At 47.4% G+C, this 48,781-nt stretch carries 41 protein-coding genes, 1 other RNA gene and 1 pseudogene; 18 read left to right on the plus strand and 25 right to left on the minus strand.

Features of this window, described 5'->3' with window-relative positions; translation table 11 throughout:
- Nucleotides 1-61: 61 nt before the first annotated feature.
- Complete coding sequence (locus tag BMY75_RS15605) at nt 62-1,693, plus strand: recombinase family protein (protein ID WP_074835689.1); 1,632 nt, start codon at nt 62-64, stop codon at nt 1,691-1,693.
- Nucleotides 1,694-2,463: 770 nt separating this feature from the next.
- Here BMY75_RS15605 and BMY75_RS15610 read toward each other — a convergent pair.
- Complete coding sequence (locus tag BMY75_RS15610) at nt 2,464-2,865, minus strand: Hpt domain-containing protein (RefSeq protein ID WP_074835692.1); 402 nt, start codon at nt 2,863-2,865, stop codon at nt 2,464-2,466.
- Nucleotides 2,866-3,344: 479 nt separating this feature from the next.
- Between BMY75_RS15610 and BMY75_RS15615 the strand changes: the two genes are divergently transcribed.
- The 5 genes from BMY75_RS15615 to BMY75_RS15635 all read left to right on the plus strand — a co-directional run bounded on the left by BMY75_RS15615 (nt 3,345) and on the right by BMY75_RS15635 (nt 8,354).
- Complete coding sequence (locus tag BMY75_RS15615) at nt 3,345-4,094, plus strand: hypothetical protein (protein WP_074835695.1); 750 nt, start codon at nt 3,345-3,347, stop codon at nt 4,092-4,094.
- Between the two features lie 28 nt (nt 4,095-4,122).
- A complete protein-coding gene (locus tag BMY75_RS15620; protein ID WP_074835698.1) occupies nt 4,123-4,956 on the plus strand; it encodes a hypothetical protein in 834 nt (277 codons plus the stop codon).
- A 53-nt stretch (nt 4,957-5,009) separates the two neighbouring features.
- A complete protein-coding gene (locus BMY75_RS15625) occupies nt 5,010-5,822 on the plus strand; it encodes a hypothetical protein (RefSeq protein WP_074835701.1) in 813 nt (270 codons plus the stop codon).
- A gap of 165 nt (nt 5,823-5,987) precedes the next feature.
- The gene (locus tag BMY75_RS15630) at nt 5,988-6,533 is read left to right on the plus strand and encodes a helix-turn-helix domain-containing protein (protein ID WP_074835704.1); all 546 of its coding nucleotides are present in this window, start codon (nt 5,988-5,990) and stop codon (nt 6,531-6,533) included.
- Nucleotides 6,534-6,965: 432 nt separating this feature from the next.
- Nucleotides 6,966-8,354 carry a WG repeat-containing protein gene (locus tag BMY75_RS15635; RefSeq protein WP_074835707.1) on the plus strand — a complete coding sequence of 463 codons (1,389 nt, stop codon included), beginning with the start codon at nt 6,966-6,968 and terminating at the stop codon, nt 8,352-8,354.
- A 174-nt stretch (nt 8,355-8,528) separates the two neighbouring features.
- On the opposite strand, the gene BMY75_RS15640 is transcribed toward BMY75_RS15635, so the two are convergent.
- Nucleotides 8,529-8,999: a divergent PAP2 family protein gene (locus tag BMY75_RS15640; RefSeq protein WP_242940264.1), complete on the minus strand. Its 471-nt coding sequence runs from the start codon at nt 8,997-8,999 to the stop codon at nt 8,529-8,531.
- 183 nt (nt 9,000-9,182) lie between these two features.
- Here BMY75_RS15640 and BMY75_RS15645 point away from each other — a divergent pair, with 183 nt between their 5' ends.
- From BMY75_RS15645 to BMY75_RS15665, 4 genes are all read left to right on the plus strand, one after another.
- The gene (locus tag BMY75_RS15645) at nt 9,183-9,917 is read left to right on the plus strand and encodes an N-acetylmuramoyl-L-alanine amidase (RefSeq protein ID WP_074835712.1); all 735 of its coding nucleotides are present in this window, start codon (nt 9,183-9,185) and stop codon (nt 9,915-9,917) included.
- Between the two features lie 281 nt (nt 9,918-10,198).
- Nucleotides 10,199-11,335 carry a serine hydrolase gene (locus BMY75_RS15650; protein WP_074835715.1) on the plus strand — a complete coding sequence of 379 codons (1,137 nt, stop codon included), beginning with the start codon at nt 10,199-10,201 and terminating at the stop codon, nt 11,333-11,335.
- 57 nt (nt 11,336-11,392) lie between these two features.
- Nucleotides 11,393-12,835: a hypothetical protein gene (locus BMY75_RS15655; RefSeq protein ID WP_074835718.1), complete on the plus strand. Its 1,443-nt coding sequence runs from the start codon at nt 11,393-11,395 to the stop codon at nt 12,833-12,835.
- A gap of 544 nt (nt 12,836-13,379) precedes the next feature.
- Nucleotides 13,380-14,231, plus strand: coding sequence for a leucine-rich repeat domain-containing protein (locus BMY75_RS15665; RefSeq protein WP_074835724.1), 852 nt, complete (start codon nt 13,380-13,382; stop codon nt 14,229-14,231).
- A gap of 89 nt (nt 14,232-14,320) precedes the next feature.
- On the opposite strand, the gene BMY75_RS15670 is transcribed toward BMY75_RS15665, so the two are convergent.
- The 9 genes from BMY75_RS15670 to BMY75_RS15710 all read right to left on the minus strand — a co-directional run bounded on the left by BMY75_RS15670 (nt 14,321) and on the right by BMY75_RS15710 (nt 24,209).
- The gene (locus BMY75_RS15670; RefSeq protein ID WP_074835727.1) at nt 14,321-15,256 is read right to left on the minus strand and encodes a hypothetical protein; all 936 of its coding nucleotides are present in this window, start codon (nt 15,254-15,256) and stop codon (nt 14,321-14,323) included.
- Entirely contained in the window at nt 15,229-15,975 is a 747-nt protein-coding gene (locus tag BMY75_RS15675; protein ID WP_074835730.1) for a class D sortase, read from the minus strand. Before BMY75_RS15675 ends, BMY75_RS15670 begins: the two co-directional genes overlap by 28 nt.
- Nucleotides 15,976-16,003: 28 nt before the next feature.
- Complete coding sequence (locus BMY75_RS15680) at nt 16,004-16,657, minus strand: hypothetical protein (RefSeq protein WP_074835733.1); 654 nt, start codon at nt 16,655-16,657, stop codon at nt 16,004-16,006.
- Between the two features lie 225 nt (nt 16,658-16,882).
- Entirely contained in the window at nt 16,883-18,385 is a 1,503-nt protein-coding gene (locus tag BMY75_RS15685; RefSeq protein WP_074835736.1) for a sialate O-acetylesterase, read from the minus strand.
- Between the two features lie 32 nt (nt 18,386-18,417).
- Nucleotides 18,418-18,702: a hypothetical protein gene (locus BMY75_RS15690; protein WP_074835738.1), complete on the minus strand. Its 285-nt coding sequence runs from the start codon at nt 18,700-18,702 to the stop codon at nt 18,418-18,420.
- Between the two features lie 155 nt (nt 18,703-18,857).
- On the minus strand, nt 18,858-19,868 hold the full coding sequence (gene galE, locus BMY75_RS15695; protein WP_074835741.1) for a UDP-glucose 4-epimerase GalE: 1,011 nt from the start codon (nt 19,866-19,868) through the stop codon (nt 18,858-18,860).
- A 105-nt stretch (nt 19,869-19,973) separates the two neighbouring features.
- Nucleotides 19,974-20,489, minus strand: coding sequence for a DUF4358 domain-containing protein (locus tag BMY75_RS15700; RefSeq protein ID WP_074835744.1), 516 nt, complete (start codon nt 20,487-20,489; stop codon nt 19,974-19,976).
- On the minus strand, nt 20,470-23,100 hold the full coding sequence (locus BMY75_RS15705) for a glycosyltransferase family protein (protein WP_074835747.1): 2,631 nt from the start codon (nt 23,098-23,100) through the stop codon (nt 20,470-20,472). Before BMY75_RS15705 ends, BMY75_RS15700 begins: the two co-directional genes overlap by 20 nt.
- Nucleotides 23,097-24,209, minus strand: a complete 1,113-nt coding sequence (locus BMY75_RS15710) for a CDP-glycerol glycerophosphotransferase family protein (protein ID WP_074835749.1) — start codon at nt 24,207-24,209, stop codon at nt 23,097-23,099. Before BMY75_RS15710 ends, BMY75_RS15705 begins: the two co-directional genes overlap by 4 nt.
- Nucleotides 24,210-24,688: 479 nt before the next feature.
- On the opposite strand from BMY75_RS15710, the gene BMY75_RS15715 reads away from it, so the two are divergent.
- Complete coding sequence (locus BMY75_RS15715) at nt 24,689-25,309, plus strand: DUF4867 family protein (protein WP_074835752.1); 621 nt, start codon at nt 24,689-24,691, stop codon at nt 25,307-25,309.
- Nucleotides 25,310-25,422: 113 nt separating this feature from the next.
- On the opposite strand, the gene BMY75_RS15720 is transcribed toward BMY75_RS15715, so the two are convergent.
- Nucleotides 25,423-29,349: a S8 family serine peptidase gene (locus BMY75_RS15720; RefSeq protein WP_074835755.1), complete on the minus strand. Its 3,927-nt coding sequence runs from the start codon at nt 29,347-29,349 to the stop codon at nt 25,423-25,425.
- A 234-nt stretch (nt 29,350-29,583) separates the two neighbouring features.
- Between BMY75_RS15720 and whiA the strand changes: the two genes are divergently transcribed.
- From whiA to BMY75_RS15735, 3 genes are all read left to right on the plus strand, one after another.
- Nucleotides 29,584-30,513: a DNA-binding protein WhiA gene (whiA, locus tag BMY75_RS15725; protein ID WP_242940265.1), complete on the plus strand. Its 930-nt coding sequence runs from the start codon at nt 29,584-29,586 to the stop codon at nt 30,511-30,513.
- 20 nt (nt 30,514-30,533) lie between these two features.
- Nucleotides 30,534-31,103 (plus strand): VanZ family protein, encoded by a 570-nt coding sequence (locus BMY75_RS15730; protein ID WP_074835760.1) that lies wholly within the window; start codon nt 30,534-30,536, stop codon nt 31,101-31,103.
- A gap of 175 nt (nt 31,104-31,278) precedes the next feature.
- Nucleotides 31,279-31,929: a redox-sensing transcriptional repressor Rex gene (locus tag BMY75_RS15735; RefSeq protein ID WP_074835763.1), complete on the plus strand. Its 651-nt coding sequence runs from the start codon at nt 31,279-31,281 to the stop codon at nt 31,927-31,929.
- Between the two features lie 115 nt (nt 31,930-32,044).
- Here the strand turns inward: BMY75_RS15735 and BMY75_RS15740 are convergent, their stop codons facing one another.
- Together BMY75_RS15740 and spoIID are read right to left on the minus strand one after the other, a co-directional pair.
- Nucleotides 32,045-33,496, minus strand: coding sequence for a C40 family peptidase (locus tag BMY75_RS15740; protein ID WP_074835766.1), 1,452 nt, complete (start codon nt 33,494-33,496; stop codon nt 32,045-32,047).
- A 204-nt stretch (nt 33,497-33,700) separates the two neighbouring features.
- Nucleotides 33,701-34,639 (minus strand): stage II sporulation protein D, encoded by a 939-nt coding sequence (gene spoIID / locus BMY75_RS15745; protein WP_074835769.1) that lies wholly within the window; start codon nt 34,637-34,639, stop codon nt 33,701-33,703.
- 179 nt (nt 34,640-34,818) lie between these two features.
- Here spoIID and BMY75_RS15750 point away from each other — a divergent pair, with 179 nt between their 5' ends.
- From BMY75_RS15750 to BMY75_RS18285, 4 genes are all read left to right on the plus strand, one after another.
- A complete protein-coding gene (locus tag BMY75_RS15750) occupies nt 34,819-35,982 on the plus strand; it encodes a CPBP family intramembrane glutamic endopeptidase (RefSeq protein WP_074835772.1) in 1,164 nt (387 codons plus the stop codon).
- Nucleotides 35,979-36,455, plus strand: coding sequence for a tRNA adenosine(34) deaminase TadA (tadA, locus tag BMY75_RS15755; protein ID WP_081350590.1), 477 nt, complete (start codon nt 35,979-35,981; stop codon nt 36,453-36,455). Before BMY75_RS15750 ends, tadA begins: the two co-directional genes overlap by 4 nt.
- Nucleotides 36,445-36,729: a DUF1294 domain-containing protein gene (locus BMY75_RS15760; RefSeq protein ID WP_074835775.1), complete on the plus strand. Its 285-nt coding sequence runs from the start codon at nt 36,445-36,447 to the stop codon at nt 36,727-36,729. Before tadA ends, BMY75_RS15760 begins: the two co-directional genes overlap by 11 nt.
- Nucleotides 36,730-37,071: 342 nt before the next feature.
- On the plus strand, nt 37,072-37,341 hold the full coding sequence (locus BMY75_RS18285; protein WP_139199858.1) for a hypothetical protein: 270 nt from the start codon (nt 37,072-37,074) through the stop codon (nt 37,339-37,341).
- A gap of 72 nt (nt 37,342-37,413) precedes the next feature.
- Here the strand turns inward: BMY75_RS18285 and recR are convergent, their stop codons facing one another.
- The 11 genes and pseudogenes from recR to BMY75_RS15820 form a co-directional block, all read right to left on the minus strand.
- Nucleotides 37,414-38,016, minus strand: a complete 603-nt coding sequence (recR, locus tag BMY75_RS15770) for a recombination mediator RecR (RefSeq protein WP_074835780.1) — start codon at nt 38,014-38,016, stop codon at nt 37,414-37,416.
- A gap of 3 nt (nt 38,017-38,019) precedes the next feature.
- Entirely contained in the window at nt 38,020-38,370 is a 351-nt protein-coding gene (locus BMY75_RS15775) for a YbaB/EbfC family nucleoid-associated protein (RefSeq protein WP_024855969.1), read from the minus strand.
- Nucleotides 38,371-38,383: 13 nt separating this feature from the next.
- Complete coding sequence (gene dnaX / locus BMY75_RS15780; RefSeq protein WP_074835783.1) at nt 38,384-39,982, minus strand: DNA polymerase III subunit gamma/tau; 1,599 nt, start codon at nt 39,980-39,982, stop codon at nt 38,384-38,386.
- A 37-nt stretch (nt 39,983-40,019) separates the two neighbouring features.
- An RNA gene (gene ffs, locus BMY75_RS15785) (signal recognition particle sRNA small type) lies at nt 40,020-40,119 on the minus strand.
- Between the two features lie 387 nt (nt 40,120-40,506).
- Nucleotides 40,507-41,955 carry a S1C family serine protease gene (locus BMY75_RS15790; RefSeq protein ID WP_074835786.1) on the minus strand — a complete coding sequence of 483 codons (1,449 nt, stop codon included), beginning with the start codon at nt 41,953-41,955 and terminating at the stop codon, nt 40,507-40,509.
- Between the two features lie 623 nt (nt 41,956-42,578).
- Nucleotides 42,579-43,703 (minus strand): Ger(x)C family spore germination protein, encoded by a 1,125-nt coding sequence (locus tag BMY75_RS15795; RefSeq protein WP_074835789.1) that lies wholly within the window; start codon nt 43,701-43,703, stop codon nt 42,579-42,581.
- Nucleotide 43,704: 1 nt separating this feature from the next.
- Nucleotides 43,705-44,772 carry a hypothetical protein gene (locus tag BMY75_RS15800; protein ID WP_074835792.1) on the minus strand — a complete coding sequence of 356 codons (1,068 nt, stop codon included), beginning with the start codon at nt 44,770-44,772 and terminating at the stop codon, nt 43,705-43,707.
- Between the two features lie 49 nt (nt 44,773-44,821).
- Complete coding sequence (locus BMY75_RS15805) at nt 44,822-46,303, minus strand: spore germination protein (RefSeq protein WP_074835795.1); 1,482 nt, start codon at nt 46,301-46,303, stop codon at nt 44,822-44,824.
- A gap of 109 nt (nt 46,304-46,412) precedes the next feature.
- Nucleotides 46,413-47,846 carry an NAD(P)(+) transhydrogenase (Re/Si-specific) subunit beta gene (locus tag BMY75_RS15810; RefSeq protein WP_081350552.1) on the minus strand — a complete coding sequence of 478 codons (1,434 nt, stop codon included), beginning with the start codon at nt 47,844-47,846 and terminating at the stop codon, nt 46,413-46,415.
- A complete protein-coding gene (locus tag BMY75_RS15815) occupies nt 47,843-48,151 on the minus strand; it encodes an NAD(P) transhydrogenase subunit alpha part 2 (RefSeq protein WP_024855976.1) in 309 nt (102 codons plus the stop codon). The genes BMY75_RS15810 and BMY75_RS15815 overlap by 4 nt, the downstream gene beginning before the upstream one ends.
- Nucleotides 48,152-48,207: 56 nt before the next feature.
- Nucleotides 48,208-48,781 (minus strand): annotated as a pseudogene (locus tag BMY75_RS15820) (NAD(P)(+) transhydrogenase (Re/Si-specific) subunit alpha); the annotation flags it as partial.

Genomic DNA, 48,781 nt, shown 5'->3' on the forward strand with positions numbered 1-48,781 from the left:
CCACGAACATTTGTGCTATAATATACATGATCCGCTGTGATCGTCGGAAAGAGAGGAATGAATGAAAGACAAGATCACAGCATTGTACTGCAGATTGAGTAATGACGATGATCTGCAAGGCGAAAGCAACAGTATAACAAATCAGAAAGCCATGCTTCTGGATTTTGCCAGGAGGAACGGTTTTCATAACACCGAGTTCTATGTCGATGACGGCTGGTCGGGAACGAATTTTGATCGTCCTAATTTTCAGCGCATGGTCAGAGATATGGAGAACGGAAAAATAGGCACGGTAATCACTAAGGATTTGAGCCGTTTGGGTCGAGATTACCTAATCACAGGTCAATATATTGAAATGATATTCCCGGACCATGACGTGCGCTACATAGCCATCAATGATAACGTGGATACTCAAAAATCCGAAAATGATATGATGGTATTCCGTAACGTGTTCAACGACTTTTATGCCCGCGACACAAGCAAGAAAATCAAGGCGGTGTTCAAGGCGAAAGGAATGTCGGGTAAACCGCTTTCTCCGATCGCACCTTACGGTTACAAAAAGTCCGAACAGGACAAAGATCAATGGGTTATAGACGAGGAGACTGCACCTGTTGTCAGGAAGATTTTCAGACTTTGCATTGAGGGCTATGGTCCGATGAAGATCGCAAATATCCTGACAGATGAGAAGATACTCAGACCTACTGCTTATAACGAGTTTAAAGCAACTGGTCAGATTACCTACGAAAAGCCTTACCGCTGGAATTGCAAGTCGGTGGTAGGAATACTTGAAAGGCAGGAATATCTGGGTAAGATCGTGAATTTCAAAACGCGTCAGAAGTCCTATAAATGCCATAAGACACTGACAAATCCAATTGAAGACAGAGTTGTTTTTGAAAACACTCATGAGCCGATAATCAGCCAACAGGATTTTGATGTGGTTCAGGAGATACGCAAAAACAGAAGGCGCAAGCAGAAGACTAATCAAATAAACCCGTTTTCGGGGATAGTTTATTGTGCCGACTGTGGCAAGCTGATGTACATCTGCAGACACTCGAAAGAGGGCAAGAGCACCGAGCATTTCAAATGCGGGAGTTATTCGTATGACAGCAAGGTGTGCTCAGCGCACTACATAAGGACGGTGGTGCTTGAACAGGTAGTCCTTGCGGAAATGAACAGCATTCTCGATACGGTCACCAAGAACGAAGAAGAATTCGTGAAAACGACTATTGACAGCAGAAACTCCGAATATATGAGCGAAGTCAAGAACGCGAAAAAACTTCTTACTAAGTCCGAAAAGCGCATAACTGAACTTGACAGGCTTTTTACAAGGCTTTACGAGGACAATGTTTCGGGCAAAATTAGCGATGCACGATTTGAAGTGATGTCGAAGAACTATGAGAATGAGCAGGAACAGCTTAAAGTGAAAGTCGCAGAGCTTACCAAATTCATCGAGGATAAGGAGCAGAAATGCTCGGATATACATGATTTCATCGAGCTAGTCAAGAAGATAAAGCACATCGACGAGCTGACTCCGAAGAACCTGCGCGAAATGATCGAAAGGATAATAGTCCATGAACCCGATAAATCCAGCGGTCACAGGACACAGGAAATCGAGATCATTTTCAGGTTTAATGTCGTAAAGTCGAGGATTGTCCTTGACGGCAGAGATTTCGACAGGCGCAAAAAAGCCGCATAAGGCGGCATTCGTGCTTTATCGCTAGTGAACATTGGGTCAAGCCTTTCGCGAAAGGCTTGCGGATGAGCACACAGTCAGCAAAGCTGACTGTTAGAGGCAGAGCCTCTCGGTCAAGGTGCAAAGCCAAAATGCATTGCAAACTATAAGAGAACAGCGAACTACCGCCCAAATAGGCGCGGCAATAACAAAATCAAGAGCGTGGACTATTTGTATTGTCCACGCTCAAACTATGTCCGTAAATATATTGCCGCGCCCGAAATCAACGGCGATAGCTCGTTGATTTCTCGACCCGAGGAACGAGGGGCGAAAGCTTACAATCTATCGTACACAGCAAATGTCCGACTGCACAAACAAACTCCTGATTTTTGGACTGATAGCATTATCGGACTGATATCTATATCTGAATCCAACAGAGTGCAGTTCGCTTATCCTACGTACTGCGGTAGCCAAGGTCGCCCCTGACGGGTCGAGTCATCGGAGACGCTGTCGCTGTCCGATGACGGGCGCGGCAATATATTCACGCGTATAGAAAGAGCGTGGACGTTTGTATTGTCCACGCTCTGAAGTTTTTTATTGCCGCGCCTTTTTGACAGGGCGGGTAGATTGCTGTGCTCTTATTATTTGCTATGCATTTTGGCTTTGCACCTTGATGCGAGGGCTCTGCCCTCGCGCTCCCGCAAGCTTTTCGCGAAAAGCTTGACCAAAAGCTCAGTTCGCGGCATAGTTTGTTTGATGCGCTGGTTTGTTGCCGCGAAGTCCGCTTGTTTGCGTCAACTTACATCGTCCTGTATCCGCTCATACTCCAGTCCGCCGTCAACTATCACTCGCTTGATGCACTCCACTGTCCGCTTATAGACTTCATATGCCCTGCCAAAACTATCCAGCGCACTTTCCCTGTCGCCGCCGCGCAGAGCGTCAACTGTATCATAGCACAAGGTATACAACTCGTACATCGAAAGCGTTCCCGTCACCGATTTCATCGAATGCACTGCCCGCATAACGCCCTCATCGTCGCCGCTGTCCATGCACCGCTTAGCCTCGTCAAAGGTGTTCTCTGTCAGAAAATTCACCAGCAGACCGCAATACAGCAGTTCCTCATCCATGAATTTTTCCAGTCCGTCCGCATAGTCTATACCGCATTTTACAAGCTCCGCCCTGTCCTTTTCCGTCATAGATAACACCTCCTTCCGATGGTTCTTTAGTATATTATACACCATCAGTTCATATTTTTCAATAGTTTATTAATATTTCTGTAAAATGTACAATTGATACTCAATATTAATCTAACTTTATATACAATACCACCGCTTCGTAAAAATTATTACCGGAAATCATATCTATTTCGCTATATCAGCCATTTCCTATTCCAAAACTCGGTTATCATTTTATTAAACGGACTCACCCCGCGCCTTTAAATCAAAGCAACAAAAGTTAAACACCGCAATAACTGATAAACATATTAAACAATATAAAATAGCATCTTTGCCAGAAACTATGTAATACCATGATACTTGATATATATAATTGACTTTATCCAAAATTTGTGATATTATTCAAACTGATGTGTTACGCCTTTTGCCGACACAAATCACTATAAAAGGACTGATATTATAATGAAAAAAAGATAATCACAGCCGCAGTAATCGCTGCCATGCTGACCCTCACCGCCTGCGGTGAAACAAACAAAGCCGATACCACTTCCGAAAAGCCCGCAGAGACCACCACAACAACTGCCGCTTCCGAGGAAGTTACCACCGAAGCTGATGCGGAAGTTATTACTGAAGCCACCGAGGAAATAACCGACACCATCGAGGAAGTGACCACCGAACTCGCCCCCGCTGTTCCCACCGAACTCAGCGATAAGTACGCCGACCTTGACAACAGAAGTTTCAAGTATAACGGTAAACTCTTTACCGTAGGCGTATCCACCATGCAGGATCTTATCGATGCTGGTGCAACTATCGAAAAAGGGAGCTCTTCGGATGATTCCGAAATGAACTTTGATAAGGAGTACAAGCATAAGTTCAGAGGACAGTTCCCATATGGCTGCCTTGAATACAGATTAGATGGCTTTGGTTCCCATGTTGAACTGTACTTTATAAACCCCGATGAATCTCCCAGAAAAGTAAGAGACTGCGTTCTTGCAAAGATATCTGTCCGTTTAGACAATGTTCTGACGACAGGTTCACTCGACGGTTTTTCCGAAAAAATGGAGTTCGCTTTCGATACTTCCCTCACCTATGACGAACTTGTGGCAAACAGCGGCGAACCCACATACGAAGATCACGGATACCATTATGCAGTAGTATCCGAGAAGACACCAAACCACGACAGCGGATATGTATTCGGTTTCGACAGCAATAACGTATTCGATGGATTCGAGATCACATGGATACCATAACGCCCAGACCCGAAAGGAATGAACTTCAATGAAGATAAAAATACTCACAGCCGCAGTAATATCTGCCATGCTGACCTTCACCGCCTGCGGTGAAACCGATAAAGCCGATACCACTTCCGAAAAGCCCGCAGAGACCACCACAACAACTGCCGCTTCCGAGGAAGTTACCACCGAAGCTGTCACCGAAGAAGTGACCACCGAAACAACCCCTGCTGTTGAAACAACAGTTACCACCACTACCGAAGCAACTACAACCACCGAGGAGATACCCCCCGAGCACGAAAAAGAAGAGTTCAAGCTTGCAGAGGGTCTCAGCGAAAAGTATGTTGACTTCGATAACATGGCAATTGAATACAACGGACATATCTTCAGATTTGAGGAAGCCACAATTCAGGACTTTCTTGATGCAGGTGTCGAACTTGACACCGATGATGATCTGGAAGACGATTATGTTGCGGATCATGAAACTGTGGATGCTCGGGTCAATATCACTGGTTCGATCAGCGCAAGACTTATATTTAAACCACGGAATGGCCAAACTGCCAGAGAATGTGTTCTGAAATATTTTTCAGTCGTTCTTGTAAATTATCCCGGTGAGAGAATAACATACGGAACAAACTACGGAGAGGGTATGGTACATTCCAATATCCCGCTGCGTCTGAAGATGAGTGAACTTACCGAAAACAGCGGCGACCCTACAGAGCGCAGAACCGGATCTTTTAGTGGTTCTACGGTATATGAATACACAGCACCTTCTCTTTATCTCCCCGATCGTGATGATCGCTGTTCCGAATATAAATTTATTTTCTATAACGGTGATTTGGTCGAGTTTGATATATGTTCCGATGAAACTAAATACTGATAGATCAGAGATTAAGATACCATAACGCTCAGACCCGAAAGGAATGAACTTAAATGAAGATGAAAATACTCACAGCAGCAGTAATCGCTGCCATGCTGACCCTCACCGCCTGCGGTGAAGCCGATAAAGCCAGCACCACTTCCGAAAAGCCCGCAGAGACCACCACCGAGTCCGCCGAGTACGAGGAAGTGACCACCGAGACTTTCACCGACCCCGCTGTTGTCGAGGACGTTCCTGTTGAGACTATCCCCGAGACGAACGAGAGCGTGGTCGATCCCCCGCTCGCGGATTTCTCCACCCCCACCGAGCTGAGCACCACCTACGCCGACCTCGACAACAGAAGTTTCAAATACAACGGCAAACTCATGACCGTAGGCGTATCCACCTTGCAAGATTTCATCGATGCAGGGGCTGAATTTGAAGAAAATACAACTTGGTCACAATCGGGATTAGATTTTGATGTTCTGGTTGATAAAGAGTTCAAAGGGCAGTTCAACGATGATTGCGTTATTTATCATTTAGATCCTGCAAGCTGTGGTCATTATGTTGATGCGATATTCATAAATCCTGACAATTCTCCGAGAAAACTAAGAGACTGTGTACTTGCCGGTTTAACTGTTTTTATCTCTGAAAGCATAAAGCCCGAATCAGGCAATAATTTCACCGATAAGCTTGAATTCGCTTTTGACAGCACCCTGACCCATGACTCACTGGTAGCCAACAGCGGCGAACCAACCATTGACAAATATTCTGTTACCGATTACACAACCGAATCCAAGACAATACCCGACTGTGAAAGTGGTTATTCTTTTGGGTTCAGTGGTAATGGCAAACTTGTCTGTTTCGATATATACTGGATACCCTGATACCACCCCTGAAACCATAGCAGTATAGCCCCCCCGACTATACTGCTTTTTTTGATAAATGATTGGTTAATATTAGGCAATTATCTACTTGACTTTTTCGCAGGATATGTTATAATATAGTTGATAAGATTTTCTGAACACAAATATATAAGGGGGTATAGAAATATGAGTTCATTTGCTGAAAATCTCCGTGCCGCAATGGCAGAACGTTCCCTTACACAGGCAGAACTCAGCAAGCGTACAGGAATATCAAAATCATTTATAAGCCAGTATCTTTCGGGCAAATTCAAGCCCCGTGATGATAAGCTCTCAGTCCTGGCACAGGCGCTGGGCACTACCAAAGGCGCACTTCTGGGCTATGAAAGCTCTGGAAGTTCAAACGGCGATAATTCCGCCGACCTGCATAAGGTTCAGGTATTCAGCGCCGATGACCCCAAGAATCCCTGGGGCGAGGAGTATGCCAATACCGAACACGGCAGCTACCGTTTTTATATATGTCGCGATGATAAGAACCGTCCTTTTGTAATGTTCGGTGACTATCTCCTTGTCAGCATCGACGAGATAGGCGCAGCAGGACTTTACGCCGTGGTAAAGGAAGGTTCACCCGACCGCGTTTATTTCCGCGAATTCTCCGACCCGCGCAAGGAAGCCGCTGAGCTTGATCTGCGCATAATCGGCAGAGTATGCGAGATACGCAGAAAAATGACCTGATATACCCAATACATAGCTTTTTCGGGACGTTTCCGTATTCTGACGGGAGCGTCCTTTTTGCGGACACTTCTCGGTCATCTTCTCCCCGCCGCAGGCGCGGGAAAAGAGAACGTAAGCATAAAATATCCCAGTCGGCTGCTATCAGTGATGTGGTAAAGGGATATCCAAATTTCTTTTTGTGCAAAAAAACTTAAAAATGCTGCCTAATGTGATGAAAATTTCACCCTCCGCCACCCGCCCGCGATATTGACATGAGGGCTGTGATGGTATATAATTAAAGGTAGATGTTTTGTAATAGTAAATGACATATGAATTTTTCACTTACTATGATATCTGCATAAAAAAATACAGGTATTGACTATCACTATAAAGAAAGGCGGACGCGCGCACTATAAATAAGGCAGGTGCGCACAGATCGTTAGGAGGATTAAAATGAATAAAATATTTCGCAGCACCCTAGCTGCGGCAGTTTCTGCGGTACTATTTGCAGGCTGTGCCGTTCCGGGCGTCAACTCAAAAAACAACGAAGGCAACGAGATGACCGATTCATACAGCTACAGCCCGAACGAAACAGGCGATACCGAACAGCTGTACAGCTGGCTGATACAGCCCTCTATCCAGGCAGATAATATAATCTCATTCGATGCCAGCAGGATAGACCCCGACAATGCCGATAACAGGGACTATATCAACTACTCTGTCATAAGGCAGAACGGCAAGTACGGCCTTATCGACTACGCAGGCAACTATATAATCAAGCCCTCATATGATGACTACTATGTATGCAGCTGCGGCGAGATAGTCCTTGTCAATATCCTTGACGAACGCAATGAGGAATATGAGTACTGCACCATAGATAAGGACAAAAAGATATCTGCCACACCTCAGCATACCGAGGATACTTCTACCCGCTACTTCCTTGATATCAAATCCCAGAAGGTCTTCGAGGGCAAGAACGGCAGCAAAAATGTTACCGAGTATACAGGCAAAAAATCAGTCCCTGTCATCGAGGGAAATGTTGAGATGGACGACTACGGCAATCTCGTGGTATCCATTCCCGAAGGTGCGCTCTGCGGACTTGCTAAAAACGGCAAGCTCCTCACCGATATGGTATACACCGCATGCTACGCGCCCTCATATAAGGGCTTAGGCTCCACTCTGGTGGCTTTCAGGAACGAAGACGACAAATGGGGCTACCTTGATGCCGACGGCAATGTAGTCATCGACTTTATCTGCGACGGCGACCCCAATGCCTATAACGGCATGATGACCGATGACTCAAGCATAGTACACCCCTACCTCTTCTGCGATGACTATATCCCTGTTTATAAGGACGGCTATTACAGCTACTACGATTTCTCCGGCGAGCAGGTGATACGCGCAGGCGAATTTGCTCAGGCACGACCCATCAACAACGGCAGGGCATGGGTAAAGCAGAACGAATTCTGGGGCGTTATCCAGATGGGCGATATAATCGAGGAAGAAAGACCCAAGGATGATTCATCATCTATGGTCACCACCACATTGGGCTCGACCTATTGGACAACCACCACCGAAGCCACCGACAGTCAGCCTGAGTATACCGACTGGGGAAATGTAGTGACCGATGAGTACGGCAATGTAGTAACATCAGAACCTGCATGGACAGACCCTGTTGATCCGGGATACACCGATCCTGTTACACCTGATCCGGGATATACTGATCCTGTTACACCCGATCCGGGATATACCGATCCTGTCACCCCTGATCCTGGATATGTAGATCCGGGAACTCCTGACCCCGGCTATGTAGATCCGGGAGCGGGCGATCAGGCATATTAAAAAGCAGATCCGCTGGAACTGAAAAGGGAGAGAGCTTTTAGTCAAGGCACAAAAGCGGCGCGGCAATAAAAACAATATGAGCGTATGCAAAACTGATGCATACGCTCTGTATTTTTGTTGGCGGTGACTGCGTCGAACGCGTGACGCGCCTTTTTGGCAGTTTCAGCGGGTTTGTCAGCGCAGGAAGAGGTTATACACTATTATGGCATTTACTATTCCCATGATTATGCCTGCGGCTACCTGGGCGCGGGTATGGCCTACGAATTCTTTGAGTTTTACTTCGGGTAGTTCCTGCGAGGTGAGAAGTTTCAGGGTCTTCTGCATCTCATTGAGTATTGTGGACTGTTTGCCTGTTTCAAGGCGGACACCGCTGGCATCGTGGCATACCACCACTGCGACTATGCCTGCGATGGCGAATTCAACGGAATCAAGCCCTTTGACAAGACCTATGGTGGCGGCGAGGGAAGTCACGGTGGCGGAGTGTCCGCTGGGCATACCGCCGTCGCCGAAAAGTCGGGTGATATCGAATTTTTTATTGACTATGGCGTGTATTATGGTTTTCAGTACCTGTGCTTCAGCCCATGAAGCCAGAGCGGTCAGCACGAAGACGTTTGAAAACAGTTCGGAAATGTATTTCATGTTCATCAGTCCTTAGGTTAAAATCTTTATATAGTATAGCATATTTTACAGAAGAAGTAAAGTCAGATTAGTTTTAACTAAATGAAAAATCGGATAATTAATGGTGAATAATTAGGGCATGAGTTTTTGGTTAGTATATTTTGTACCTCTGTGCATATTATTCTATAAAGAATAACAGGAGGGACGGACATGGAACGGATGAAGATGAAAAAGATAGCTATTTGCTGCGGGGCTTTCGTGGTGCTTTGCGGGGCGATATGGGCAGGGGACGTTGTCAGCGGAAAAGCCATGGACAGGGTGACTAAGGTATCGGCGGCGGAGGGAATGGTACGGCCGCAGGTGGTGCTGGATGCGGGTCACGGGGGCGCGGACGGCGGCTGTGTATCGGTGAACGGTGTGGCTGAAAAGGGGCTGAATCTGGATATTGCCCTTACTGAGCGGGATATGCTGGAGGTACTGGGTTTTGATGTCACCATGACGAGAGAGGACGACCGCTCGGTATATGATGAGGGAGTCGAGGGGCTGGGAAAGCAGAAACGATCGGACATGAAAAACAGGCTGGCGGTGTTTGACAAGTGCGGCGGGGTGGCTGTTTCGATACATCAGAATCAGTTCACGGACAGCAGATACAGCGGTGCGCAGGTGTTTTATTCCCGGAGAAACAGCAGGGGAGAACGTCTGGCGGGGGCGGTGCAGAGGCAGTTCGTTTCGCTTTTACAGCCCGACAACGACAGAGAGACAAAGGCTGTGGACGATGAGCTTTTTCTGCTGGACAGGACGGATACACCTGCGGTGATGGTGGAGTGCGGATTTCTTTCAAATCCCGAGGAAGCGGCTAAGCTGGAAGATGCGGAGTATCGGCGGCAGGTGGCTTTTGCGATAATGTCGGGGATAATGAATTATCGCGGGGAAGTCGGCGGATAAGGTTTGTGGGTGAATTATTGGACTGATTATAGAATAGGATAAAGATCCGGTATCGTCTGCGGTGGGCTTTGGTTCGGGTGCGGGCGGTACTTTTTGTTCGTTTATTGGGGAAAATGTCGTTTTGTGTTGACTTTCGGCGGGGGATATGGTATAATATTTTTATATAAACGGCAGAGGATAACTCTGTGGGGACGAACGGCTCTGTGTCGGTTTTAGCGGTTCGTTTTTTTGTACTGAAATGCATACGAGCGCGGAACTGCGCTGTATAAGGTAGGGTTGATATGGAATTAAAAAGGAAGATCGGGGCGCTGTCTGCTTTGGTGTGCGCGGGGGCTATGCTGCTTTCGGGCTGCGGTGCGGACGTGAGCGCTTCGGATATGGATCTTAGTGAGGATAAAGAATTGTCCTCTGAGGAAACTGTTGAGAATATAACGACGGAGGACAAGCCTTCGGTGATGTCTCCTGCTGAGATCAGTGAAGTTGAGACGGATACGGACAGCAGTGCGGATGACAGCAGTGAAGTCAACGAATCGAAGACAGAAGAACCTCAGCCTCCGAGAGAAGCAGAGGAATGTACCGTGGGCGGCGGTTACTGGTTCACGGTGAGCGATTTCGACAAGGTATACTCAAACAAGGAGCTGGAAGAGTGTTTCGACAGGCTGCAGGAAATATGCAGCGAGGCGAATTTCCATATGGCGTTCTCTTTCAAGAATATGGATACTGGGGCGTATGTCGGGTACGGGCAGTATGATCAGTTTATGACCTGCAGCTGTGTAAAGGCGCCCTATGTTAAATCTCTGTTGGCGAAGGGCATAGATCTGAAAGAGAAGATACCGCTGACCGCAAAGTGGGAAGGCGATTACGAAGGCATAGTGAATGAGGAGTACGGCAAGGAATTCACGGCGAAGAAGCTTATCGAGTACACAATTTTGGACAGTGATAACACGGCTTATCAGCTTTTGTGCCTTAGATACGGCGCGGGAGATTTCAACAATCATCAGTACGAGATCGGATCGAACTACACCCTGGGCTACAATGCTGAGTGGATATTCACCTACTGCAGCAGCGACGATATGATGAAAGACTATGAGGACATCTACCGTTTTGCGAAGAAGAACAAGGACGGCAAATGGCTCATAAAACTGCTGAGCAAGGCACATCTGAACATACAGATAGGTGCGGCGCTGGGTGACAAGTACAAGGTTGCGCAGAAGTACGGTTCGGATTATGAGGAAATGGCTTTCAACGATTGTGCCATAGTCTATGCGGATTCTCCTTTTGTGCTATGCATAATGACGGAGCAGTATCCCGAGACGGAGGAGAGCTGCAAGGTATTCAAAGACCTTGCGCTGGTATTTGACGATATCAATTCGCTGATAGCGAAAGAGTCTGACAAGGGTGAAAAAGACAAAGAATAAAGCCTGAGGATATCGGGCGCGTGGGGAGTACACCGCAGGGTGAACGGAGGTATTTTTATGAGCGATTACAAGGTATATTCGGTACACATGGGCAAGGCTAAGTGCGCTGTTGATCTGGGTGACGGTTCGGAAAGAGGCGAGTATGTAGATCAGGATTATATACTCCACAAGCTGGGCAGACCCCACAGGAGCATAAGCCTGATGTACTGCTATTATCCGCTGGACAAGGAGTTCCCGGGCAGGATATCGGAAGTTATGAAAGATGCTGATGTGAAGTTCCAGTGGGACTATCCCTATGATGATTACTTCACCTACAAGGGCGGACTTGAGGGAAATCGGGATGACGAGCCTTTCACCTGCATGAGGGATATAAGACGGCACGGACAGGACGTTACACTGACACTTACCGCTGACCCTAATATATCCGACGAGCAGATACGTGCTATTGCGGAAGACCTGAGGACTTTCGGCAGAGTTTTCCTGAGAGTTAACCACGAGAACACTGGCAACTGGTTCAGCTTCAACAAGAGGGCGAGCTATCAGGAAGTTGCGGATTTTTACTGCAAGTTCGTGAAGATAGTTCACGAGACTGCGCCCAATGTTCAGATGATACTCTGCACAGGCGGTATCGAAGACCCGAAGTCTGAAAAGATAGTTATGGAAAAGGAGTTTGCCCAGTCCGTAAAAGATACGGATATATGGTCGGTGGACAAGTACATGGCACTGCACTGGGGCTGGCCTTTTGATGTTGCGCTGAGAGATCAGGAAAGAAAACAGTACAAGCGCGACAAGGTAGAGATGACCTACAATATGACAAAGAGAAGCTACGAGCGCTTCAAGGTGATAAACGGCGGTGTCAGCAAGCCCATGGTAATGAGCGAGTTCAACGCGGACGGCGATGTTACTGGCGCTTACGATCAGGCTGTGATGGTAAAGGACTTCTGCGATATGCTGAAAGAAGACCCCGAGCTGTGGTTCAGCGGATTTACTTTCTATCAGTTCCGCGACAGGGGCAGACTTGGTCTGGAGATAGAAGACCCCAACAATCAGAATGTGGGCATCGAACAGCCTGTTTTGAAGACTTACAGGGAGCTTATCCACGATGATTTCTTTATGCCAGAGATGAAGCGCGGCGGGGAAGTCAGCTTTCCTGCAAAGCTGAGATGGGGAAATTCCGAGGATGCTGAGGGTCTGGAGATACCGATACATTTTTATGGCGACCCACATTTCTGCGAGCTGACCTTTGAGGATGAGAGCAATCTGATGATCGAGATAAACGGCAAGTGGTTCTACAAGTCGCCGAAAGCAAAGGTCATCGATCTGATGAGTGCGTTCTACGAGAACAGACTTGAGGGTGATGCAGACCTGACACTGAGGATATTTGCACCTCCTGCAAGCGGCGAGAATGATCTGAGTGCTGAGGACGGAATGTTCAACAGCTATCAGACCATTGAGAAACTGCCTAAGATAAGGATAGAATATGAGCCTGTGGTTCTGTAATTCACAATTCATAATTCATAATTGTTGGCAGGGCAATCACGGAGTTGGGTAAGAATGCCAAGGAGAAGAGCTTTGGGTCAAGCCTTTCGCGAAAGGCTTGCGGAGAGCACGAGAGGCAGAGCCTCTCGGTCAAGGCACAAAAGCGACGTGAACACAATAAAAGCAATAGCAGACAATCTTCCGACCATAGTGCGCGGGCAATATCAAAAATTCCGAGCGTGGACAATCAAACGTCCACGCTCTTTCTATGTCTGTATAATATTGCCCGCGCCGTCATCGGACAGCGAAGCGAATCCGATGACTCGACCCGAACGGAGAGAGGGGCGACACCCCCGCAGTACGTCCCCAAAAACAGACGCACATTTTACCCCATTACCACACGATAAAAGGTTCGTAACAAGTAAATTTGTTAAGCAGAATCAGGTCATAAAATGAAAATTGATTTCCTTGAAAGCGAACGTGTATTGACAAGAAAAAAATATTTGTGATATAATATTTATGGGCAAATTTGAGGACAGGAAAGTCTTAAAAAAGGAGAACAACAATGAAAAAGAAGAAAGTTATAATTACCGTGTGCGTAATATGTTTGGTATTGGCGAGGATCTTTACACCTTATCTGGGGAGACCTTTTTTGATAAAATGTAATGTTAACGGAGACGGGGATAAGAAATTTTATCTATCCGGCGATGTGAATAAAATATATTTATTTTCTTCTCATGACCCATGTATAAAATTTATAAAATACTGTAATGATCTTGAAGAATTATCCGTTTTGGGTAATCCGGATACATTCAATATAGAGGATATTGCAAATCCCAATTTAATAAAATTGTCCCTTAGCGGAGATGGCATTAACTGGTCAAGTTTGAATAAATGTACCGAATTGAAAGAGTTGTTTATTTCTTGTTTTAGTAATTTTACAACTGTAGAAGATATATCGGGATTAACTAAACTTGAAAGATTGACTATCTATAATGATGAAGAATTATCTTTAAGCAAATTGAACGAACTGAAAAATTTGAAGGAACTAACGATCGTTTGTTTGAACGAAATTGATTGTGAAGATCTTTCACAGCTGGAGAAGCTGGAAAAACTGAATCTGAATACACATGGATCGATGAAGTTTAAACAAAAGACAGGACTGAAAAATACAGACCAACTGAACAAGTTGAAAAATTTAAAGGAACTGAATATCTGTTGTAATAATGATATCAACTGTGAAGATTTTGCGCAGCTGGAAAATCTGGAAGTACTGTCGCTGGAGAGCGATGGAAAAATAACGGGGCTTGATAGCGTTGGAATGGATAACCTTATACGTATCAATATCCCAATAACTAAGCTTACAAATGAGGCAAAGAAAAAGCTTAAAGAAAAGGGTGTTTATATAGAATACTAGAATACATAGAGTAAGCTGAGATATCATAAAAGAAATAACTCCCTCGCCTTGTAGCAGGTGGGGGAGTTTTTAACGTCAATTGACGAAAATCATGCGTGATGATGTTCGTGGGAATATAATTTTGCTTCGCGGACACGGAAAATGTGTATCACCTGTGCGAAGATGATCAGGACGATACCGAGACCGAGAAGTATGCCGTTTACGAGGATAAGTCTGTCGGTAACGCCGTAGATAGCGCCTGTGATGGCATAGTAAATGCTTTGATCTTCCATGAAAAGCCCGTCAAAATAGCCTGTGAATCGGCAGAAGATTGACGGTATCAGGAACAGAGCGCCGCAGGCGAAGAATATGGTGCCGAACCAGTAAGGCATATCAAAGGGGTGGTGGCGGTCGATGTAGAACATCAGACCCAGCAACACCGCGAGAACCACGACACATATGCCGATACCAAGGCTCAGTTCGGGAACTATCTTTCTGAAAACAGAAGATGAAGAACTGGTTGCCAGCTTTTTTGCCATAAAAACATCGAAGGTAGAAGTTATTTTCTTTTCTGCGATATCGAGGGTATAGTCGATATCGGAATAGAATTTTTTATCTTTCTCGATCTTATGTTCGTCGGCATCTTTTTCAAAATATTCGGTCACATCGTTCTCGAATTCTGTAAAATCGTAATCGACTTCGGGTTTAGCGAGAGATCTGCCAAACATATACTCAAGGGAATTTCTGGTGAGTTTTTTTGCGGTGGATGAAACTTTTTCTTCATTAAGGCTTTTGGTGTAGACCTCTTTCGGGACGCCCGTCGGACCGGAATACTGACCGAGATACGCGTCTATCTCATCATACAGGGCTTTATCGGAGCCGCTGTTGCTTATCGTCCACACATAATAATCGGTATTGAAGACCATCGTACTGCAGAATATCAGTGCCTCTGTAAGTACGGCAAACAGGCTTGCAAATATGGCTAAGGTCAGCATCGGGCGGTAGTGATATAGTCGTTTCATTCCTTTGTCTCGACCTCTTTCCATTCAATATCCTTCAGCTTGCATATGAAAGCAAGGCGGTACTGTGACATACCGAGTCTGCCTTCGTTCCAGCAGGTATACATAGTCAGTCTGTCATCATCGGTGGGGTAGACATAGGTATAATCAGATTCATGGAAAACGACTCTTTCATCGATGATATAGGTGCACTTGCAGTAACAGGTCTCGAGGGTAACAACGTCGCCTATTTCGCACTTAGGCAGATTATAGAAAAATGTGTGGTTATGGCCTGCTATAACCACGTTGCCGGGTCTGCCGATAAATACGGAACCGTTATACCAGCCTGCGCCCTTTTCAAGTACATAGTTATCCTGACCGCTGTAAACGGGGATATTTTTCATGCCTGCGGCTTCGCAGTTGAGTTCGGCATAATAATCGCCGTAATAGGGGTAGACCATGGTGTGAGTTTCCTGCTTGCCGTTAATTTCGATCTCGACTTCCTTGACCTGATCCGGGGCATCGTCATCGCGGTATTTATTGATAGTACGGAGATTTCTTACCTCCATCGGCGTAGCGCCGAATGTCGTATCGAGGTATGGTTTAAAGTCCTTGAAGGGTTTAAATAATGCCAGAACAGCTGTACTGCATAATATAACTAATATCAAAAAGGGTGTGAGAACATAAGTAACTGTCCTCAACACCCGTGATGACGAAGTTTTATGCTTATGAGCGTGCTGTTCCGTTTTCTTTACGGCATCACTCATGATAAATCACTCCGAAATATAATTTTGATTAAGCTCTGTTCTTCTTAGCAACCATGAACACACCAAAGCCAGCCATTGCAAGTGTAACAGCTGCTACAGCTGCTGCATTGGAAGTATTGGTCTCGCCTGCACCTGTAGAAGCAACGGGATTGTCGCTCTTGATAGTGGTGCCGCCGCCATTGTTGTTGTTGCCGCCGTTGCCATTGCCGCTTCCGCTGGAAGAGCTGTCGCCGTGCTTGTGCTCAGCTGCAACTGCAAAGTGAGCATCGTCAACCTTAGTGATGGTAACGATTACGTTGTGCTTTTTACCGAGGTTGATAAGGTCATCCTGAATAGCCTTCTTCTCGTCCTCTGTCCACTCCTTACCGATCAGGATCTTGTCCTGCTCGCTGAGGTCAGCGGGAGCCTTAGCTACCTTCTCCTTAGAACCGCCAAGGCAGTAAGGTGCAACGTAAGTATCTCTAATATTGTTCAGATCAGCGATCATATCATCATACTCATCGCTGGTGAAGCAATCCTTGTGTACCTGCAGGAAGTTGTCCAGTTCCTGAACGTTGTTGGACTGAACGCCTGCTTCCTTTGCTGCCTGAACTGCATCTTCATATGTTGTAGCAAATGCAGAAACGGACAGTGAAGCTGCTATAACAGCAGCTGCTGCAAATGCAGAAATCTTCTTGATCATGTCATTTCCTCCAAACTCAAATCTATTTTCAGGTATAGCCCTAACTACCTCTGACTATCCCCTCTTTGACATTATCTATGATAACATAAATCGTTTTAAATTTCAAGACCATATATACAACTTTGTTAAAAACATACAATTAAAATTTTGATATCTGCACATCTTGCCGATAAGATAGCTATTTTATTAAAATATATTAAAATTTTTCATGGTCTTTGGCGGATGTCAGAGGTCATCTGAAGTGGAAAACGGAGCCATGGGTATGCCGTTTTTACCGAATACTGTGACATCGCCGAAGTTGGTCCAGTTGTATCTCACTGCCGCGGGCGAGGTGACTTTATCCGCCCAGATAAGCGCTTTTCCACCGCCGATAGCTGCCTGGGCGGGGACGAAAATACCGTCTTCGCCTGCTATTTCAAATCCTTTGATGGAGCCCTTGACTTTGAAACCGTTTTCGGAATTGGCGAATTTTACCTCAGCCTTGCCGTTCTTGAAGATACAGCTCTCATAGATGGGTCCGAAAGCATCGACATCCATGCCATATACCAGCTTTTCAGCCTGAAGGCAGAGCCTTTCGCCCACGGGGAGTTTATCCTTGGGGTGTATCTCGTTGAATTCGCCGCAGTCAAGTATAACTGCGATGCCTGTATTTTTCACGGTGCGGAAGGTCTTCATCTGTGCGGAGCGTATCTTGCACCAGTGCTTGTAATCGGGGGCGCCTGCGTTCTGGTGCATGGGAAGCTGTACCATTATGAAAGGCAGGGTATCGTCCCCCCATATCTCGCGCCATTTCGCGATTAGTGTTGTGAGCAGCACGTAGTAGCTGTCGGGCTTGTGATCATCGGATTCGCCCTGATAATAGAGGAAGCCGCGGAGAGTATACGGACATACCCTTTTGATCATATTCTCATACATAGCGGTGGGTCTGAAGGGGTTGAATTCGTTCCTGGGACCCGGCCAGCCGTATACGCCGATCTTTTCTTCAAGCTGTCCCCATGACATTCCCGGGTCTTCTTTCCAGAATTCCTGTGCCTTAGCCAACCAGTCCTTTTCGTGCTGAAGAAAGGCTTCGTACTCGGCTTTCTGCTCTTCAAGGGACTTGCCTTTTATGGTCTCCTCGTATTCCTCGATGTATGAGGATATGCGCTTGTCGTTTTCAAGGGATTCTCTGTCCAGCCAGTTTGAAGCGGATGTGCCGCCCCAGTTACAGCCGATAAGTCCGACTACGACACCAAGTTCCTTGGAAAGCTTGCGTGCGAAGTGGAGACCCACTGCGCTCCAGCACTTTGAAGTTTCGCTGTCAGCCCTTTGCCATGCGGTCTGTTCGCCCTGACGCTCGGCTTCTTCGGCGGTAGCGACTTTAGGGGTGTAGTAGTAGCGTATGGGAGTGTCCTTGTTCAGCTCTGCCAGGTATTTTGCGCCGTCCTTGGCGTTCTGTATCTCCAGCTCCATATTGGACTGACCTCCGCAGAGCCAGACTTCGCCCACTGCGATATCGGTGAAAGTGAGGGTATCGGTGCCGTCGGTTACTGTAAGGGTAAGACCCTCTGCCGCTTCCATGGGGAGCAGTTCGCAGCGCCATTTGCCGTCTCTGACGGTACATTCTGCTTTGTTATCGCCGATCGCCGCGGTGATACGCTTTCCGTCTTCACCCGTACCCCAGACAGTGATGCATTTTTCGCGCTGTAGCACCATACTGTCAGAAAACATCTGAGAACATTTCAACATTGTGATTCCTCCTGTTTACCCATTTTCCATATCTATTTTACTATCCATAATATCAGTCTGACGATGAGGTAGACCGACTGATAAAGGGGAACTACCCAGCCGCCGCACAGTGTGATTATAAACCCCATGGCGAGACCGCTTTGGAAACCTTCCCGACCGTATTCGCGTGGGCTGCTGCTGCTTTTCAGGGCGGGGGCTATCCAGCCTGAGTCGATGCCGAATATGGCGCAGTGTATCGCCAGAAGCAGCCAGAGGACGTAGTATACCAGTGATATGCGGAATATCCATATGAATATGAGCCCGATAATATGCAGCATACGGCACCTCCCTTGAAAGGTCAGCTTTTACGTCGCGGGGACTTGTTTTCTTTATTCTGATTTTACCACAACAGGAAAGTTTTGTCAACGAAAAAACGCCCGAAAAAACGTTTAAAATTTTTCGGGCGTGACAGTGTCATTGGTGTTTCGTATTCTTATAGACCGTTGGGGTTGTTCTTGATAAAGTTCCAGCTGCTGGCTGTCATTTCATCAAGGGTCAGCTTAGCCTCCCAGCCGAATACTTTCTTGGCTTTTTCGGGGTTTGCGTAGCAGGTAGCGAGGTCGCCCGCACGCCTTGGCATCACCTTGTAGGGAAGTTCCTTGCCACAGGCTTTTTCAAAGCTGTGGAGAACGTCATAAACGGAAGAACCCTTGCCTGTGCCGAGATTTACTGCATCACAGCCTGTATTCTCCATAACGTATTTCAGTGCACAGAGATGACCCTTTGCAAGGTCTACCACGTGGATATAATCGCGTACACCTGTGCCGTCGGGGGTATCGTAGTCGTCACCGAAAACGCCAAGTCTTTCAAGCTTGCCAACTGCTACCTGACATATGTAGGGCAGCAGGTTGTTGGGTATGCCGTTGGGGTCTTCGCCGATAAGTCCGCTTTCGTGGGCGCCGATGGGGTTGAAGTATCTCAGTAATGATACTGACCACTCGGGGTCGGAAACGCATACGTCACGGAGTATCTGCTCTATCATGACCTTGGTATAGCCGTATGGGTTGGTTGCCGATGTGGGCATATCCTCGGTATAGGGAGCCTGATTTACAGGGCCGTATACTGTTGCGGAGGAGGAGAACACTATCTTTTTGCAGCCAGCCTTGCGCATAGCCTGTATCAGCAGGAGAGTGCCTGTGATGTTGTTGTGATAGTATTCTATTGGCTTTTCTACGCTCTCGCCGACTGCTTTGAGTCCAGCAAAATGGACAACAGCGTCTATCTTGTTTTCCTCGAATATCTTGTCCATCGAAGCAAGATCCAGCATATCAGCCTCGTAAAAGCCGAATTCCTTGCCTGTTATCTGCCTTATCCTGTTGAGGGCTTCGGGCTTGGAATTTGAAAAGTTATCCATTATAACTACGTCATATCCTGCGTTAAGCAGTTCAACAACGGTGTGGCTGCCGATGAAGCCTGCGCCGCCTGTAACGAGTATCATTGCCATGTCAGATTACCTCCAGTAAATTGTTTTAATGAATATATAATCATTATACCATATTTTGCTCATATTTCAATTGACAATTCTGCTAAAAATACGGGGCTGATGCTGTCAGGACAGCTTGTCTTTAAGCTGTTTTTCGATGGTATCGGCATCATCGGAGATAATCAGGATATCGAAATCCCCCAGACTGATGATCTTTGCGCTCTCAAGCTTGCTTACCTCTTCGGGGCGGTAATCGCGGAAAGTTGCGGTGCGGCTTTCAAGGCGTTCTTTCAGGAGTTCCTGACCGTCTATACCCTCGTCGAATTTAACGGCTGAAACTTCGTCAGCATATCCGCCGTTCTCGTTATAGAGTATTGCGCCGTCCAGGATATTAGCAAAGCCGGTTCCATAGAATTTTGCGGCGTTTGCGTCGTATTTTCCGTCGCCCTTGGAAAGTCTGCCGTCGAGATTATCTTGGCTTATATCTGCCAGCAGTTCTTCTGCGGTGATATTTGCGGCTTTCTCGGCGTTAATAGCGGCGGAGGAGGTATCCTCCTTGGTATCGTTTTTTGTGCTGCATCCGCACATCATCAGCACTGCGGCGAATATCACCGCGGCTGTTTTAATCATTTTCTTCGTCATAGTTGTCTGCCACCTCAAAATCTTCATAACCGTCTATCTCATGGTTATCGTAGAGATAGGTTATGATATTATTATATATCTCGCGCTTGCAGCCATCGTGGGCTTTGCCGAGATATTCGTCCGCTTTTTGGGACATTTCTTCTTTTATGTTCATGCCGTTCTCGATATATCCGCATAGGATATCCGCCAGCTGTTCGGGGGTATCTGCCTTTTCGCCGAAGGGCTTGCCCTCGGTACCAAAGTATACCAGTGGCTTGCGCATAATGCCTGCGGAAAGCTCCTCTGGGTCATCGGTGACGATGAGAGCCGCACGGCTTTTAAGCTCCTCGGCGCTGAAATCGTCCGTCAGGAAAGTGACCTTGTCGGGCTTGGGCAGAGCCTTGGCTTCGTCGTTGGTAACGCCCTCGAAAGCCATAGTCAGGGAATATCCGCTGTCATTGAGTGCTGTTTTCAGCTTTTCGTTTTCGAGAAGCTCTTTCATGCTGTTAAAGAACCCTGTTTCCTTGAATGGTGCCTGTTCTTCGGGGATATATTTTGCCAGCATCAGCAGCATATCACTGCCCTCGGAATTGTTGGTGATAAGGTCAAAGCTGGTGAGACCCGTGAGTTTCAGGACTTCGGTATTCTCATAGCCGTATTCGGGCTTGCGGAGTTCGTCTATGTAGTCGCCCGTGCCGCAGAAGTAAAGTCTGACATTGTCGTGCAGACGGTGGTTCTTGGCGACAGAGGGCTTGTCATCGGGAGAATTTTGCAGGAAGACGTTGGTAGTTCTGCTGAGCCTTGTAAGGCTGTAGGATGTATCATCATTTCCCGGGAAATTCTTTTGCAGGATATTTGGGACGGTGGTGATGTACACCTGCGCATTCAGGAATATCAGCTTGTGCAGAAGAGATCCTCTGTACAGGGGCTTGTAGCCGTCATCGATGATGCGCTGTGCCGCGGGGCTCTCCTTGTCGGTGAGATAATAGCAGTACAGCTCGTCGTGGCGGGTCATTGCGTAGCGGAACATATCCTCTGCCGCGCCGCCGCCTTTTCTGGTGTCATCTGCAAAGAGCCAGATATTCTTGTTTTTGAACCAGAATCTTGTGAAGCGGTAGGCTGTCCTCAGGATGAAAGGCGTACCCTCCTCGGCTGCCCTTTTCATCGAACCGCGGAAAGCTCTGCGCTGTGCCTTTTCGGAAAGTGCCAGTGTGACAAGTCTGCCGTTTTCGGCACGGGCAAAGAAGTTGTTGCCCAGCGGGAAGATGCATTCGTAACATCCCTCTTCGATACGGCTGCCGGGTGTGTGGAATATAGTCCTGAGCTCGTACTTACAGCCTTTAAAGAGTATGAAGAAGCGAAGCTCGGCTCTTTCTTCGGATACGGGTATGCTCATGTGGAAAGTGCGCTGTCTTTCCAGCTTTTTGCCGAAAAACATCACTGGCTCGCCCTTGCGGTCGTAGTTGATCTTATATTCTTCACCTGCGTATTCGGCAGTTAGCTTTGTACGGCGCTCGCTGAAAATGTTATCGAAACAGCCGTCTATCTCAATGTTATTTTTGTAAAGGTTCAGCTGAACTATCTCGATGAAGAGCCTTGTGCTGTCGAAAAGCACGATATCTTTCTGCACAGAGAACAGCCTGTCGCTGTTGTAGCTTATATCGGGAAAGTAGTTCTCGTGACCGTGCTTCAAGCCCAGAAGCAGGCGCTTATCTTCGGCACTTGCGGAGAATATGCCGTAAACATCGCATATCACTTTGTCCTCGGCAGGGCGCAGTACTTTCTGCAAGGTGTCGGTTAGTTTCGTTCTCTCGTCCTCGGGGAATTCGCTGATTTTAAGACCTTTCTCGTTACATTCCATTACCTTTGCTGTGATGAAATGCTGTAAGAAAAGGGGAAGTCTGCCGTCCTTGCCTTTGCAGGTCTCTGCAAGGGGGATAAGGCAGTTATCGAAAATAGCGGTGTAAGTCTCGGCTTTGTCAGCATCTTCGGGGATCGCATCTTTCTTTGCGGGGGAAGTTTTTCTTTCTGCCAGCCAAGCGGTAAGGCGGTCATCGTAGAAAAATTTCTTCTGTTCGCAAAGGGCTTTCAGCATACATTTCTGCTGAGAAAAGTTTCCAGCTTCGGTCTCGAAGTGGTGTTCTGCCGCGAAAGAAGTTCGCACCACTACAGCTTCAAAGGCTGAGGGGAAGAGTCTGAAATTTTTATCCAGATCAATAACGGCTGCCCTGACCGATGTGGGGAAAAAGATATTTTTTCCGCTGCCTGCAAGTCTGCCGCAGGCTATATTGAGGTCAGGGTCGCTGTCGAGAGCGGCTATCAGCCTTGAAAAATATGATGGGTCTACCTTGCCCCCTGCACGCATAACGGTGCAGTAATCGGCGTTTGCGTACTTTATGAAAGTGTTCAGCAGCTCGGCTTCGCTTTTGCCGCCGATGTTGATGAACGCGGTCATGCCGAAAGCGTAGGCGCGTTCAAGGTAAAGCTTTTTTCGGTCGTCTTCGGTGAAATCACCTGCAATGATAAGGAAGATATCCTTTACAAGTCCTCCCGACTGCCCCGCGATATTCTGTACGGTATCAAGGGCGACTCTGTCGGAAGCACCTGCTGTCAGCAATACGGAAAGCTTCATTTGTCTGCCCCCTTTCTGCCGAAAATCTCAGCTATTATCCTGTCAGTAGAGTGTCCGTCGCAGCTGCCCATGTGGTAGGATACGCATCTTTCCAAGTCAGCGGTACTGCGGCAGAAAAGCTCATGGTCGATGGCGGCTGAAAGTTCATCAGCCGTCTGTGCAACGGTGGTGGGGAAGCTGTGATAGTCAACGTAGAAGCCACGCTCGGTATCGAAATCTTTCAGGTCGGGAGCGAATAATACGAAAGGCTTGCGGTAAAGCAGCCAGTCGAAAACTACGCTGGAATAATCGGTGACAAGGATATCTGCCACGGCGAAAAGGCTCTCGGTGGGGAAACCGTCATCGGGCTGCATATGGGGGTGCAGCTTTTTGATGAGGTATCTGCCCTGAGCGGCGCAGACCTTTTCAATGTCCTCGCCGCCCACAACATAGGGCTCTGCGGCATTTCCGCGGAATGTGGGCGCCCAGAGAACTATCTGCTTGCCGATGGCTTCGGGGTGGACTTTGAAGAATTTTTCACGGCAGAGGTCGTTATATTTTTTGCTGTAATAGATATCCGTGCGGCTGATGCCTAAAGGACGGACGTTATCGTATCTCTGGCGGAAAGAACTTGCTATTACGGGAGCAACGCAGGGGGCGCTGACTGTCCAGAGGTCGTAGCCGCCAAAAACTTCGCCTTTGTAGAAAGAAGGCACGCAGTCCTCGGAATCGTAGCCCGCTTTTTTCAGCAGACCGCCCGAGTGCCACAGCTGGGTGACGAAAGTCTCACTGCGCTTGTGACAGCTTGAAACGGGCAGAAAAGTATCGCAGATAAAGACCTGTTCAGCCCTGCCGAAAGCAATCATGAAATCAATTATAAAACGCACAAGAGCGGGCTTGGAGCATTTTTTGAAATCGAGGTAGAACTCTTTGACGTGTACGCCTTCGAGCTTTGCCACCTTGTGCCGCATAACGCGCATACTGAAAGGACAGCTGTCGTGGTGGGCATCGGCGAATATAACAAGACCTTTCTCGGTCTCGCCGCGGGAAAAAATGAAGTATATAAATGGCAGCAGAACGTTCTGCAAAAACATTTTTGCAAGCTGCCTGAGTTTCAGTTTAAGGCTCATGATGATCTCCTTGATTTGGGTTTATCGGTGGTTATGTCCGCTGAATAAAGCGGGAGCGGGCATACTTGTCCGTGTACAGTATAGCACAAAAGGGCGGGGGTGTCAAATTTTGGGGCGATGATAGGCGGAAATACTGCCAAAGAAGAGAGCATTTGGTCAAGCTTTTTGCGAAAAGGTCCTCGGCCGGCCGGGCCAATTTCGCGGCATAGTTTGTTTGGGGCGCTGGTTTGTTGCCGCGAAAAGCTTGAGTTAAAGCTCTTTTCCTTGGCAGTATCCACGAGTTTGATTGAACTGCTACCGGAAGTTAGCAAAAATCAGTAAAAGAATCACAAAAATTGAACATTCTCAGCGCCTATTCTCGTTGACTTGTAACTAATAATGTGATATAATTATTGTGTTATCAGGGCGGCAGAACTATCTGTCTGCCGCCGATTTTTTGTGTAATTTTGCACATAACACCGTAAAGGAGGACACATATAATGAAGATCTATTCCGTTAATGATCCCGAATTCAGTGAGTTCGGTAAGGTGCTTGAGGGCTATGATACCAAGGAGCTCATCGCAGCGATGAACGCTGTTGATATGCCTGCAGAGGGCGTTGCTTACGAGCCCTGGATCGATTCTCTTGAAAAGTGCGGCATCTTCTCCAAGCTTGAAAACAACGCTTTCGGTGGTATGCCCATAGAGCTGGGTATGTGCTGGGGCTACAACAAGGCGCTGAACTGCCTTGAATACCACAGAAACAGCGAGATAAATATCGGTGCTACCGATTTCGTTCTGCTTCTCGCAAAGCAGGAAAAGATAATCAACGGAGTGCTGGATACTGCTGATGTCAAGGCATTCCGCGCACCTGCAGGTGCTGTTGTTGAGGTTTATGCAACTTCTCTGCACTATGCACCCTGCCAGACTGCTGACGGCGGTTTCAGAGTTGCAGTAGTTCTGCCCAGAAACACCAATACCGATCTGCCCAAGGGTGAGATCATCGATGCAGAGGACAAGACTCTGTGGGCAAGAAACAAGTGGCTGCTGGCTCATGCAGATTCTGCCGAGGCTAAGCAGGGCGCTTATGTTGGTCTTAAAGGCGAGAATATCTCCATATAATATTTTGAATGGTTTATGAAAAGGAGTATCGTCCGCGGGGCGGTACTTCTTTTTTGGGAATAGAAAAGGCATTTCTGCTGTGTTAAGCAGAAATGCCTTTGTTGCTATAAGGGTTATGAGAAATCTCTTTTGCCTTTTACCTTGGCTGCTATCCTTATGACATCTGTAATGTTGACGATGCCGTCGTGGTTTACGTCTGCGACTTTCATCTCATAATCGCTGAACATCCTTCTGTATTTAACGAAGGCTGCTGTCCTGGTGATATCTGAGATATTTATGGATTTATCGCCGTTGACATCGCCAAGACGGTATACGTATACTCTGATATCTTCTGGACTCATGCCGCCTTTGAATTCCATTACTCTTGTCACATATCCTTCTGCTTCCATAACGACACGGTAAGATATATTGGGATCATAACTGAACATCTCCCGATCAAGATATTGTCCGGGAAGCATCGTGTCATCCATCAACAGCTGACCGTCTGTGTATACTGAAACATGTATCATCAGTCTGTCGGTCAGTGAAATAATCGCGGGATTGCTGTAGCCTGCCTTATCGCCGGAATATACGGCGTATCTGAGCTTTTGACCGTGATATTTGCCGTCAAGCTTTTCGGAGATCTTAAGTGGTTTCCATTCACCTTCACCGTAACTGTAGTACTCCCATCTTGCAGAAGTCACTTTGCCATCGAAGGAGTAGGTCGGGCGAGGGATCTTGCTTATGGGAGTATCTTCCCTGACCTCGATGACGCCGGGGATATTGTTTACTAAAGGCAGTTCCTCGGAATAGGTCGCGATATTATATCCTCTGTCGGCAACGTTGAGGGAATAATCTGTTAGGTCAGTGATATCGTATTCAATGGTCATACAGCCGTTCTCATCAGGCTCTGCGGGAACAGCATCGAAGAAATCATACTCGAGGTTCTCGGGTTCCAGCAGCCGTATATCATCAAGAACGTCATCGATCGTTGCGGAGCTTATGCTGTTTCTGCCATATGAGCCTACACCGCCCTGTCCTGAAAAGGAGAAGCCTGTGGGATCAAAGAGCTGGAGAACTCTTTTGATATCCTCAAAGGTATAGCCGCTCTTATCGGAAGAGCCCTTTACGCTGCCCTTGCCTGTGCCGATGATGTAGAAGCCCTCGAGTTCGGGGTCTTCAGCGGTAACGGTTAGTATCTTTCTGCCTTTCTCTTTCTTTATGCTTATATTACTGAGTACAGGCGGTTCGGTATCGACAGTTATTTCTATGGATTTTTTCTGCGGAACCTTTTCACTGTATCCCTGGAAAAGCTCAGTGGTGAGATTCAGGTAATATTTGCCGTCCTTTAATATCTCATTGAGTTGGTCGGGATAGAAAGCCAGGGTGTACTCTGTATCGGTGAATAAGCTTTCTTCATAATCACCGGAATATACTACATTGCCGTTCTCATCGGTCAGTTCGTATCCTTTCAAAAGGCCCCTGCGGTTGGGAAGATAGTGATAGCACATGAAGTCCATCGTTTTTGCAACATTCGGTGATATCACATATCCGTTACGGGGTGAGGGGTCAAGATCGGGACAGTAATCCTCTTCGGCACGTTCCTTGTACAGTGAGAGCGCCTTGGCAATAGAAAGGGAAGCAGGTATACGGCAGGAACCGATTCGTGTTCTCAGGACGTTCTGGATAAGCAGCGTATTTGCTTTATCGGAAGTATATTCATATCCGATGATGGGCGGAGCGTTCCAGTCGCCGTGGAAACCTGTTATCGGTATAGAAATATCACTGCAGTTATCTGCTCCCGAGAGGGTGAGATAGCCGTCGGTGAACCAGCCGTTGGTGAACACGCTGTTGAGATCGTTAACGTCATCGGCATCAAGGGCAACACTGACGGTAAATGTGATCTCTCCTCCTGCGGGTACTTCTGCTTTTTTGACAGAGTATTTTGCTGAAGAACCTAGAACTGCAGGGGTATCGGAGATAGCTGTATCATTAAGCATCTCGCTGAACTCGGTGGTCTCACAGATCATTTCAAGCTCGGCTTTGTTGAAAACAACGTTGGAGCTGCCGTAGTTATGCAGGGTGACATCGAAGCTGAAATTATCGCCCACCTTATCACCAAGGCAAACGGAGGCTTTGCCGTTGTTTGTCATGGTCACGGAGCAGTTTGCAAGGTCTGCCAGATCTACAAGACCTGCGCCCTGCAACCTTGGTGAATATGGGATATCAGATACACATATTTGGTCGGCGCTGTTCATCAGCAGGTCTTTTACAAGGCGGACTTTTTCCGCGCCTGAAACTTCCCAGCCATTTTCTTCGATGTACTGTCCGGCCAGTGCGGAACAGCCTGCGGCAAAGGGGGTCGCCATAGAGGTGCCGTCCATATACTCATATCCGTCGTATGAAGCGGAGTATATTGCCTCGCCGGGTGCGCTGATATCCGGTTTGAGATCAAGTGTCTGAAGACTGCCGTGAGAAGAGAAATCACCCATATTGTAAGAGATGGTCTTATCGAAGAAATCTGTTCTGAAGAAAAGGCGGTGATCTTCCTGTGATTTGATGATCTCTGAACCTTCGTTGTCTGTTACTATGATGAAGAAGCTGTCGCTTTCATAGTAGGGGTTATAGTAGTAGTCCTCTGTGGAGCAGTATACAAGGCCTGCGGCACCTGCTTTTTCTACAGCCTCGGCGATACCGAAGAGATCGATATCGTAGTCATAACAATCCACAAGGGCGATCTTGCCGTTGATATCCGCCGCTTTGAGTTCTTCCTCGCTGCCTTCACCGCAGTATACGAATTCGTATTCGGTATCTTCGGATACAATTCTCTGTGACATTATTGAGCAGGGCAGCTCGGTTCCGTCGGCCAGCTTTATGAGGTTGAGGTCGGACAAGCTCAAGCTTGCTGCCGCTATGGTGAACATACCATCTATGAAGCCCGGCGAATTGAGAGAGCATCTTTCGACGTTTTCGGGAGTATGGGTAGGCCAGCCTTCGTTGCCGCCTGCACAGCATATCACAACGCCTGCATTATCGGCATTGTTGAGAACTTTGCTGTAAAGCTCCACCTGTTCGTCATCGGAGAATGGACCGCCGAAACTGAGGCTCACCACATCTGCACCGAGCTTTATAGCGTCCTCGATGCCTGCAAAGGCAACGTTGTCATCGATAGTGGGGACAGCATATTCTTTGTTTTGTTCAAAGCCTGCCATGAAGATCAGCTGTGCATCGGGTGCGACGCCGCTCATATCCATGTAATTCTCATATTCTTCTATATAGGGCTTTACCCTGTTGCCTGCCGCGATGCCGCATACGTGGGTGCCGTGGTACATCATTTCATTATCGGTTGAGACTGTATAGCGGTTTTTATTATCTAACAGCGAAATGGCATAGGGTATCTTGCTGCTGACATATGCTGAATCGGGATCTATATCAAAATTGAGGTTTCGGTTCTCGGCTGCGTCAGCGATATCTGCCTTGGTGAGTTTTACCGATGATTCGTCCGCAAGAGGTGCGAACATCTCGTGGTCTGTTCTGAGCTCGGTATCGATAACGGCGATGACCTTGCCTTTGCCTGTCAGACCTGTTTCGGAAGAAAAATAGTAAGCGCCTGTAGCATCTACGCTCTTATAAAGATCGGGTGCCTGATTTTTATGAGAAACCGTAACATTCTTTATTGCGGGGAGGTCTTCGGCTTCGTCGATAAGTTCACTAGGCAGAGTGCAGGAGAATCCGTTGAATACGGCATCATAGGTGAAGTCCAGTTCTGCATCGGGATAGATGGAGAGTATCTCACTGAAAGCGTTTTTTCTGAGACTTTTAAGCTGCTGAGACCTTCTCTGTGCAGCGGAGGTATCGAGATAATCAGAGCCCATATCGCCTGTATCGGCTGCGAGTATAGGGTCGCCGTAGAGTTCGACTATGACGTGTACGATATCGTCATACTCGGGGCAGGTGTCCGTTGTTTCCAACGCCTGGGCTGCGGAGGGCAGCACTGACGATGCTGTGATAGCAATGGCGGATATCAGCCCTGCCATTCTTTTGAACAATTCTTTGTTCATTTTGTCACCTCTCTTAATAATATTATGATCGAATGATTATTCTTTGTACAGCCATTTTTCGGGCTATACATACCATTGATAATTATACCTTAACCCTTGTTGTTTGTCAATAACTATCTGATTTTTTATGAAATTTTTAAGAAGAAGCAGGGGCTGTCATGATAGAGGGAAAGATGCTGATCCGGCTTTACTTTTGCGCTGATATGTGCTATAATACCATCGGGAGTGATGACAATGGACGAAATGTCTTTTTCATATAGAGTAAAATCTGAGATAATCGAGAGGATAAACACCTCACAGAAGGCTGATGCCTGTCTTATGGGGCTGCTTTGCTGCTGCAACGAGCTCAGTGACAGGGAGATACTTTTTCTGACGGAGAATACGTTGGTAAAGGATTTCTTTGTGAGGAACGTTTGCAGGATACTTAAAGACGAGGGTGCTGTGGATATCAGTGAGGCTGAAAGGCGCAGCGGAGTTACGCTGTACAGTCTGACCATACCCGACAAAGGTCAGAGGATATATCTTATGGAGTATTTCGGCATGGACGAGAGCAGGAGACTGACAGAGGAATATCTGCCAAAGGACAAGTTCTTTCCCTTTCTTACAGCGGGTATATTCCTTGCCTGCGGTTCGGTGAACGACCCAAGCAAGAAGTATCACATGGAGTTCGTTATGCCCACCCTTGACCTGTGCAACGACCTCGGTCTGCTTCTTATCGAACGTCATGAGATAATACCCAAGCACGTTGAGCGCAAGGGCGCTCAGGTGATGTACATAAAGGAATCGGAGAACATAATCGACATGCTGACCCTGATGGGGGCTACCATGTGTTCTATCGAGCTTATGAACGTGAAGATGGAAAAGGACGTCCGCAACAAGATAAACCGCGCCATGAACTGCGACAATGCCAATATCGACAAGACTTTGCGTGCGGCAGAACGTCAGGTGGCGGATATAGAGCTCATCGACCAGAAGATGGGGCTTTCGGCTCTGCCCGAGCAGTTAAAGGAGATGGCGGAGCTTCGTCTGGAGAACCCTGATTACAATCTGAAACAGCTGGGTGCGGAGATGGTACCGCCCATATCCCGCTCCGGGGCGAATCACCGTTTGCAGAAACTTTCGGAGATAGCGGAAGAGTTAAGAAAAAAGCATGGCATTGACTGAAAGGTAGTAGAAAAATAAAGATGACAGAGATATCATTTGCGGCGGCGGAGCTGCTGTTTGCGTTGGTGTGGATAATATGCAGGGCTGTGGTCTCTGCAAAGAAAAGGAAGTTTGACGTAAAGCGTGAGGGCGTACTTCTGCTGATGTATGTGAACCTGGCAGTTATACTAAGATTCACGTTTTTCCCTATGGAAACGGTGAACGGGAAGATACAGCCCCTTTTGTTTGACAGTTCGGAGGTCTTTCCTCTTCGGGTGAATCTTGTGCCCTTTATGAACATTACGGATTACGAAAACAGACGTGATATGCTGCTGAATATCATCGGTAATATTACGATGTTCATTCCCAGTGGTATTGTTCTTCCTATAATTTACAAGAGGCTGGATAATTTTTTGAAAGTATTCGCGGCGGGTGCGATGCTGTCGCTGTGCATAGAGATATTGCAGCTGCCTTTCAGCACAAGGGCATCGGATATAGATGACCTTATACTAAATACATCTGGTGTGGTCATCGGGTACGGCATATACGCTTTGGTAAGGGGTCTGAAAAATCGTAAAAAGAGACCTAGTCATGCGGTATCTGCCCGCTGATATCCGTGGAAAAAACTTATTTGATCTCAACGGTCTTCTGCACTTGACAAATGCGGGATTTGGGTATATAATATTATCGTTATTTATTTGACAAAGGCAACTTATGTAAATATAATTAATTTCAGCTTAACAATGTTTAAAGTTAAGCGCAGGAAAACTCGGGAGGGCTTAGAAGATGGCTAAAAACGGTAATATATCAACATCGGTGATAAAGCGTCTGCCGAGGTATTACAGATTTCTGGGGGAACTTGATAAGCAGGGAGTCGAGAGGATATCTTCGAGGGAGCTTTCGGAGAGAATGAATCTCACGGCTTCGCAGATAAGGCAGGATCTCAACTGTTTCGGCGGATTCGGACAGCAGGGATACGGCTATCATGTTGCATCACTCAGAGACGAGATAGGGCATATCCTCGGGGTGGACAAAGAGTTCCCCACAATTCTGATCGGCGCGGGAAATCTGGGCAAGGCGATAGCTATGCACATAAATTTCGGCACGAGAGGATGCAGATTGGCGGGCATATTTGATGCAAACCCAAGGCTTACCGGTGAGACTGTGGGCAGTATCGCTATACGTCACACCGATGAGATAGAGGAATTCTGCAAAGATGAGCATCCTGTTATCGCGGTGCTTTGTATACCGAAGGCAAACACTCAGGCGATAGCGGACAAGCTTGTTGAGCTGGGTATAAAGTCATTCTGGAATTTTTCTCATTACGATCTCACCATTGACCACAAGGGTATCGAGGTTGAAAACGTGCATTTGGGAGACAGTTTGCTGACGCTGACTTACCGTACTAATCAGCTGGGCAAGGCGGAAGAGGAGTAAATGTTGCGAGAACTGCCAAATTTCTCTTTTGGCAGTTTTCTTAGGTTTGCGATATACAAAGCCCCGAAGCTTTTTATGCTTCGGGGCTGTTTTTACGTTATGTCTTTTATGGGTATCATATAATCCTGCGCATGCATACTATCGGATTGTAGATAGAGAAGCTTGCAAGGTCGGAGAATATAATGCCGTCGTTGCTGTTTGCAGCGTGGACTATCCTTCCGTTGCCGTTGTATATCGCAACATGGTAGATACTGCCTATTCCGCCGTAGCCGAAGAATACCAGATCGCCTTCCTGAAGGTCGCCGTAGCTGACTGCTGTGCCGTAGCCCGCCTGTGACGATGCAAGGTGAGGCAGATTTATGCCTATCTGTGAATAGCTGAGCATTACTAGTCCTGAGCAGTCGTTTGCACGGAAACTTGATCCGCCCCATACATATGCGCCGCCGACGTTGCTGCGAGCGTAGTCCATTACGGTATTTATCCTGCTCTGGCGTGAATCATCTACCGGCTGAGGTTCGGGCTCCGGCTCGGGTTCGGGCTGAGGTTCAGGCTCAGGCTCAGGTTCGGGCTGAGGCTCGGGAATGGGTTCCGGCTCGGGTTCGGGCTCTTCCTGATCTATCGTTGTGGTCGTTTTCTTCTTGGTTGTCTCGGTCGGTGTGTCCTCGGGCTCGTCCTCAGAGGGTGCAGTAGTATGCTTTGTGGACGAAACTTCGCTTTCGGAAGATTCATCGTTCTTATCCTCGATGGTAGTCGTGGGAGCTGTGGTTGTGGTAGTTGTGGCTGTCTTTCTTGCTTCGGTCAGCTGTGATGAACGAAGTTCAAGGGCTGCCTTATCAAGAGCCATGGTATCCAGTTTGCCGTCTGCGCTGTCGATGAGTTCCTTCAGCGATTTTTTCTCGGCGTTGAGTTCTTCCATCATATCGGAATACTCAGCTGTCTGTTTTTTCAGCTTTTCGGAGTTTTCCTCGATTTCGGCTTTAACTTCTTCGATCTCGCGCTTTTTCTCCATAAGAGTATCGAGAGCTTCATCATCGTGGGATGCTACGCGCTTTACAAGTTCAAAGCGCATAAGCACATCAAAGAAATCGGTGGAATTTACCAGCACGTTCTCGTATGTACTTACTCCGCCCGCCACATACATGGATTTCAGTCTTTTCATGAACTCGTCTTTCAGAACTTCGATCTCTTTGTTCTTGATTTCAAGGTCGTTTCTGGCATTTCTCAGGCGGGTGTCCAGCTCGACCATAGCATCTTCGTTCTTAGCCAGCTGTTCCTCAACGTTGTCTATCTTAGCTTTTACTGCGGTGTACCTTGCTTTAAGAGCTTTGAGATCGCCCTTTTGCTTTTCAAACTCAGCATCGGCTTCCGCTATCTTCTTGTCAAGAGCTTCCTGCTCGGCTTTCAGCAATTCCAGCTCAGTCTCATACTGATCCTGCTCCTGTTGGGGAGCTGCAGCTGTGCTGATGGCAGTATCCCTTTTGCCTGCTCCGCCAAAAACGCCTGCTGCCAGGGTAAGTGCAAGGCAGAGAGCAATGGCTTTCTTGACTGTATATTTGTTGGTGATCATTTTTGGGTCTATCCTTTCAACTGTCGTGAAAAATTGTAACCATAACGTAATCATTAAACATAATTATACTCATTTTCGGCAGTTTTGTCAAGTTAAATATTTCTGAACATACGCAAAATGGGATTTTCAGGGGCTTTGAAACATCGGAAAAAGTTACATTTCGCTTACATTGTGAAGACTTAGTGAAACTTTTTCTGAGTGGGTCTATTCTTCTTTCAGGGTGCAGTTTTTGAAATAGTGAGCGAGTATTTCCTTACATGAACTGCCATTTTCTGCCATTGAATTTGCACCGTACTGGCTCATGCCCACCATATGCCCGAATCCCCTCGCGGTGAAGGCGAAAGTATCTCTCTTTGTTTCATATGTAAAACATGGTGAGGCTATTCCGAAAGCGCTGACAAACTGCTGAACATTCACTTCTGTGCTGCCGAGAGTTACCGAGGTCACGTAATCGCGCTCGTTTTGCTCGGTGGTCAGCCAGTTTTCGGGAGAGCCTGTGAGGGTTATGCCTAGGCTTTCATTGGATATATCACGCATATCATCAAAGGTCAGGGTCACAGTGGTTTCGATGCCATTTAATTCGGTATCAGTGCTGCTTTCTGCGGGCTGCAGATAGGGGATATCCTGTCCCCATGCACAGAGGGCGCTCTCGGTCATGCCCGATGATGCGGAATGGTAGGCAGGTGTTATGGGTTCGCCTTGATAGGTCAGTATCCACTGTGCAGAGCGGACTGCTTTCAGCACACGACGGCGGGCTTTTTCGTAGTCTTCACCGTAGAATTCACCGGCTTCATCGGGGGTAAAAAAGCTCTGGTAGATATGTTCATCATCGCTGATAAGTGCGCCGCGGAGTGACTTGGTAGGGGAGTCCTCTTCGGTCATGGCACGGCGGTATATGTATGTTCTTGCAAGGACTGCCTGGGCTTTCAGGGCTTCTTCGCTGAAATCTGCGGGCATCTGTGCGAGGACTGCGCCTATGGTGTAGTCTTCAAGGGAGTATTCTTCGACTCTGTCTTCGGCTGTCAGGTACACGCCTACGGTCATTTCAGCGGTATCACAGGCTTTTACTCTTGTGAAGACCAGGCAGGGTATCAGAGCCATACATATGGTAAGAACTATGGCACATTGCAGGTCGGGTCTCATATTATCTGCCTCCTATCGGGGAATGGTATGCTGTACTATATTATTATATGCGGTGGCGTGAGGATCAAGAACTGATATTTTTAATATGGAATTGTAAAATTTGTTTATTTATACTTTACTTTTGGGGTAGATTATGTTATAATATCATAAGTATTGATTATTTCACGGGAGGTGAGAGGATGGCAGGCAAAAAGGATAAGAGCTTTGTCCGCAACGTTGCGAAAGAACGTACTTACAGAAATCAGAACGAGGAGTATGAAGACGCTTATTTCAAATGGCGTGCTGATGAATCGAACCAGTATTCCTTCAACTACGTACACGATTCGCGTGAACATTCATATATGGCGGGCAGCGGCTTTATAAAGCATGGCGCTGATACAGCGGAGAGCCAGACACTGCACAATTGTCTGAGACTGCTGGGTGCTGTTATGCTGGTCATGCTGATGTTCGATGTGGTGAATTATCTGCTTGCTGTGTACATGAACGGCGGTCCCTGCGGTGTGGTATATTTTTCAAAAAGATACACTATCGGAAATTCGGAGACATTTCCATGCATACTTTTTACCTGCATCAGCACACTTAAATACATCACTGCGATGATAATATACCAAATGCGTTCAAAGCTTCCGCGCAAGGTGGCACTGCCTTCTGGCAAAAAAAATAACACTGCGGAATTCAGGGTAACGGCGATAATGATAATGCTCATGATAATAGTTATGGGCAGACTTGCAAGCACCCTGCTTTCGATGATACTCAGCGTTATCAAGGTGGACAGCGTATACATCTATATGTTTGACAGCAGCGAGCCTGCGGTACAGATAATTTCGGCGGTATACAACTGCATAATAATGCCTGTGCTGTGCGAGATGCTTTTCAGAGGACTGGTATTGCAGAGCTTCCGTCAGTTTGGCGATTCCTTTGCGGTTGCTGTGGCGAGCATCGCCTGCGGGCTGTGTTTCTATGATCTGAGCTACATGGGCTTTTCAATACTTTGTTCCATGGTAATAGGCGTATTTACCGTGCGCTCTGGTTCTATCGTTACAGCGATACTGATGCACTCGGTGACTACTACGGTGAATTATATGGTGGTATATGTTGGTATGCTAAATCCCTCACTGGGACGCATACTTGCGATTGCGCTGTGCATACTGATATGCATAGGTGCTCTGGTTGCGTATACGAGGCTCAATTATCGCAATGACTGGACTTTCAATGCGGATACACGTGAATCGGAGCTGACCTTTACAAAGAAGGTAAAGCTCATGCTTTCATCGAATACAGTGGCTATGTGGTTCGTGTGTGCGCTGATACTCACGATAGTGAATATGAGGATAGGTCAGTGACGCGGGACGAGATGTATATGCGCAAGGCGCTGGAGCTGGCGGCTCTGGCGGCTGAGGAGGACGAAGTTCCTGTGGGGGCGGTAGTCGTTAAAAAGAGTACGGGCGAGATAGTCGGCAGAGGGTTCAACAGGCGTGAATACGGACGTTCACCCCTGACCCATGCTGAGATAGTAGCTATCGAGGAAGCAAGCCGCAAGCTCGGCGGCTGGCGGCTAATAGACTGCGAGCTTTATGTAACGCTGGAGCCCTGTCCCATGTGTGCAGGTGCGGTGATAAACTCCCGTGTAGAGCGGGTGATATTCGGGGCGTATGACAAGAAAGCGGGCTCATGCGGCTCGGTGGTAGACCTATTTGCCCTGCCATACAATCACAAACCTGAATGTATCGGCGGCGTGATGGAAGAAGAATGTGCCGCGGCACTTACGGAGTTTTTCAGGGGACTGCGGATAAGAAAGGCTAAGAATGATGGATAAGATAGGCATGGTGCTTCTGTGCATCTACGGCGTGGTGAATCTTGCTGTGTTCCTGCTTTACGGCATCGACAAGCTGAAAGCGAAGCACGACAAATGGCGTATCCCCGAAAAGACCCTTATCATCGCCGCGGTATTCGGCATATTGGGCGGTCTGACGGGCATGATGGTATTTCATCACAAGACGAGAAAGCCGAAGTTTTCGGTGGGTCTGCCGATGATACTTTTTGTCGAGGCGGTACTTGCGGCGCTTGTTTACTATAAACTTATAAAATGAATCGCACCCTTTGTCGCTGGTGGTATTTCAGCGGCGGAGGGGTTTTGTTTTCTGACAACATGATATCATCGCTCAGTTTTCAGGAAAGAAATACCTTGCTTTCATTGACTTGTGGGGGAATATGTGATATTATTTACAAGACAATAAAAGGCTCAAGGGGGCATCAATATGAAATTTTTCAGAAGTCTTTTACTTACTGTGCTTACGTTTCTGAAATCGGTAGTGTTCATTTCAGCTGCTGTATGGTCGATTGGACACATATTTAGGGATAGTGGACTAGACCAACTCGATTATGATTTCTTGGTGAAAGTATTTATCGCGTCATTGGCTTTTATATTTACGATGAGCGGACTTTGGAAGGATAGGGTCGCAGCGGAATACGCAGAAAGCAGAAAGTTCTATAAGATCAATTCGGTGATATATTACGGTCTTGTGCTTGCGGGAACGCTGACGATATTGATAAGTGAATTGATAGGCGGCTGGGATGGTTTTGGCTTGTTTTATTTAGGTTGCCTGATCTATGTATTAGCTGTGATCGAACTGGTGTTGTCGTTTTTCATACACAGCATATTTTACGCTGATGACAGTTCGTCGGATACCTGTAATACATGAGAGGTCGTTTTGAATTTTATACAATAATAAAAAGCATCTTCGCTAAAAAGTGAAGATGCTTTGTGTTTTGTTTTATATCTCGCTGCGGTTTTCGAGAGCTTTAAACAGTGTTATCTCATCTGCATACTCCAACTGACCGCCTATAGGCAGTCCGAAGGCAAGCCTTGTGACTTTCACTCCGAGGGGTTTCAGCAGTTTTGAGATATAGAAGGCTGTTGCATCACCCTCAACTGTGGGGTTGGTCGCCATGATGACTTCATCGGCTATGCCTGAATTTATCCTTGCAAGCAGCTCCTTGATTTTGAGGTCATCGGGTGATACTCCGTTTATGGGAGATATCAGACCATGCAGCACATGATATACGCCCTTATACTCTCCCGTGCGCTCGATAGCGGTGATATCCTGTGGACTTTCCACCACGCATATCACGCTGTGGTCGCGCCTGTCATCATCGCAGATGGGGCAAAGGTGTCTGTCGGTATAGTTCTGACATTCCTTGCAGAGATGTACATTTTTATGTACATTAAGTACCGCGTTGGCGAAAGCCTCTGCGTCCTTATCGCTCATACGCATAACGTGATAAGCTAATCTCTGGGCGGATTTCATCCCTATGCCGGGCAGCTTTGCGAACTGCTCGGTAAGCAGTACGAGAGGCAGTGCGTTAGTTTCAGCCATTTCTTAGAACAGGCCGGGGAAGGATACGCCGCCTGTCAGCTTCTGCATCTCAGCATCGCTGATCTCGTCCAGGTTGTCAACAGCAGCATTGAATGCAGCCTTTACCATATCCTGCAGATCCTCGATCTCCTCGGGATTAACGATCTCGGGAGCGATCTTCAGATCGAGAACGTTTCTCTTGCCGTTGATAGTAACTTCAACAACTCCGCCGCCTGCAGTGCCCTTGAATTCTCTCTGTTCGAGATCTGCCTGAAGAGCAGTGATCTGATCCTGCATCTTCTGTGCCTGCTTTAACATCTGATTCATATTGTTGGAAGGACCTTTGCCCATTCCGTTGGGAACTCTTGCTTTCATTGTCAATAACTCCTTAATTTGATTTTTTTATATCGACTTCGATATCAAGCTTTTTAGCCTTTTCAAGCAGCCTGTTGATCGGGTTTTCCTTATCTTCGGGCGAAACGTTTTTAGCTGACTTTGCTTTGATATTGAAGGTCTGTCCGAAATTTTCCTTTAGCACTTCCTGTATCAGTGAATGTGCGTTTAGCTTTTTGAACTGCTGGAAGAAAAAGTCATTATCTACGATGATGAACACCGTGCTTCCGCCGAGAAAAGCTTTTGATTTTCTTAAAAATCCGCTTATTGCAGGATTTCTGCGGCTTATCTCATCAACTATGCCATCCCAGTTATTTATGGGCTGTATCTGTGACGGATCCATTTTTTTGAAATCGGGATCGGGCTCGGGTTTTGGCGGAGCTTCGACTTCCTGCTTCGGGATATCTGCCACAGCACCGCTGCGTACTGCATCTTCGAGCCTTGTGAGGCGCTTCAGCAGCTCACCGTCAGGCATTGCCGACTGAGATACAGCTGCGGGGGCATTTTTGCCGAATCCTGAGGTACACAGCCTTATTATGCACATTTCAAGCTCTATCCTCTTGGAAGTGCTTTTAGCCAGTTTATCCGAGCTTTCCTGCAAAAGAGAAATGCAGCCCAGTATATCATTCAGGGACATTTTCTTTGCTATATCCTCGATGCGTTTGAGTTCATCGGGGAGACAGGTGATAAGCTCCCTGCCGTTATCTATGGTAGCAGCCAGCATGACATTCCTCATCTGTTCCAGAAGTTCGCCTGCCAGCACTTTAAGGTCTTTTGACATGGAGTGCAGCTCGTTTATCCTTTTGAGCGCACCTGCCGCGTCTTTGTCGGCTATGCTTTCAAGTATATCGAAGAGGTAATCCCTGCCAGCGATACCTGAAGCACTCGATACAGTATCCAGTGTGATATCATCCGAGAAAGCAACGCACTGGTCGAGAAGCGAAAGCGCATCTCTCATACCGCCGTCGGAAAGCCTTGCGATAAGCTCAGCTGCGTCCTCGTGGAGAGTGAAACCCTCCTGACCTGCGATATACGTCAGCCTTGCCACGATATCCTCGGTCTTTATGCGGTTGAAATCAAAATGCTGACACCTTGAAACGATAGTCGCAGGGACTTTCTGTATCTCGGTGGTCGCCAGTATGAACTTAACGTGAGGAGGCGGTTCTTCCATAGTTTTCAGCAGAGCGTTGAATGCGCCCACCGAAAGCATATGCACCTCGTCGATGATATACACTTTATATTTGCACATCTCGGGGGTGAACATAACGCCTTCGCGCAGTTCTCTGATATCGTTGACGCTGGCATTTGATGCTGCGTCTATCTCGATTATATCCCCAAGGGAGCCATTATCTGCGGCTCGGCATATCTCACATTCACAGCAGGGCATACCGTCCTTGCCGTTTTCGCAGTTTACAGCCTTTGCGAATATTCTGGCGCAGGTGGTCTTACCTGTGCCTCGTGAACCTGTGAAAAGGTACGCATGGGCTGTTTTGCCTGAGATTATCTGGTTTTTGAGTGTAGTCGTGATATGAGGCTGAGATACAACGTCATCAAAGGTTCTTGGACGCCATTTTCTGTATAAAGCCTGATACACATTCTCACTCCCTTAATAAAAATCGATCCGACATATAGGCGTGCAGGCGAAACTGTAACACACGAAACAAACCGCTTAATGCTGCTCGGTTCCCCGCCTGACATGGTTCACAGCGTTTCATTGTACAGGACCCGCACACCCATATCTCGGATCGAATCAACGTCCGGATATCTTTTCCCGGTCTTTACCGCCGATAGAATTATCTTCATCGTCGGAGTACTTAGATATTATAGCACACTTCTCCAAAAAAAGCAAGTGTTTTCACAAAATTTTCGCAAAAATATTTAAACGGGCTGTATATATAGGTTTCCACGATCTTTATTTTCGATTTGTGTAGCCGATCATAATAAATATGATATATAATTGCTTATTAATTCGTTCTATTGTTTTCTTCGATAAAGCACGTAGTCTGTTAGAAAAAGAAACAGCCGCGCTAAAGGGGGAGGGAGCGCGGCTGCTTATGGTGAAGGTTTTTTAGAAGTTATTTACACATACTCTCAATGAAGAGCTTTTTATCTTGCGAATTATCTCATGCCGAAGAACTCAAAGGGATCCATGCCCTCGAACTCATCGCCGTAGCCGTACTGATAGTTGCCGCGGCCCTGATTGTTCTGCTGCTGTTCCTGCTGCTGTTCCTGCTGCTGAGCCTGATCGTCCTCGGTCTTCTCTTCGGGCTTGGTCTCGTCAACAACTATGCTGAATTCCTTGGTCTCGCCCTGTCTGTAAACTGTAACTGTGATGGTATCGCCCTTTTTGCACTTTCTGATAGCTGCTACCATATCGGTGGAAGATGCGATCTCCTTGCCGTCGATCTTGGTGACGATATCGTTGACTTCGATGCCTGCTTCCTTAGCGGGAGAATCGTCGTTTACCTGTCTAACAACTGCACCCTCGGGGATACCGTAGGACTTCATATCGCTGCTTACTGTTTCAACAGATACACCGATGTAGGGCTTAACAACATAGCCGTTTTCGATGATGCTGGTAACGATATCCTTAACGGTGTTGATGGGGATAGCGAAACCGATGTTATCGATGGAAGCTTCGGTGCTGGAATTGCTGGAATACTTAGCGTTTGTAACGCCTATAACTTCTCCGTACATATTGAACAGTGCTCCGCCCGAGTTGCCGGAGTTTATAGCGCAGTCGGTCTGGATGAGGTTCATCATAACGGAATTGGAAGTTGTGATCTGTCTGTCCATAGCGCTTACAACGCCTGAAGTCAGGGTGAATGTGAGCTCACCAAGAGGGTTGCCGATAGCTACTACGTTATCGCCTACGCTGAGTGCTTCGGAATCGCCGAGGGTAACTGCTTCAAGACCCTTTGCGTCGATCTTCAGAACTGCGATATCGTTGCTTTCGTCGCTGCCGACGATCTCAGCATCATAGGAAGTGTTATCGTAGGTTGTTACCTTTACCTTGTTAGCACCGTCGATTACGTGATAGTTAGTAACTATGTAACCGTCATCGGTGATGATGAAGCCCGAACCGCTTGCAGCTGCTGTGGTGGTATAGCCGAAGTAGTTTGTGCTGCTTATCTCGGTGGTGATACCTACGGTGGAGTTTACATTATTCTTATATACCTCGGAAGCTGTCAGCTGAGTGCCGTCGGTCTTTACTGTCTGCATTGCAACTGCCTTTTCGCCCGATTCAGCTGTCTTGATGACTGCCTTGCCTGTTTCGGTGTTGCTCTCTGTAGAGGATTCAGCTTTGGTATCTGCAGCGTCTGCCTTTGTCTGAGCGGCAGATGGATTTGTACCGAGGTACTTGATAGCTGCGAATGTTCCGCCTGTGCCAAGTGCACCGCCCAGCAGGCTGAAGCTTACTGCCAGTGCCGCAAGACGAAGCTTGCTGTTCTTTGTGCGGGGGGCCGAAGCTGCGGGTGCTGAATACTCAGCAGGTCTGTAGAGGTTCTCGCTCTGTGCGGGTGTATTATTAATGTTATTGATGTTGTTGTTTTCCATGTTATCCATAAGACATACTCCTTTGTGATTTGATTTATCGTCTGGCGGTCTGTGCCGCTGTTTGTTTTCTATGTTTAAAGTATATTTCCCTAACTTAAAAACTAATTTAAACCGGAATGAAAATAGCTTGAAAGAATATGGAAGTATTTATCACATACCTTTCATTTTAGCACTTAATGTGATGGCTGAGTGAAAAAAGTGTCACCCGATGATGAAAAAAGCATTTTTGGAAGATAATTATGGTCTTCACGGGGTATTTGAAAAGTGATTTTTGAAGTTTTGTTAACATTAAATTACATAATAGTGTAAAGTAACGTGATGGTGTTAAAATCGTTAAAATAGTAAATTATATAAGATGCGAATATTCTGAAATAGTTTTCCTTTAAAATTATTATAGAATACTTGCGGCACTCTGCTATCCGAAAAATGCAGGAACGTTAAATCACAGCGCAAAAACGACGTCCCGCACACTATTGTACGGGACGCCGTTTTTTAAGGAAGTTTAGAAAAAATATATGAAGAAAAAATATGAAGCATTCTCTGTTGATGTTAATATAATAACCTTGTGATGTGAAATCTGTGTGATAGAATGGGGAATAATTTCAAAAAACACGAATTGACATTTTCTGACTTCATACGACTTTTACCGTGATATTCACATGGGCTTCTACCGCGGAAAGTAGTTTTTCTGGGGCATCGCGGTATTTTAGCCACAGCTTCGGGTAACGCTGTTTTATCAGCTGTGATGTGCCGAAGATATCTGCGCCACTTTGGAACATTTCGGATTGCAGGGCTGTGCAGTCGGATGCGAGGGCTTGTGCCGTGACGATGCTGAGTCTTTTGCTCTGCTGGGGGTCAAGCTCGTGATCGGGGCGGGCTGATACTGTGATATTTGTGCGAAGTATCAGTCTGCCGTTTTCTAAAGTTATGGTGCGGTAACGTCGGCAGTTGTCAAGCTGGGAGGTCACGCTTTTGCCGTCAAGGATAGTCACAACGCTGCCTTTATCGGCTTTGCCCGAAAGCAGTGCCGCGGAGAGGGCGGCGTTCTCGGTGAGGAGGCTTTTGCCCTCTCGGGTGACTACGGCTGTTCCTGCCACCCTTACACTTTCCGATATAGATGGGGTGTCCGCCGAACTGCTGTCTGTGTCGCCGTTGCTTATGACTTCAAGCACAGGCATGGCGGCGCTGCCTTCATCGGAAAGCAGAGATTTCAGGTCACAGTTGATAGTTCGGGAGTATTCGGCGGATGTGCTGATAAGGCTCGAAAGGGCTTCAGCCGAGGTTTCGTCCTCGGTGAGTTTCAGCTGCATGAGGTCTTCAGCCTTGCCTTGTGTCATGCATATATCGGCTGAGGGGCTGATATTTTTGCCGCCAAGGGCAAAGGAGAAAAGCTCTGGCGGATCATCAAGGGCGATACCGCTGCCAAGACATATCAGCTGTAAGTGTCCAAAAAACAACTCTTTTCCTGTGGAACTGTCTGCGGCGGACAGGGCTTCGCTGACGGTCTTGCCCTCGCTGACGGCAACAGCAACGTTCGCGCCTGTGACATCTACTGCGGTATCCGAGCCCGAGCCTGCGGGCTGGAAGATCTGCAAAGATACGCGGTAGCCATTTTCGCAGGGGTCTATGCCCATTGCGTGGACTATCCCGCGCCTGTCGATGCTGATACTTCTGCCGCCTGCCGCCAGTATGATACAGCACAGCACGGCAGTAATAAGGAGAAAAAACGTGCGGTCGGATCGAAGAGTTCTTTTCATGTCAGACCTCACTTTCATGGTTTGATTTCGGCGAATCTATCAGGAGAAATGCGGGGATTATCAGCGCAAGAACGATTATCGGAGCGGCTGGGCGCGGTGAGTAGATGACTTTTTCCCAGCCGTAGCCCAGAAGCAGAGGAAGTGCGGCGGCTGTGGGGAGAGATCCTGCCAGAAGCACGCTTCCGATATGGGAAGTCGAGGGACGGAGAAGCCGCAGACAGCGAGCGGAACAATAAAGAAGTGTGGTCAGCTTGACGATACCTGTCATCACCCAGATCAGCAGAAAAACTGCATCACTGCGCTCGGTTATCAGGTTTTCAGATGCAGCTGCAAGGGTGAATACAGGCAGTTTCTCGGCAAAAGCGAAAGTCCCGAGAACGGATGTCACCATTGCGGCGATTATCATGATGATAACACCTTTTGAGATGAGGTAGTGCTTTGAAGCCTTTTCTGGGTCGCCGTCGATATCTGCCGCTAGAAAAGAGAACAGCGCAAGGCATTCACAGCGGGAGAATTCGGCGTATACAGCCATTGCAAGCTCGGCGGGGAGGTTGTTAACGGCGTAGTCAAAGCGGGTGATCTCCATATCTTCGGCGGCGCCCGCGGCGATTATCGCCAGCATTATGATGACTCCTGCAAAGGTGATGCTGGCTGTTCTGCCGAGGACGGAAATGGTAAGTCTAGCCCCATAAACCGTCGCTAAAGCTACGCAAAGCACAGTCATGACTCTGGTCATATTCACGGCGAAAAAGTAGTCAGTGAAGTATGCAAGGTCGCCGATATCGCGGAAGGCTTCATATATAAAGTACAGCAGAAAGGCTATCGTAACAGCTTTGCCGTAATTTTTGCTCCGCCCGAAAGCCAGCGTGCATGGGTCATTACGGGTTTGGGCGGCAAGCTTTGAGGCGGGTATCAGCAGGAAAGCCTGCAAAATCGTGGAGATAAGAGCGCCTGTCATATAGGTGAGCCCGCCTGTGATGCCGACAGGGAAGAGGGTCAGCGTAGTGAAGCTTCTTGCACACAGCAGCAGGCATATCAGTTCGGCAGGAGATAGTTTTTGTTTAGTCATAAATTATCCGTTTTATTGTACAAAATTTCGATTGGAAAATAAGTCCGTATTATTGTACATCAGACGAATTATCCGTTACGGTGGTGTGACGTTTTGCAAGCTGACGAAATCCCGCGCGGGCGAAAATGTCGGTGAGACCGTGGTGGCGCAAAGGCAGCAGCGGCGAGGTGAAAGCTGTTCCGTATTGATCTACGGCGGAAATGTTGAAGATTAGCAGAGCCGATGCTATTGCTATGCCGTAAAGTCCGCCGAAACCTCCTGCTATTATGAAAATAAGCCGAAGAACCGTTATTGCGGGATACAGTGACGGCAGTACGAAAGATGCGGTGGCGGTCATACCAACAACTATCAGCAGGGGCTGAGAGACCATACCGCTTTTTACTGCCGCATCGCCGATTATCAGTCCGCCGACTATGGACACCGCCCCGCCAACTGACCGTGGCAGGCGTACACCCGCCTCGCGCATGATCTCGAAAAGCACCATTAACAGGAGCATTTCCACCACGGGAGGGTAGGGTGTTGCCACCTCGGCGGCTGCGAGGTTCAGCAGCAATTTCAGCGGAAATACCTCGGGGTGGAACATGACCAGAGCAGTGTAAAGCCCTGGAAGAAGTACCGCCAGCAGGAACGATGCGTATTTTATCCAGCGCGAAAACGCCGCATAAAACGGCTTTTCGCAGTAATCGTCCATTGTGCGGAAGTTATCAGCAAAGACGGTGGGCAGTAGGATACAGCCCGGGGTGCCGTCGATAATGACCAAAATTTTACCCTCGTTCAGAGCGGCACAGGCATTGTCGGGGCGCTCGGTTACTGTTAAAGCAGAGAAAATCGAACGGTTGTAAGTCTCGTCAAGAAAAGGCATGAGATATCCTGCATTGAGGACAGTGTCCAATTCAATGGACTGCAATTTTTGCTTTATCTTATTGATGGTCTCAGTGCTGGCTCTGCCTTCGATATGGGCGATGCAGATATCCGTCACGGAGAGTTTGCCAACTTTCAAAAGTTCAAACCGCAAAGCGGGAGTTTTCAGTCTTCGGCGGATAAGGGACATATTGGTGCGAAGGGTCTCGGTGAAGCTGTCGCGGGCTCCGCTGATGGTCTGTTCAGCTTCGGGAATAGACACGGCGCGTTTCTCAAAGCCTTGTATACCAAGACAAACGGCGCGTGGGACACCATCTATAAGTATGGCGGCAAATCCAGAAAACAGCAGTTCAAACAGCTTGCCAAAATCGGTGACGAGCTGTCTGTCGGTGGACATAAGACTGTGCTTTTCAAGCATATCAATTATCTCGTTGGCGGACGGTCCTTCGCTTGCCAAGTTAGTGAGCGGTTCAAAAACAAGCTCCGCAAGCAGCTGGGAAGATGCCATACCCTCAATGGAAAGTATGGCGCAGTCGGTACTGCCAATGGTTATGTTAATAATGTTAAGGTCGGCGGTCTCGCCAAGGGCGGAACGAGTTATTTCAAGGTTGTTTTTTAGGTCTGTACGAAGTATCTCAGATTTTATGTTGTTGAAGTACGGTTCGCTCATATTTCGGAACACCTCTTTCATATCTGAAGTATCCCACGATTTTTTTGAATTATTCACAGGCACAAAAAAAGAGGACAGCGAACTGTCCTCTGAAATGTACTTTTGATGTTTATTCCTCAAACTCACTAACCAGTTGAGCCACAGTATTCTTAGCATCGCCGTAGATCATAACGGTGTTGTCGTTGGTGAACAGGGGGTTCTCAACGCCTGAGAAACCTGTACCCTTACCACGCTTGAGAACGAAAACAGTTCTAGCCTCGAATGCGTTGATGATAGGCATTCCGTAAAGAGGAGAGCTTTCGTCGTTGATAGCGGAGGGGTTAACAACGTCGTTTGCACCTATAACGATGGCAACGTCTGTGTTTGACATCTGGGGATTCATCTCGTCAGCGGTCTTCAGCTGCTCGTAAGGTACGTTTGCCTCAGCCAGAAGTACGTTCATGTGACCGGGCATACGTCCTGCAACGGGGTGGATAGCGAAGTTTACTTCTGCGCCGTTAGCTTCAAGCTTGTCACAGAGTTCCTTTACAGCGTGCTGTGCCTGAGCAACAGCCATGCCGTAACCTGGGATAAATACTACGCTGCTTGCTGCTTCGAGGATGAGATATGCGTCCTCAACAGACATGGACTTGGGCTCTTTCTGCTCGCCTGCAGCACCCTTCTTGGTTGCGCCGAAGCTGCTGAACAGCAGTGCGTAAAGAGTTCTGTTCATAGCCTTGCACATGATGAGGGTCAGGATAAGTCCCGAAGTACCTACCAGACAACCGGATACTACCAGCACGCTGTTGCTGATGGAAAGACCTGCAAATGCAGCTGCAAGTCCCGAGAAAGCGTTCAGCAGGGAGATGATAACGGGCATATCGCCGCCGCCGATTGCAACTACCATTGTGAAGCCCAGTATAAGGTAAGCAGCTGTTACGATGATTATACCGATGGTGCCTACACTTGCATCAACTGCTCCTGCAATGCTCAGAGCGTAGATAGCAACGCCTACAAGTCCCACAACTGCCAGCAGGCCGTTTATAGCGTTCTTGGCAGGGATTGTTACGTTCTTCTTGAACATCTTGCCGCTCAGCTTGCCCCATGCAACTACCGAGCCTGTGAATGCGATTGCACCGATGGCTACTGTAAGTCCTAGTGCGATAGCTGAGAATGTATTGATGTTTTCGGCTGTCATGTACTGTGTCAGTGCCACCAGTAAGCTGGAAAGTCCGCCGAAGCCGTTGAACAGAGCAACCAGCTGTGGCATACCTGTCATTTCTACCTTTTTAGCCCAGATAGCACCGATGATGCTTCCGAGAGCGATTGCTGCAACGCCCCAGACATATGCGTTGTTAATAGGTCCGTTTTTGGTGACTGTTTTTGTGACATCTTTCTCGAAAAGCACGGTAACTACTGCGATGAGCATACCTACGGAAGACATCAGATTACCCTTACGTGCTGTGTCTGCCTTACCCAGAAGCTTGATGCCTCTTATAAACAGTACAGAGGATACCATATAGAGCACTGTCGTGCAGACGGTGCGGATATTTTCAAAATTCACTTCTTATCCTCCCCTTTTTTCTTGAACATACCAAGCATTCTGTCTGTTACCAGATAGCCGCCGATAACGTTTATAGTTGCCAGAACTATCGCTGCAAATCCGCAGATATTGCTGAGCATACCATCTGTCTGGAGTGCTACTGCTGTTGCAGATATCGCACCGACAATAGTGATGCCCGAGATCGCGTTTGTACCCGACATAAGGGGTGTATGCAGCTGCGAGGGCACTTTCGAGATAAGCTCTACGCCCAGGAATCCTGCGATAACGAACACGAATACCAGCAAAAGAATTTCGCCTGTCGCCATTTTACTTTACCTCCTGATCATTTTTAAGAAAACGTTTTCGATTCATTCGCCAAGAATCAGTTATTCTTGAAGCGCTCGTGGATTATCTGTCCGCCCTGTGTGAGCAGGCAGCCACGCATGATCTCATCTTCGAGATTTACCTTGAGTTCCTTGCTTTCCTTATCATAGAAGTGGGTCAGGAATGCGTAGAAGTTACCCGAGAGCATCTTTGATGCATCGTAAGGTACCTGTCTTTCAAGCATATCGCCGCACATGATAGTAACGCCGTTTTCGGTAACAACGTCCTCAAAGAGCTTTGAGCCTTCAACGTTACCGCCAGTGGAAACTGCCATATCTACAACAACTGCGCCCTTCTTCATGCGGTCAAGAACGTCCTTGCCGATAAGGCGGGGAGCCTTTCTACCGAATACCTTAGCGGTAGTGATGACGATATCTGAACGTTCGCAAACCTTAGCCTGAGCTTCCTGCTGTTTAGCTATCTGCTCGGGTGTGAGCTCCTTAGCGTAACCCTGATCGGTCTGTCCCATCTCACCCAGGTCTATCTTAACGAAAGATGCGCCCAGGGACTTTACCTGTTCTTCAACAACGGGACGTGTATCGAAAGCATCAACACGAGCACCGAGACGCTTT

The sequence above is a fragment of the Hominimerdicola alba genome, assembly GCF_900109655.1.
Lineage (GTDB): Bacteria > Bacillota > Clostridia > Oscillospirales > Ruminococcaceae > Hominimerdicola > Hominimerdicola alba_B.

Excerpts from the sequence above, each read along its gene's own strand:
- BMY75_RS15615 (WP_074835695.1), top strand. The coding sequence starts at position 3,345 with ATGCTGACCCTCACCGCCTGCGGTGAAACAAACAAAGCCGATACCACT.
- BMY75_RS15760 (WP_074835775.1), top strand. The coding sequence starts at position 36,445 with ATGATGGATAAGATAGGCATGGTGCTTCTGTGCATCTACGGCGTGGTG.
- BMY75_RS15680 (WP_074835733.1), bottom strand. The coding sequence starts at position 16,657 with ATGATCAAGAAGATTTCTGCATTTGCAGCAGCTGCTGTTATAGCAGCT.
- BMY75_RS15790 (WP_074835786.1), bottom strand. The coding sequence starts at position 41,955 with ATGGATAACATGGAAAACAACAACATCAATAACATTAATAATACACCC.
- BMY75_RS15625 (WP_074835701.1), top strand. The coding sequence starts at position 5,010 with ATGAAGATGAAAATACTCACAGCAGCAGTAATCGCTGCCATGCTGACC.
- BMY75_RS15710 (WP_074835749.1), bottom strand. The coding sequence starts at position 24,209 with ATGAGCCTTAAACTGAAACTCAGGCAGCTTGCAAAAATGTTTTTGCAG.
- BMY75_RS15700 (WP_074835744.1), bottom strand. The coding sequence starts at position 20,489 with ATGACGAAGAAAATGATTAAAACAGCCGCGGTGATATTCGCCGCAGTG.
- BMY75_RS15640 (WP_242940264.1), bottom strand. The coding sequence starts at position 8,999 with ATGAACATGAAATACATTTCCGAACTGTTTTCAAACGTCTTCGTGCTG.
- BMY75_RS15730 (WP_074835760.1), top strand. The coding sequence starts at position 30,534 with ATGACAGAGATATCATTTGCGGCGGCGGAGCTGCTGTTTGCGTTGGTG.
- BMY75_RS15620 (WP_074835698.1), top strand. The coding sequence starts at position 4,123 with ATGAAGATAAAAATACTCACAGCCGCAGTAATATCTGCCATGCTGACC.
- BMY75_RS15800 (WP_074835792.1), bottom strand. The coding sequence starts at position 44,772 with ATGACTAAACAAAAACTATCTCCTGCCGAACTGATATGCCTGCTGCTG.
- BMY75_RS15775 (WP_024855969.1), bottom strand. The coding sequence starts at position 38,370 with ATGAAAGCAAGAGTTCCCAACGGAATGGGCAAAGGTCCTTCCAACAAT.
- galE (WP_074835741.1), bottom strand. The coding sequence starts at position 19,868 with ATGGCAATGATACTCGTTACAGGCGGCGCAGGCTTCATCGGCAGCCAC.
- BMY75_RS15750 (WP_074835772.1), top strand. The coding sequence starts at position 34,819 with ATGGCAGGCAAAAAGGATAAGAGCTTTGTCCGCAACGTTGCGAAAGAA.
- whiA (WP_242940265.1), top strand. The coding sequence starts at position 29,584 with ATGGACGAAATGTCTTTTTCATATAGAGTAAAATCTGAGATAATCGAG.
- BMY75_RS15670 (WP_074835727.1), bottom strand. The coding sequence starts at position 15,256 with ATGGAAAGAGGTCGAGACAAAGGAATGAAACGACTATATCACTACCGC.
- BMY75_RS15685 (WP_074835736.1), bottom strand. The coding sequence starts at position 18,385 with ATGTTGAAATGTTCTCAGATGTTTTCTGACAGTATGGTGCTACAGCGC.
- BMY75_RS15635 (WP_074835707.1), top strand. The coding sequence starts at position 6,966 with ATGAATAAAATATTTCGCAGCACCCTAGCTGCGGCAGTTTCTGCGGTA.
- BMY75_RS15650 (WP_074835715.1), top strand. The coding sequence starts at position 10,199 with ATGGAATTAAAAAGGAAGATCGGGGCGCTGTCTGCTTTGGTGTGCGCG.
- BMY75_RS15610 (WP_074835692.1), bottom strand. The coding sequence starts at position 2,865 with ATGACGGAAAAGGACAGGGCGGAGCTTGTAAAATGCGGTATAGACTAT.
- BMY75_RS15675 (WP_074835730.1), bottom strand. The coding sequence starts at position 15,975 with ATGAGTGATGCCGTAAAGAAAACGGAACAGCACGCTCATAAGCATAAA.
- BMY75_RS15690 (WP_074835738.1), bottom strand. The coding sequence starts at position 18,702 with ATGCTGCATATTATCGGGCTCATATTCATATGGATATTCCGCATATCA.
- recR (WP_074835780.1), bottom strand. The coding sequence starts at position 38,016 with ATGGCTGAAACTAACGCACTGCCTCTCGTACTGCTTACCGAGCAGTTC.
- BMY75_RS15630 (WP_074835704.1), top strand. The coding sequence starts at position 5,988 with ATGAGTTCATTTGCTGAAAATCTCCGTGCCGCAATGGCAGAACGTTCC.
- spoIID (WP_074835769.1), bottom strand. The coding sequence starts at position 34,639 with ATGAGACCCGACCTGCAATGTGCCATAGTTCTTACCATATGTATGGCT.
- BMY75_RS15805 (WP_074835795.1), bottom strand. The coding sequence starts at position 46,303 with ATGAGCGAACCGTACTTCAACAACATAAAATCTGAGATACTTCGTACA.
- BMY75_RS18285 (WP_139199858.1), top strand. The coding sequence starts at position 37,072 with ATGAGCGGACTTTGGAAGGATAGGGTCGCAGCGGAATACGCAGAAAGC.
- BMY75_RS15665 (WP_074835724.1), top strand. The coding sequence starts at position 13,380 with ATGAAAAAGAAGAAAGTTATAATTACCGTGTGCGTAATATGTTTGGTA.
- BMY75_RS15605 (WP_074835689.1), top strand. The coding sequence starts at position 62 with ATGAAAGACAAGATCACAGCATTGTACTGCAGATTGAGTAATGACGAT.
- BMY75_RS15815 (WP_024855976.1), bottom strand. The coding sequence starts at position 48,151 with ATGGCGACAGGCGAAATTCTTTTGCTGGTATTCGTGTTCGTTATCGCA.
- BMY75_RS15715 (WP_074835752.1), top strand. The coding sequence starts at position 24,689 with ATGAAGATCTATTCCGTTAATGATCCCGAATTCAGTGAGTTCGGTAAG.
- BMY75_RS15740 (WP_074835766.1), bottom strand. The coding sequence starts at position 33,496 with ATGATCACCAACAAATATACAGTCAAGAAAGCCATTGCTCTCTGCCTT.
- BMY75_RS15795 (WP_074835789.1), bottom strand. The coding sequence starts at position 43,703 with ATGAAAAGAACTCTTCGATCCGACCGCACGTTTTTTCTCCTTATTACT.
- BMY75_RS15655 (WP_074835718.1), top strand. The coding sequence starts at position 11,393 with ATGAGCGATTACAAGGTATATTCGGTACACATGGGCAAGGCTAAGTGC.
- BMY75_RS15720 (WP_074835755.1), bottom strand. The coding sequence starts at position 29,349 with ATGAACAAAGAATTGTTCAAAAGAATGGCAGGGCTGATATCCGCCATT.
- BMY75_RS15645 (WP_074835712.1), top strand. The coding sequence starts at position 9,183 with ATGGAACGGATGAAGATGAAAAAGATAGCTATTTGCTGCGGGGCTTTC.
- BMY75_RS15735 (WP_074835763.1), top strand. The coding sequence starts at position 31,279 with ATGGCTAAAAACGGTAATATATCAACATCGGTGATAAAGCGTCTGCCG.
- BMY75_RS15705 (WP_074835747.1), bottom strand. The coding sequence starts at position 23,100 with ATGAAGCTTTCCGTATTGCTGACAGCAGGTGCTTCCGACAGAGTCGCC.